At 39.6% G+C, this 57,671-nt stretch carries 50 protein-coding genes, 5 pseudogenes and 1 riboswitch (2 of these 56 only partly in view); of the genes and pseudogenes, 40 read left to right on the top strand and 15 right to left on the bottom strand.

The genetic code is table 11. The annotated features are described in order from the left end of the window. The 6 genes from ldcB to EHW89_RS07795 all read left to right on the top strand — a co-directional run. On the top strand, positions 1–2,196 hold the 3' portion of the coding sequence (gene ldcB, locus EHW89_RS07820; RefSeq protein ID WP_126467720.1) for an LD-carboxypeptidase LdcB/DacB. 1,404 nt of this gene lie to the left of the window's left edge; 2,196 of the gene's 3,600 nt are visible here — the last part of the coding sequence; the start codon falls outside the window, past its left edge; its stop codon occupies positions 2,194–2,196. A 256-nt stretch (positions 2,197–2,452) separates the two neighbouring features. Continuing rightward, on the top strand, positions 2,453–4,258 hold the full coding sequence (gene spxB, locus EHW89_RS07815) for a pyruvate oxidase (protein WP_126467718.1): 1,806 nt from the start codon (positions 2,453–2,455) through the stop codon (positions 4,256–4,258). 257 nt (positions 4,259–4,515) lie between these two features. Next, positions 4,516–5,652 (top strand): L-lactate oxidase, encoded by a 1,137-nt coding sequence (gene lctO / locus EHW89_RS07810; protein WP_126467716.1) that lies wholly within the window; start codon positions 4,516–4,518, stop codon positions 5,650–5,652. A gap of 254 nt (positions 5,653–5,906) precedes the next feature. Then, complete coding sequence (locus EHW89_RS07805) at positions 5,907–7,346, top strand: 6-phospho-beta-glucosidase (RefSeq protein ID WP_126467715.1); 1,440 nt, start codon at positions 5,907–5,909, stop codon at positions 7,344–7,346. Between the two features lie 199 nt (positions 7,347–7,545). Then, entirely contained in the window at positions 7,546–8,223 is a 678-nt protein-coding gene (locus EHW89_RS07800; RefSeq protein WP_126467713.1) for a response regulator transcription factor, read from the top strand. A gap of 2 nt (positions 8,224–8,225) precedes the next feature. Continuing rightward, positions 8,226–9,092 (top strand): sensor histidine kinase, encoded by an 867-nt coding sequence (locus EHW89_RS07795; protein WP_126467711.1) that lies wholly within the window; start codon positions 8,226–8,228, stop codon positions 9,090–9,092. 49 nt (positions 9,093–9,141) lie between these two features. Here the strand turns inward: EHW89_RS07795 and EHW89_RS07790 are convergent, their stop codons facing one another. From EHW89_RS07790 to EHW89_RS07765, 6 genes are all read right to left on the bottom strand, one after another. After that, a complete protein-coding gene (locus tag EHW89_RS07790) occupies positions 9,142–9,900 on the bottom strand; it encodes an ABC transporter permease (RefSeq protein WP_126467709.1) in 759 nt (252 codons plus the stop codon). A gap of 11 nt (positions 9,901–9,911) precedes the next feature. Next, on the bottom strand, positions 9,912–10,820 hold the full coding sequence (locus tag EHW89_RS07785) for an ATP-binding cassette domain-containing protein (protein ID WP_126467707.1): 909 nt from the start codon (positions 10,818–10,820) through the stop codon (positions 9,912–9,914). Positions 10,821–10,947: 127 nt separating this feature from the next. After that, entirely contained in the window at positions 10,948–11,574 is a 627-nt protein-coding gene (locus tag EHW89_RS07780; RefSeq protein ID WP_022525329.1) for an alpha/beta fold hydrolase, read from the bottom strand. A gap of 209 nt (positions 11,575–11,783) precedes the next feature. Further along, positions 11,784–12,437 (bottom strand): energy-coupling factor transporter transmembrane component T, encoded by a 654-nt coding sequence (locus EHW89_RS07775; RefSeq protein WP_117644755.1) that lies wholly within the window; start codon positions 12,435–12,437, stop codon positions 11,784–11,786. Beyond that, on the bottom strand, positions 12,434–13,768 hold the full coding sequence (locus tag EHW89_RS07770; protein WP_126467705.1) for an ATP-binding cassette domain-containing protein: 1,335 nt from the start codon (positions 13,766–13,768) through the stop codon (positions 12,434–12,436). Before EHW89_RS07770 ends, EHW89_RS07775 begins: the two co-directional genes overlap by 4 nt. Before the next feature lies 1 nt (position 13,769). Further along, on the bottom strand, positions 13,770–14,330 hold the full coding sequence (locus tag EHW89_RS07765) for an ECF transporter S component (protein ID WP_126467703.1): 561 nt from the start codon (positions 14,328–14,330) through the stop codon (positions 13,770–13,772). Positions 14,331–14,412: 82 nt separating this feature from the next. Next, positions 14,413–14,500: riboswitch (TPP riboswitch) on the bottom strand. Positions 14,501–14,764: 264 nt separating this feature from the next. Here EHW89_RS07765 and metE point away from each other — a divergent pair. Both metE and metF read left to right on the top strand, forming a co-directional pair. Continuing rightward, on the top strand, positions 14,765–17,014 hold the full coding sequence (gene metE, locus EHW89_RS07760) for a 5-methyltetrahydropteroyltriglutamate--homocysteine S-methyltransferase (protein WP_126467701.1): 2,250 nt from the start codon (positions 14,765–14,767) through the stop codon (positions 17,012–17,014). 72 nt (positions 17,015–17,086) lie between these two features. Continuing rightward, positions 17,087–17,941, top strand: a complete 855-nt coding sequence (gene metF, locus EHW89_RS07755) for a methylenetetrahydrofolate reductase [NAD(P)H] (RefSeq protein ID WP_126467699.1) — start codon at positions 17,087–17,089, stop codon at positions 17,939–17,941. Between the two features lie 312 nt (positions 17,942–18,253). Here metF and EHW89_RS07750 read toward each other — a convergent pair whose 3' ends face one another. Beyond that, positions 18,254–20,167, bottom strand: a complete 1,914-nt coding sequence (locus EHW89_RS07750; RefSeq protein ID WP_126467696.1) for a BglG family transcription antiterminator — start codon at positions 20,165–20,167, stop codon at positions 18,254–18,256. 160 nt (positions 20,168–20,327) lie between these two features. On the opposite strand from EHW89_RS07750, the gene EHW89_RS07745 reads away from it, so the two are divergent. From EHW89_RS07745 to EHW89_RS07710, 8 genes and pseudogenes are all read left to right on the top strand, one after another. Further along, positions 20,328–20,639, top strand: coding sequence for a PTS sugar transporter subunit IIB (locus EHW89_RS07745; protein ID WP_126467694.1), 312 nt, complete (start codon positions 20,328–20,330; stop codon positions 20,637–20,639). A 14-nt stretch (positions 20,640–20,653) separates the two neighbouring features. Further along, on the top strand, positions 20,654–21,886 hold the full coding sequence (locus EHW89_RS07740) for a PTS sugar transporter subunit IIC (RefSeq protein ID WP_126467692.1): 1,233 nt from the start codon (positions 20,654–20,656) through the stop codon (positions 21,884–21,886). A gap of 1 nt (position 21,887) precedes the next feature. Then, positions 21,888–22,229, top strand: coding sequence for a PTS lactose/cellobiose transporter subunit IIA (locus EHW89_RS07735; RefSeq protein ID WP_126467690.1), 342 nt, complete (start codon positions 21,888–21,890; stop codon positions 22,227–22,229). Positions 22,230–22,232: 3 nt separating this feature from the next. Further along, the gene (locus EHW89_RS07730) at positions 22,233–23,669 is read left to right on the top strand and encodes a glycoside hydrolase family 1 protein (RefSeq protein ID WP_126467688.1); all 1,437 of its coding nucleotides are present in this window, start codon (positions 22,233–22,235) and stop codon (positions 23,667–23,669) included. Positions 23,670–23,929: 260 nt separating this feature from the next. Beyond that, positions 23,930–25,371 (top strand): annotated as a pseudogene (locus tag EHW89_RS07725) (glycoside hydrolase family 1 protein). A 12-nt stretch (positions 25,372–25,383) separates the two neighbouring features. Beyond that, positions 25,384–26,226, top strand: a complete 843-nt coding sequence (locus EHW89_RS07720) for a Cof-type HAD-IIB family hydrolase (RefSeq protein ID WP_126467686.1) — start codon at positions 25,384–25,386, stop codon at positions 26,224–26,226. A gap of 11 nt (positions 26,227–26,237) precedes the next feature. Next, positions 26,238–26,831, top strand: a complete 594-nt coding sequence (locus EHW89_RS07715; protein ID WP_126467684.1) for a histidine phosphatase family protein — start codon at positions 26,238–26,240, stop codon at positions 26,829–26,831. Beyond that, positions 26,828–27,430, top strand: a complete 603-nt coding sequence (locus EHW89_RS07710) for a histidine phosphatase family protein (protein WP_106383961.1) — start codon at positions 26,828–26,830, stop codon at positions 27,428–27,430. The genes EHW89_RS07715 and EHW89_RS07710 overlap by 4 nt, the downstream gene beginning before the upstream one ends. Before the next feature lie 235 nt (positions 27,431–27,665). Here the strand turns inward: EHW89_RS07710 and EHW89_RS07705 are convergent, their stop codons facing one another. Genes EHW89_RS07705 through EHW89_RS07695 form a run of 3 tightly spaced genes read right to left on the bottom strand, consistent with a single transcriptional unit; the run spans position 27,666 to position 29,996 of the window. Then, complete coding sequence (locus tag EHW89_RS07705; RefSeq protein WP_126467683.1) at positions 27,666–28,076, bottom strand: hypothetical protein; 411 nt, start codon at positions 28,074–28,076, stop codon at positions 27,666–27,668. Beyond that, the gene (locus tag EHW89_RS07700) at positions 28,051–28,956 is read right to left on the bottom strand and encodes a phosphodiester glycosidase family protein (protein WP_126467681.1); all 906 of its coding nucleotides are present in this window, start codon (positions 28,954–28,956) and stop codon (positions 28,051–28,053) included. The genes EHW89_RS07705 and EHW89_RS07700 overlap by 26 nt, the downstream gene beginning before the upstream one ends. Next, positions 28,953–29,996: a bifunctional glycosyltransferase family 2/GtrA family protein gene (locus tag EHW89_RS07695; protein ID WP_126467679.1), complete on the bottom strand. Its 1,044-nt coding sequence runs from the start codon at positions 29,994–29,996 to the stop codon at positions 28,953–28,955. The genes EHW89_RS07700 and EHW89_RS07695 overlap by 4 nt, the downstream gene beginning before the upstream one ends. Positions 29,997–30,264: 268 nt before the next feature. Here EHW89_RS07695 and rpsF point away from each other — a divergent pair, with 268 nt between their 5' ends. From rpsF to rpsR, 3 genes are read left to right on the top strand one after another with little or no spacing between them, the layout of a single operon-like run. Further along, positions 30,265–30,555 (top strand): 30S ribosomal protein S6, encoded by a 291-nt coding sequence (gene rpsF, locus EHW89_RS07690; RefSeq protein WP_126467677.1) that lies wholly within the window; start codon positions 30,265–30,267, stop codon positions 30,553–30,555. A gap of 11 nt (positions 30,556–30,566) precedes the next feature. Further along, entirely contained in the window at positions 30,567–31,058 is a 492-nt protein-coding gene (locus EHW89_RS07685) for a single-stranded DNA-binding protein (protein WP_003026323.1), read from the top strand. Between the two features lie 36 nt (positions 31,059–31,094). Then, positions 31,095–31,334, top strand: a complete 240-nt coding sequence (gene rpsR, locus EHW89_RS07680; protein WP_000068664.1) for a 30S ribosomal protein S18 — start codon at positions 31,095–31,097, stop codon at positions 31,332–31,334. Between the two features lie 180 nt (positions 31,335–31,514). Here rpsR and EHW89_RS07675 read toward each other — a convergent pair whose 3' ends face one another. Together EHW89_RS07675 and EHW89_RS07670 are read right to left on the bottom strand one after the other, a co-directional pair. Next, on the bottom strand, positions 31,515–32,192 hold the full coding sequence (locus tag EHW89_RS07675; protein WP_126467675.1) for a DUF1129 domain-containing protein: 678 nt from the start codon (positions 32,190–32,192) through the stop codon (positions 31,515–31,517). A 15-nt stretch (positions 32,193–32,207) separates the two neighbouring features. After that, entirely contained in the window at positions 32,208–33,152 is a 945-nt protein-coding gene (locus EHW89_RS07670; protein WP_003030529.1) for a magnesium transporter CorA family protein, read from the bottom strand. Between the two features lie 122 nt (positions 33,153–33,274). On the opposite strand from EHW89_RS07670, the gene uvrA reads away from it, so the two are divergent. Next, positions 33,275–36,100 carry an excinuclease ABC subunit UvrA gene (uvrA, locus tag EHW89_RS07665; RefSeq protein ID WP_126467673.1) on the top strand — a complete coding sequence of 942 codons (2,826 nt, stop codon included), beginning with the start codon at positions 33,275–33,277 and terminating at the stop codon, positions 36,098–36,100. A gap of 37 nt (positions 36,101–36,137) precedes the next feature. On the opposite strand, the gene EHW89_RS07660 is transcribed toward uvrA, so the two are convergent. Further along, positions 36,138–36,893 carry a hypothetical protein gene (locus EHW89_RS07660; protein WP_126467671.1) on the bottom strand — a complete coding sequence of 252 codons (756 nt, stop codon included), beginning with the start codon at positions 36,891–36,893 and terminating at the stop codon, positions 36,138–36,140. 147 nt (positions 36,894–37,040) lie between these two features. Here EHW89_RS07660 and EHW89_RS07655 point away from each other — a divergent pair, with 147 nt between their 5' ends. From EHW89_RS07655 to EHW89_RS07580, 18 genes and pseudogenes are all read left to right on the top strand, one after another. After that, positions 37,041–38,102 (top strand): M24 family metallopeptidase, encoded by a 1,062-nt coding sequence (locus EHW89_RS07655; protein WP_126467669.1) that lies wholly within the window; start codon positions 37,041–37,043, stop codon positions 38,100–38,102. A gap of 58 nt (positions 38,103–38,160) precedes the next feature. Then, on the top strand, positions 38,161–38,721 hold the full coding sequence (gene efp, locus EHW89_RS07650; protein ID WP_126467666.1) for an elongation factor P: 561 nt from the start codon (positions 38,161–38,163) through the stop codon (positions 38,719–38,721). Between the two features lie 110 nt (positions 38,722–38,831). Continuing rightward, positions 38,832–39,221 carry an Asp23/Gls24 family envelope stress response protein gene (locus EHW89_RS07645; protein ID WP_006269324.1) on the top strand — a complete coding sequence of 130 codons (390 nt, stop codon included), beginning with the start codon at positions 38,832–38,834 and terminating at the stop codon, positions 39,219–39,221. Next, on the top strand, positions 39,214–39,639 hold the full coding sequence (nusB, locus tag EHW89_RS07640) for a transcription antitermination factor NusB (protein ID WP_162614546.1): 426 nt from the start codon (positions 39,214–39,216) through the stop codon (positions 39,637–39,639). Before EHW89_RS07645 ends, nusB begins: the two co-directional genes overlap by 8 nt. 217 nt (positions 39,640–39,856) lie before the next feature. Continuing rightward, complete coding sequence (locus EHW89_RS07635) at positions 39,857–40,330, top strand: sigma-70 RNA polymerase sigma factor region 4 domain-containing protein (RefSeq protein ID WP_126467662.1); 474 nt, start codon at positions 39,857–39,859, stop codon at positions 40,328–40,330. A 192-nt stretch (positions 40,331–40,522) separates the two neighbouring features. Beyond that, a pseudogene (locus EHW89_RS07630) lies at positions 40,523–41,341 on the top strand (Cof-type HAD-IIB family hydrolase). An 85-nt stretch (positions 41,342–41,426) separates the two neighbouring features. After that, entirely contained in the window at positions 41,427–41,993 is a 567-nt protein-coding gene (locus EHW89_RS09545) for a LacI family DNA-binding transcriptional regulator (RefSeq protein ID WP_264371266.1), read from the top strand. Further along, positions 41,990–42,298, top strand: a complete 309-nt coding sequence (locus tag EHW89_RS09540) for a type 1 periplasmic-binding domain-containing protein (protein WP_226997571.1) — start codon at positions 41,990–41,992, stop codon at positions 42,296–42,298. Before EHW89_RS09545 ends, EHW89_RS09540 begins: the two co-directional genes overlap by 4 nt. Before the next feature lie 281 nt (positions 42,299–42,579). Further along, a complete protein-coding gene (locus tag EHW89_RS07620) occupies positions 42,580–43,176 on the top strand; it encodes a TetR/AcrR family transcriptional regulator (protein ID WP_126467660.1) in 597 nt (198 codons plus the stop codon). Further along, positions 43,173–43,268: pseudogene (locus tag EHW89_RS07615) on the top strand (NAD(P)H-dependent oxidoreductase); the annotation flags it as partial. The gene EHW89_RS07620 and the pseudogene EHW89_RS07615, both read left to right, overlap by 4 nt. 88 nt (positions 43,269–43,356) lie before the next feature. Continuing rightward, positions 43,357–43,761 (top strand): flavodoxin, encoded by a 405-nt coding sequence (locus EHW89_RS07610; protein ID WP_126467658.1) that lies wholly within the window; start codon positions 43,357–43,359, stop codon positions 43,759–43,761. Between the two features lie 256 nt (positions 43,762–44,017). Further along, positions 44,018–44,147: pseudogene (locus EHW89_RS09685) on the top strand (YSIRK-type signal peptide-containing protein); the annotation flags it as partial. A gap of 383 nt (positions 44,148–44,530) precedes the next feature. Next, a pseudogene (locus EHW89_RS07605) lies at positions 44,531–47,830 on the top strand (pullulanase); the annotation flags it as partial. 176 nt (positions 47,831–48,006) lie between these two features. Continuing rightward, positions 48,007–48,864 carry a 5'-nucleotidase, lipoprotein e(P4) family gene (locus tag EHW89_RS07600; protein ID WP_126467654.1) on the top strand — a complete coding sequence of 286 codons (858 nt, stop codon included), beginning with the start codon at positions 48,007–48,009 and terminating at the stop codon, positions 48,862–48,864. Between the two features lie 17 nt (positions 48,865–48,881). Then, positions 48,882–49,049 (top strand): hypothetical protein, encoded by a 168-nt coding sequence (locus tag EHW89_RS09680; protein WP_162614545.1) that lies wholly within the window; start codon positions 48,882–48,884, stop codon positions 49,047–49,049. 90 nt (positions 49,050–49,139) lie between these two features. Beyond that, positions 49,140–53,534, top strand: coding sequence for a PolC-type DNA polymerase III (locus tag EHW89_RS07590; RefSeq protein ID WP_126467653.1), 4,395 nt, complete (start codon positions 49,140–49,142; stop codon positions 53,532–53,534). A gap of 243 nt (positions 53,535–53,777) precedes the next feature. Next, a complete protein-coding gene (locus tag EHW89_RS07585; protein WP_126467651.1) occupies positions 53,778–53,975 on the top strand; it encodes a hypothetical protein in 198 nt (65 codons plus the stop codon). Positions 53,976–53,992: 17 nt separating this feature from the next. After that, a complete protein-coding gene (locus EHW89_RS07580) occupies positions 53,993–54,223 on the top strand; it encodes a GlsB/YeaQ/YmgE family stress response membrane protein (protein ID WP_003039588.1) in 231 nt (76 codons plus the stop codon). A gap of 487 nt (positions 54,224–54,710) precedes the next feature. On the opposite strand, the gene def is transcribed toward EHW89_RS07580, so the two are convergent. Beyond that, positions 54,711–55,325 carry a peptide deformylase gene (gene def / locus EHW89_RS07575; RefSeq protein ID WP_003030927.1) on the bottom strand — a complete coding sequence of 205 codons (615 nt, stop codon included), beginning with the start codon at positions 55,323–55,325 and terminating at the stop codon, positions 54,711–54,713. 256 nt (positions 55,326–55,581) lie between these two features. On the opposite strand from def, the gene EHW89_RS07570 reads away from it, so the two are divergent. Then, positions 55,582–55,815 (top strand): hypothetical protein, encoded by a 234-nt coding sequence (locus EHW89_RS07570; RefSeq protein WP_049507815.1) that lies wholly within the window; start codon positions 55,582–55,584, stop codon positions 55,813–55,815. Here the strand turns inward: EHW89_RS07570 and EHW89_RS07565 are convergent. Then, entirely contained in the window at positions 55,812–57,065 is a 1,254-nt protein-coding gene (locus tag EHW89_RS07565) for an ISL3 family transposase (RefSeq protein ID WP_126467649.1), read from the bottom strand. The genes EHW89_RS07570 and EHW89_RS07565 overlap by 4 nt on opposite strands. A 258-nt stretch (positions 57,066–57,323) precedes the next feature. On the opposite strand from EHW89_RS07565, the gene EHW89_RS07560 reads away from it, so the two are divergent. Continuing rightward, positions 57,324–57,671, top strand: the 5' portion of a protein-coding gene (locus EHW89_RS07560; RefSeq protein WP_003030895.1) for an MFS transporter. The gene runs 825 nt beyond the window's last position; 348 of the gene's 1,173 nt are visible here — the first part of the coding sequence; it begins with the start codon at positions 57,324–57,326; its stop codon lies beyond the right edge, outside the window.

Genomic DNA, 57,671 nt, shown 5'->3' with positions numbered 1-57,671 from the left:
AAAGGCGTGAAGACAGTGAAGCTGCCTGTTTGGTCCAGTCAAGGCGGTCAAGATGACATCATCTGGTACGATGCAGCCAAGCAAATAGACGGCACCTACAAGTTGAGTGTGGATATTCGTCGCCATAAAAATAATCGAGGCGAATACAACATTCACATGTATTACGTTCAGTCAGATGGTAGCTTGCAAGGTGTAACGGGTACCACGACTAAGGTGGAAGAGCCAAAATATAGTGTGACTGGCACCATTAACATTCAAAATAAGACATCTCAAGGCTTTGATGTCCTGATTACAAATGCGTCAGACAGCAATGGAATTTCTAGAGTGAAAGTTCCTATCTGGACAGATAAGGGCGGTCAAGACGATATTATTTGGTATGATGCCACTAAGCAAAGTGATGGAAATTATAAAGTTTCTGTCAATATTGATAAGCACAAGGGGGAATATGGCGAATATAATATTCACCTTTACTACATTGAATCAAATGGCAAAGTAAGAGGTGTTAGCGGTACCAAGACAACCGTAGTGGCACCAAGTTCTGCAAGAGAATCCATTCCGTCTCAAGGAGTTTATACTTTTAAAAAGGAAGTTGAAGTCAAAAATAGTCCCACAATGACGGCTAAGACTGAATTTACCTTTGCAAAAGGAGAACGGATTCGCTATGATAAGGTATTGGACGCAGATCATCATCGATGGATTAGTTATGTTAGCTACAGTGGAACACGTCGCTATATCCCAATTGCAACCTTAACAAATGAAGAAGCTCCCAAACCTGTTCAGGTGACTGGCACGATTCACATTGAAAATAAGACCTCGCAAGGCTTTGATGTGGTGGTAACGAATGTCAGCTCCACCAAGGGTGTGAAGACAGTGAAGTTGCCTATTTGGTCTAGCCAAGGCGGTCAAGATGATGTAATCTGGTACGATGCAGTTAAGCAAACAGATGGCACCTATAAGTTGAGTGTGGACATTCGTCGTCATAAGAATAACTACGGTGACTATAATGTGCACATGTATTACGTTCAGTCAGATGGCAGCTTACAAGGTGTGACGGGTACCACTACCAAGGTGGAAGAGCCTAAATATAGTGTGACTGGCACGATTCACATTGAAAATAAGACCTCGCAAGGCTTTGATGTGGTGGTAACGAATGTCAGCTCCACCAAGGGTGTGAAGACAGTGAAGTTGCCTGTTTGGTCTAGTCAAGGCGGTCAAGATGATGTGATCTGGTACGATGCAGCCAAGCAAACAGACGGCACTTACAAGTTGAGTGTGGATATTCGCCGCCATAAAAACAATCGTGGCGAGTACAACATTCACATGTATTACATTCAGTCAGACGGTAGCTTGCAAGGTATAACGGGTACAACGACCAAGGTGGAAGGCTCTCAAACGGGTGCAAAAGAAGTACGATATAATGGCTCTTACTACTTTATCCAAGGTAAATATGATGAAATTGTAGTAGCAAATAAAAAGCATCCGATGGCTGCTAACTACAATCCTGGTGAAAATCTAACTGCAAAAGCTGCTTTCCTTCGATTAAGAAATGATATGATTGCGAAAGGCTATAATGTTGGATACGCTTATAGTGGCTTCAGAACTTATGATTATCAAAAAGTTTTGTATCAAAATTATGTGAATAAAGATGGACAAGCTGCTGCGGATCGTTACTCTGCACGCCCCGGTTATAGTGAGCACCAAACAGGTCTTGTCTTTGATTTAACGGATAAAGCGGGCAATCTTTTAGAGGATACTGCTGCAAGTAATTGGTTGAAGAACAATGCACATCGCTACGGTTTTGTAGTCCGTTACCAACCAGGGAAAGAAGCTTCGACAGGATACATGCCAGAAGCATGGCATATTCGTTACATCGGTAAGGAAGCTGATGAAGTTTATCATTCTGGTTTGAGTTTAGAGGAATATTATGGCTTTGAAGGTGGAGATTACGCTTCATCAGTAACCCCGTCAAAACCAACGACTCCGTCTCCCCAAACACCCTCTATCCCTGCTCAAGGTGTATATCGTTTTACAAAACGCTCCTCTATCAAAGCAGAAGCTAGAATGTCAGCTCCTGAATTGGCTTATTATGATGCCGGGCAATCGGTCACTTATGATAAGGTTTTGAATGCAGATGGTGCGACATGGATTTCTTACATTGCTTTTAGCGGAAAGAGACGGTATATTGCTGTTGCTTAATTCAAACTTTACAACATCTACGGTTGAGAATCCGTAGGTGTTTTTTTATATTTGAAAAGCATTGTTTATTATGTCACAAACTTAGATAAAGCATAAAAGGAAATGGTGTTGTGTATAAGCTTTTTGATATTTTCTGAGATTGTGAAAATCTGTGAGCAAATTTTTTGTAAACGAATTCAAAAAGTATTATGATATTACCGTAACTAAAAAACAGATTTTGAAATTGCAATTCCATTCTCTGAGATGGAGGATTATTATGTCTAATGTGAAAACAGTGCCTGCTGCTGTTGCTATGCTTCGTGTATTGGAAGCATGGGGTGTGGAAAATGTTTACGGTTACCCTGGTGGTTCTGTCAATTCAACTATGAATGCGCTGGATCTGGAAAAGGAAAACCTTCACTTTGTTCAAGTTCGTCACGAACAAGTTGGAGCTCTTGCAGCTGCAGCTCATGCTAAATTGACTGGAAAAATAGGCGTAACTCTTGGGTCTGCTGGTCCTGGTGCTGTCAATCTTTTAAATGGCTTGTACGATGCGCGGGAAGATCATGCTCCGGTTTTAGCTTTGGTCGGTCAAGTGCCTAGCACAAACATGAACTATGATTATTTCCAAGAGTTTTCTGAATTACCGATGTTTAGTGATGTTGCGGTTTACAACCGAGTGGTTATGACACCAGAAAGTCTCCCTTATGTTGTTGATAAAGCGATTCGTGAGGCTTATAAACATAATGGTGTAGCTGTTGTTATCATGCCAAATAACTTTGGTTATGTAGAAATTCCAGATGTAGATTATGCTTCTCATACAGCAGAAAAAAACTTACCGCTGCCCCAAGCAACGGATGCCGAAGTGGATCAATTTCTTGAACTAGTAAAAGCAGCTAAGCGTCCTATTTTTCATGTGGGTTCTGGTATCGGGAACAATGCGCAGTTATTGATAGAACTGTCTCAAAAATTGCAAATTCCGATTGCTGTAGCGGGTCTGGCTAAGGGCAAAATTCCAGATGACTTTGAAGCCAACTTAGGAACATTGAATCGTGCCGCCTCTAAGGTTGGTGATGAAGCTTTTGCGGCAGCTGATCTGGTGATTGCTCTTGGGACAAACTTCCCATTTGCTAACTTAGTTTATCGTTCTCATGATTTTAAGTTTGTTTCTATTGATATTGATGCTGCTAATTTTGGTCGTCATCACTACTTGGATTTAGGAATTTTATCAGATTCTGGAAGTTTTCTGAAAAAAGCCTTGGAACGTAGTGAAGCGGTCGCTCCGCAACCATTTTATCAAGCAAGTGTGGCAGCTATGAAAGATTGGAAAGCTTATCTGGAACGTTTAATGCAAAAAGCAGACGGACCACTAGAGTTTGAACAAGTTTATCGCGAAATCAACCGCATTTCAGATGCCAATGCTGTCTATGGTATTGATGTTGGGGACAATATTATCAATAGCTTCCGCTTCTTAAACTTTACATCAGAGAAGAAATGGACCATCTCCGCTCTTTTTGCCACCATGGGTTATGGTGTACCAGCTTCTATCGCAGGTCAATTTGCTTTTCCAAATCGCCAAGTTTTCAATATTGCTGGAGATGGTGCGTTTTCAATGGTAATGCAGGATCTGACGACCCAAGTCAAATACCAGTTGCCAATTATCAATATTATCACTTCTAACAATTCACTCAACTTTATCAAGTCTGAACAGGAAGATCTGGTCATGAACTTTTCAGGCGTAGACCTCTACGAAGTAGATTTTGCGAAAGTTGCAGAAGGAATGGGAGTAGAGGGAATAACAGTTAAAACTTTAGAGGAATTGCCAGCTGCATTTGACCGCGCGCTTGAAGTTTCAAAATCTGGAAAGCCTGTTTTGATTGATGCTAAAATCACAGACAAACGTGGTATCCCTGTGGAAGAATTGGAATTGGATATTGTTGATGGTGACTTTGTAGAAAAAATTTCTGCTGGTTATCAAGAAACACATGGTCAAATGAGTCCAGAAGAATTCTTTGCGGCTTATGATGGGCAAGAGCTGCGACCTATTACAGCTTATTTCAAAGAATATGGTGTCAAGCCATAACGTGAGCCACAGCTTATCTTAATTTTTACGACTATTTATAGTAGTTAGAGCGGGAGGGCATCCCTCTCTAACTCTACTATAAATTGCAGAAGCTGTTTCACTTCATTAAATTGGTATAAATTTTATACAAATTCTTATTATTCTGATCTGTTAGATAGACTGATTGAATTTTTTGTTTCGAAAAAATGAAAGCGCTTGCTTATCGAAAGTTCAATCTGACTTTCTCTGCAGATATGCATTAGACAGGAGGAAACATTATGTCTTACCAAACTAGTAGTGCTGAAGGCCCAGTTGATTTCATTAACACTTATGATTTAGAGCCCATGGCTCAGAAGGTCATTCCCAAAGCTGCATTTGGCTATATCGCAAGTGGAGCCGAAGATACTTTTACTCTGCGGGAAAATATTCGTGCCTTTAACCATAAGCTAATTGTGCCTCATACGCTTCGAAATGTGGAAAATCCAAGTACAGAGATTGAATTTGACGGAGATAAACTATCGTCTCCAATTATTCTAGCTCCGGTAGCGGCTCATAAGCTGGCGAATGTACAAGGAGAAGTGGCTTCAGCAAAAGGTGTGCATGAATTTGGTTCTCTCTACACCACAAGCTCTTATTCAACGGTCGATCTTCCAGAAATTTCGCAAGCTCTTCAAGGAACACCACATTGGTTCCAGTTCTACTTTAGTAAAGATGATGACATTAACCGTCATATCATGGATCGGGTTAAAGCAGAAGGGTATAAAGCAATTGTTTTGACAGCGGATGCGACTGTTGGGGGCAACCGTGAAGTGGACAAACGCAATGGCTTTGTTTTTCCAGTTGGCATGCCGATTGTAGAAGAATACCTTCCTGATGGTGCAGGCAAGACAATGGACTTCGTTTACAAATCAGCTAAGCAAAAATTATCCCCTCGTGATGTGGAATTTATCGCATCTTACTCAGACCTTCCTGTCTATGTCAAGGGTCCACAATGCCGTGAAGATGTAGAGCGCTCGCTTGATGCCGGTGCTTCTGGTATTTGGGTAACCAACCACGGTGGGCGGCAAATTGACGGCGGCCCGGCAGCTTTCGATTCATTGCAAGAAGTGGCTGAAACAGTTGATAAACGTGTACCAATTGTCTTTGATTCAGGTGTCCGTCGTGGTCAGCATGTCTTTAAGGCGCTCGCTTCTGGGGCAGATTTAGTGGCTATTGGGCGACCTGTGATTTATGGTCTAGCTCTTGGTGGTAGTGTGGGTGTCCACCAAGTCTTTGAGCATATCAATGATGAATTAAAAACAGTGATGCAATTATCTGGTACCCAAACGATTGAAGAAGTAAAACACTTCAAACTTCGTCATAATCCTTATAATCCAACTTTCCCAGTAGACCCACGGGATTTGAAATTGTACTAAAATGGATAAATTATCATCCAACTCTCTTTGGCGTTTCAAAGGGAGTTTTGTTATGCTAAGCGATAGAGAAATGAAGTCAGATACCCGATTTTAATAAAAATGTTCAGTTCTAAATGACAAAAGTTAGCAAAAGTCGTTAATGTACTTGGAAAATAGAATAGTATCACTATTTGACAGTATTTTATAAGAAAACTTCTTCTTTGTTTGTTATAATATAAAGTGTAGAAAACGTTTTATATTATAAGGAGGAAAAAATGACAGAAAAATTGACTTTTCCAGATGGATTTTTATGGGGCGGAGCGACCGCTGCCAACCAATGTGAAGGGGCCTATGATGTTGATGGTAGAGGTCTTGCCAATGTCGATGTGGTGCCGATTGGTGCGGATCGTTTCCCGATTATTGCTGGTAAGAAAAAGATGTTTGACTTTGAGGAAGGCTATTTCTATCCGGCAAAAGAGTCCATTGATATGTATCATCATTTTAAAGAAGATATTGCGCTTTTTGGCGAAATGGGCTTTAAGACTTATCGACTCTCTATCGCCTGGTCTCGGATTTTTCCAAAGGGAGATGAGCTGGAGCCCAACGAAGCAGGCTTGAAATTTTACGAAGACCTCTTTAAGGAATGCCATAAGTATGGCATCGAGCCTCTGGTGACCATCACCCACTTTGACTGTCCTATGCACTTGATTGAGGAATACGGAGGCTGGCGCAGCCGCAAAATGCTGGAATTTTACGAGCGTCTCTGCCACACTCTTTTTACCCGCTACAAGGGGCTAGTCAAATACTGGCTGACTTTCAATGAAATCAATATGATTCTCCATGCACCGTTTATGGGAGCAGGACTTTACTTTGAAGAAGGGGAAAATGAAGAGCAGGTCAAATACCAAGCAGCTCATCATGAATTGGTAGCGTCAGCTATTGCGACCAAGTTGGCACACGAGATCGACCCTGAAAACAAGGTTGGCTGCATGCTGGCAGCTGGTCAGTATTATCCAAATACAGCCAATCCGGCAGATTACTGGGCAGCTTTGCAGGAAGATCGGGAAAGCTATTTCTTCATCGATGTCCAGTCCAGAGGAGAATATCCAAACTATGCCAAGAAGAAATGGGAGCGTTTGGGTATTGAGGTTGAAATGACAAAAGAAGACCTAGACTTGCTCAAGACCTATACGGTGGATTTTATTTCCTTCTCTTATTATTCTAGCCGTGTGGCTTCTGGTGATCCAAAGGTCAATGAAAAAACTGCCGGAAATATCTTTGCCTCGCTTAAGAATCCTTACCTAGAAGCTTCTGAGTGGGGCTGGCAGATTGATCCGCTGGGCTTGCGAATTACCCTTAACGTCATCTGGGATCGCTATCAAAAGCCGATGTTTATCGTGGAAAACGGGCTGGGAGCAGTTGATACGCCAGATGAAAATGGCTATGTCGAAGATGACTACCGTATTGACTATCTAGCAGCCCATATCAAGGCTATGCGCGATGCGATTAATGTAGACGGCGTAGAACTTTTAGGATACACCACTTGGGGCTGCATTGACCTCGTTTCCGCTGGAACCGGTGAGATGAAAAAACGCTATGGCTTCATCTATGTAGACCGTGACAACGATGGAAACGGCACACTCAAACGCTCCAAGAAAAAATCCTTTGACTGGTATAAGGAAGTCATTGCGACTAATGGGGCAAGTGTGAAATAGAGCAATTGGGGCGTGAGACAAAATTTAAAATCATTTTAATCGGCTCTCTTATTTCAAGAATTCGGTGAGAGTGGGGCAGAAATCAGTAGCTTCGTAGAAACTTGATTTCGTCATCCCACTCTCTTTTTTGCTTTCCGTTGACTTCCGTCTTTTTCCTTGTTACACTATGGATAAGAGATTTTGTTGGAATGGACGTAATATGGCCAATATTTTAATCATCGAAGATAACAACGATATTCATGATATTTTAAAAGATTTGTTTCAAGCTGAACATAGAGTTTTTTCAGCATATTCTGGAACGGAAGGGTTGGTGGTTTTTGCGCAGGAAAAGATTGATTTGGTGCTGCTGGACATTATGTTGCCAGGGAAAAACGGTGATCAGGTCTTGGCAGAAATTCGCAAAAGCAGTCAGATTCCAGTGGTCATGCTGACAGCTTTGGGTGAGAAACCGCTGGTTAGTCGGTATCTGCTGGACGGCGCGAATGATTACATCGTCAAACCGTTCGATCTGGACGAGCTTTTTGCGCGTGTGACAGTGCAGCTGCGCAACCACCTTTCACAAGAGCAAGCAACAGAAATTCAAGGGATAAAAAATATCCGTCTTTCACCAGATACATTTGAAGTAGTCAATGGAGAGAAGCGAGTTCGTTTGGGGAAGAAGGAGTATCAGATACTTCAAACCTTGCTTCATCATTCGAAGAAAATTTACACAAAAGAAGAACTGTTTGAGTTGATTTGGGAAGAGGCATATTTTCCGGGAGATAATACGCTCAACACTCATCTAAGCAATCTTCGTAAGAAATTGGCACAAGTAGATGATTCGGAAGAATATATCGAAACGATTTGGGGACTGGGTGTACGGCTTAAGGAGGACTGAGAATGCTTGAATTTATACTAATTATGTTCATCGGTCTGCTCGGGGTCTTGCTCGTGCGTTATCATGTTGCGGTTCGTAATTTTTCACAGCAGATTCGTGAGAAACGAGAAACTGGTGCTCAAATTCGTTTGGCACCTCAAAATCACAGTCAAACGATTGTTGAGTTGGCAAATGAAGTTGAAAAGCTCTTTCAAGAAGTAGAGCAGACACGTTTTATCGCTCGTCAGGAAAAGAAAACCTTGGATATGGCCATTAGCAATATTGCTCATGATATTCGCACACCCTTGACCATTGCTAGTGGCTACACCCAACAGCTTATAAAGGGAAAAGAAAGAAACGAGCAGCTATTGAAAATTGCGACCAATCTGTCCGTTGTTTCCAATCGTTTAGAAGCGCTCATGGAATACCGCCGTCTTATGGAAGGTGTAGTTCGACCACAGTTTCGACAAATAGATATTTCCAAGCTGATTGCAAAGCAAATGCTTCCTTTTTATGATGCCTTTCAAAAGCAAGGAATTGAACTGCAAGTGAATTTGCAGGAGAGTTTAATGATAGAGTCAGACCCAGAAATTTTGGAGCGGATTGTCCAAAATATGCTGAGTAATGTCCTCAATCATGGAAAGGAAACTGCTCAGCTGTCTTTAATCCGAAAAGATGTGGCTATTCATTTAAGTGTAAAAAACATTGTCTGTCAGCCCATTCAACATTTGGAAAAATTGACCAATCGCTTTTATTCTGAAAACCTCTCTAACACGGAAGAATCTTCTGGTTTAGGACTTTATATCACTCAACAACTAGTAGATATTCTTGGCGGTGATTTAACCATGAAAGCTAAAGGAAATTGGTTTGAATTGCTTGTCCGTTTGTGAATATTTTATACAGAAAAACAGCTAATCTTTGACTAGCTGTTTTCTTTTGTTATAAATCTTTTCTTTTAAATACCTGTATACCACTAAATGTAAAAAGAAGTGTGATGAGAAGAGCGATGGTTATGGTTTTGAATACCATATCCTGTTTAGAAACCATGTCAAAATAGAATTGCATGTTCAAGTATTTCAACCAGTCAATATCTGGATAAAAGACAGTTGGCAGACTTAGCAGGGAAACACCGATCAAATAAGTGAAAATAGCAGCTATAATAGAGTTGGTAGCATACAGTACGAAAGAAACAAGGCTAACCCAAGCTAGGGTACAAATAAATTGAACCCCTATCGTAATGAAAAAATTAGAAAGAAAATGTTTGGGTGCGGTTCCCATGCCATTGATGAGCGTAGCTGGAATAAATGAGGAATAGGTTAGAATCAATTGAAGTACGATGAGACTTGCCAGAACAAGGAATTTAGATAAATAGAATTCTGCCCGTGAAATACCACTAGTAATAGAATTTTTATATAATTTCTGAGTGAGATCAATTCCAATCAATAAAACAACAAGGATAATAATAAAAATAATGGTATTACTAAGATTATCAGAGGTTTTAGTGATAGCCTCAAAGCCAGTCCAGCCTCCGTTATCACCCAGTTTTTCAAAAGCTTTTGTATCTGTATGAACTCCGATACTTCCCACAACACCGTAGAGCACACCTAATAAGAGTGTGATGATAAAAAGGATTTCTGTAATCCAAAAACCTTTTGAACGAAAAAGACGATAAAAGTCTGCTTGAATTGTGTGGAACATGATAAACCTCCCTATTCTACCAAATCTGTAAAGTATTTTTCTAAATCTTGGCGAGCATAGTAAATTTCGTTAATGGTAACATTCTCTGCCCCTAGCGTTTGAACAATCTTGTTGATTTCGTGCGAGTGAGTGAAGATGTGTATTTCATCTGTTGCATTTACAACTTTGAGGCGGTAGCCTAGTTGATCGTGAAGAATTTTGCTTGCTTCAGCAAGATTATTTGTTTTCAAAACGATATAATCTTCATTATCTTCTTCAAATTCTACTTTCGTAATTTCTTTGATGAGATGACCATTTTCAATGATGCCGAATTTTGTAGCGACCAAGTATAGTTCACTTAAAATATGACTGGAAATGATGAAGGTCATATTCAATTCTTCATTGAGACGTTGCACCAACTGGCGGAATTCTTTGATTCCGACAGGGTCAAGCCCGTTAATCGGTTCATCCAAAATCATCAAATCTGGTTTTGACAGAAGAGCAATGGCAATGCCCAAGCGCTGTTTCATTCCAAGAGAAAAATCTCGGAATTTTTTCTTGCCAGTATTGGTCAAGCCCACGTAAGAGAGAGTTTCTTGGATAACCTTATCCGCATTTGGGATATGCCGTATCTTGCAACAATAGTTTAAGTTTTCATAGGCCGTCAAGTGATTGTAAGCAGCGGGTGCTTCAATGACAGAACCAACTCGCTTGAGAGCGTGCGTCCATTCGGAGTTATTAGAAGAGCCAAAGAGAGCGACCGTACCGCTATTGGGCTGAATCAGCTGGGTAATCACTTTGATAAGCGTTGTCTTACCAGCTCCATTTTTCCCAATTAGCCCGTAAATTTCTCCTTGCTTTACGGTGAGACTGACATCATTCAAAGCGAGTTGTTGTCCAAATCTCTTGCTGATGTGTTTCACATTTACAACAGTTTCCATAACATGACCTCCATTTTTTCTATCGTAGAGTTCTCCCTCTTTTCACTATTTAGTATACAAAATGCTTGTCAAATAAGTCTCAAGCAATTCTCAAATATTTCTAAAATTTAAAAAATCTGAGAAAACCTCAGATTTCACAATTTTGTAGGATAAATCTTTCAATCATAGTGGCCATTTCTTGAGGATGGTCTGTGTTAAGTGTATGATTTCCACCTGAAAGTGTCACAAAATCTGCTTGTGGTAAAGCTGCAGCTAATTTTTTAGAGGAAGGCAGGTTAGGCCAATCTTTGCTGCCACAGATGATGAGGCTGGGAAGTTGTATTGCACTTAGTTGACTTGATAAATCTAAATTTTTCAAGTCTTTTAACAGGCCAACAAAAGATTTTTTATGAAGCCCCTCTTTTTTGAATAGGGAGTCTGGTAGGCAAGAGAAGATAAGCAGCTGGAGTTTATAGAGTAGATTGGAGCTTAGTTTATATTGAGTTCCTGATAAAACGAGTGCTTGGAGCTGAGGGAATTGTTGCCCCACCTTTAAGGCAAGAGTTCCACCGAGAGACAATCCAACTAGAACAAATGGTTCGTTAATGGCTTGAAGTTCCTGACAAAGGTGTTGTTCTAGCTGAGAGACTGTAATGATGTTGTTATTTGTGTAAAAGAGGTCTAAAGCCTCGGTGTCATATTGTGGCAGAAGTTCACGGACTTTATCCCAAGAGTGTTTATCCTGTCCAAGACCGTGTAAAAAAATGATTTTCATGAGTGACTCCTTTTTATTTTCAACAAAAGAGATGGGAACGATTGTAAGAGTAAACCTATTAAAATCTATCATAAATTGGATTACTTGATATCATTATAGCATAAAGACGGTGCTTGTGTTGCGATAGAATTAGACGATGACCTACTTTAAATGGATAAAAAGACCTTCTAAAAAATAAAATTGATTGTAGTGTTTTTTGTATCAAATTCCTACTTTGGGATAAAAAGGGTTAGATTGATAAGGAGGAAAATCAAGAAGCAAGCAAGGGTGGTGCTTTTTGGTGTTTCTAAATGTCGGTAATAGCTTCGCTTGACAGTCTCATCAAAGCCGTGTGCATACATAGCTTCTACATAGGAATCACGCCAGTTAAAAGCGATAAAAATTGCTTTGATATAAAAGATTGGCGACCAGAAATGTAAGGTTTTGCCTCGCAAAAGACTGGCTTCGCGAACAGCTTGGATTTCTTTTTGAATAACTGGAATAGCGTTTAAGACAACGAGCAGTCCGTAGGTAAAATGACTCGGGAGCCCTTTTTGATGCCAGTAGCGCAAGAGTTGATTGAGATTGACGCCATATAAAAAGGTCATTCCCAGAGCTGCTAAAGCAAAAGATCGGGTAAACAGTATTATTGCTTGACTGTTATCTCCGTGAAGTTGAATAGCCCAGTAATTTGCTAGTGCTGGTAGCAAAGGTAAGAGCAGTGTCCAGAAAATACCCCACCATTTCTTTAGGCAAATGAGGTGGGCAAGTACTCCTACGACAATAGCGCAGTTGAGCCATGTTGAGCGGATAAAGGAAATTTCTAGCGTCAGTACAATGAGAAGGAGCAAGAGTGCTAGGACATTTGTTTCTTCTTTTTTCATAGCGCTCTCCTCTCTGTCAGCCCGTGAGACGTCAGCTCTACCAAATGATCACTAATGCCGTCCAAGGGCTCCAAACGATGAGAAATGATAATAAAGCTCTGTTGTGCAGCTTTTTCCTTAATCCAATTAGCAAAAAAATCACAGGCTTTTTTATCTAAGCCAGTAAAGGGCTCATCCATGAGTATGACAGGAGTTTCCAAGGTCAAGATAGCCAATAATTGAATGATTTTTTTCTGTCCGCCGCTCAAGTGAAAAAGGCTGGAATCCATTTTGTCTGCTAAGCCAAATAAATCCAAAGCTTCTTGTACCTTTGCTTGGTTTTCGCTGGAAAGAGAGGACAGGTTTAATTCTTCTGCAGGTGTCGTCCGAATGAATTGCTTTTCAGCATTTTGGACAACGGCAGTAATATGGCGGTACAATTGTTTGCTTTTCTTGAGTTTTTGTCCCTGATAATTCATATTGCCTTTGTATTTTTGCAATTGCAAAATAGCACGAAAAAGAGTTGATTTACCGGCACCGTTAGACCCGATGAGAGTCGTAACACCTTGCTGAAAAGTAAAATCCTCAATCGTAAAAAGTATTTTTGAGTCAAATTGACAGGAAACGTGCTGTAATTGTAAGAGAGGATTTCGCTGGGTATTTTCGCGTGCCAGCTGATAGCTTGGGAGTTCCTTTTTTAAAAGAGCTACATCTCGTTCAAAAAGTTCCCCATTTTTTAATTCAACAAGGTGGTCAACGCAGTCAGCATAGAGACTGCGGTCGTGGTCGCACAGAATCACCGTTTTCCCCATTTCTGTCAAGTTTGCTAGTAAATGAATCAAGCGTTTGCGTGCTTCTTGATCGACAGAAGCAAAAGGCTCGTCCAATAGGATAATCTGTGAATCCATAGCCAACAGAACCGCCAGAGAGACTTGTTGCTTTTCTCCACCAGATAGGGTCAGAAAGTCTCGATGAAACAGGTGCTCTACTTTGCCAAGTGCAATCGCATGCTGGATTTTTTCATCAATCTGGTCAGCGGGTGTCTGGAGATTTTCCAAGGTAAAAATCAATTCTTCATAAAGAGTTGGCATGGTGAATTGACGGCTTGGATTTTGAAACATCATACTAAGATAGGTAACTCGTTCATGAATCGGTAAATGAGACAGCAATGTATGACCTAACTTTACCTCTCCAGCGAAGTCTAATTCATTGAAATTTGTTAAAATCCGAAAAAGGGTTGATTTGCCAGCACCGGTATCGCCAATCAAGAGCGTCATTTTCCCTGTTTCAAAGGCGAAGGTTAAATCTTTAAAGACATCTCTAAAATAAATGTGCTCTAATGTTAGTTTCATCTTATTTACCAGCAGCTTGGTTAATCTTGTCGTAAAGATTCATAATAGTTTTGACTAGAACAGCACAGAAAAAGAACACAGAAAGGAAGCGGACAACAAACAATGCTAAAACAAACTCAGGTTTGAAAGCATAGTAACCAATTTTGAAATATTCATAGGCAAAGCTCAAAAGGGTCGTACCAATTGCGCTGTAAGTAAGTGACAACCAATCATAGCGTTTGTATCTGGTCGCAGCAAACCCAAGCTCGCTACCAAATCCTTGTATGAAGCCAGAAATCAAGGTGCTCATGCCAAATTGGCTACCATATAGTACCTCTGCGAGGGCTGCAAGCACTTCTCCAATCGTGGCGCTACCAGTTTTGCGAATGAGCATAGCTGACATAGGAGCTGCCATGCACCAAAGTCCGAACAAGACTTCATTGGCGAAAGGCTCCAAACCTGCTGGCGCTAAAATAGCTGTCAAAATGTTGTAAAGAAAACCTGAACCGACAAAAATCCCACCGAAAAGAATAGCTAAAAGAGCTAAGAGGATAACATCTCGTAAACTCCATTTTTCAAACATAAAAAACTCCTTCTAACAGAGCAGATGAGGAGTTTTAGCGCGACAAAATAAAATCTAATCACATAAATGATTAGAACGGTTTGGTCTTTCTTATACATTTCCCTGCGGCAGCATTAACTGCATCAGGTTCCATGGGTATAATCTCAGCCTTAGCACCCCAAATGTTCTTTGCTTTTTATTATGTTGCTATTCTAACATCTCTTTTCAAAAATAGCAAGAAAAGGATTTTCAAAAATTTTGATGTATGCGGCTGTCATAGCCTTAAACTATATCAAATCATAAAATATTAAACGACACGTGATGAAATCAACGTTTAATATATATTTGGAATCTTGTTATAGTTTTTAACTATAAGAAAAACCCAAAAATTCCAATTATACAAAGCTTAGATTTTCTGATGAGATAGGTTCAACAAGAAATTTTGGAGGATGACTATGTCAACTACGATTATCGGCTTCCCGCGTTTGGGAGAATTCCGCGAATTAAAATTCACAACTGAAAAATACTTTAGGAATGAAATTTCAGCTCAAGAGCTCCTGGCTGCTGCCAAGGACCTGCGCGCCAAGCACTGGAATATCGTCAAAGAGCACGGGATTACCGAAGTGCCGTCCAACGACTTTTCTCACTATGATAATGTTTTGGATGCCGCCTTCCTCTTTAACGTAGTGCCGTCCTCTGTTCAGGGCCTGGATCTGTCTGATTTGGAGCGTTACTTTGCCCTGACCCGCGGCTACCAAGGAGAAAAAGGGGACGTCCGTGCCCTGCCCATGAAAAAGTGGTTCAACACCAACTACCATTACATCGTTCCAAAATTTGAAAAAGACACTGAGGTCAAACTGGTCGGTCACAAGATTTTTGACGAATACCAGGAAGCCAAGGAGCTGGGCCTGGATACCCGTCCGGTCCTGGTAGGTCCCTTCACCCTCCTGCAGCTGTCCGACTTTGAAGAAGGGGTAGAGGCTGCCCAGTTTGTGGATGCCCTGGCCAAGGCTTATCAGGAAGTCTTGGCCACATTGGCCGACCTGGGAGCTGAGCGTATCCAGCTGGATGAGCCAAGCCTGGTCAAGAACCTGTCCGCCGAAGAGAAGGCCCTCTTCCTGGATCTTTACAAGAAGCTCCTGGCGGACAAGAAGGGACTGGAAGTCCTGATCCAAACCTACTTTGGCGATGTTCGGGATATCTACTCCGATTTGATTGAACTGCCGGTAGACGCTATCGGTCTGGACTTTGTCGAAGGCAAGAAAACCCTGGAGCTGGTCAAGTCTGGCTTTCCGGCCGACAAGACCCTCTATGCCGGGATTGTCAACGGTAAGAATATCTGGCGCAACAATTATGAAAAGAGCCTGGCTGTTCTGGAGCAGGTTCCGGTTGAAAAGCTTGTGCTGACCAGCTCCTGCTCCCTGCTGCATGTACCTTTCACCACAACCAATGAAGACTTTGAAGAAGCCATCCTCAAGCACTTTGCCTTTGCGGTGGAAAAGCTGGATGAGATCCGGGACCTGGATGCCATCCGCAATGGTGGCGGAGCAGAAGTCTTGGTTGCCAACAAGGAACTCTTTGCGACAGAGCGTGTCGGTAAAAATGCTGAATTGGCAACTCGTATCGCTGGATTGACCGATGCCGACTACACTCGCCTGCCGGCCTTCGCAGAACGCGAAGCCATCCAGGAGGAAGCCTTCAAACTGCCGGTCCTGCCGACGACAACCATCGGTTCCTTCCCTCAGACCAAGGAAGTTCGGGCCAAGCGCCTAGCCTTCCGCAAGGGAGAACTGTCCCAGGAAGATTATGACAAGTTCCTGGCTGAGCAGATCGACGAATGGATCAAGTGGCAGGAAGAAGTTGGTTTTGATGTTCTGGTTCACGGGGAATTCGAGCGCAATGACATGGTAGAATACTTCGGTCAAAATCTGTCCGGCTACCTCTTTTCCAAGAACGGCTGGGTGCAGTCCTACGGTATGCGTGGGGTGAAACCGCCGATTATCTGGGGAGATGTAACCCGCCTCAACCCGATTACTGTTAAATGGTCCAGCTATGCTCAAAGCCTGACTGACAAGCCGGTTAAGGGAATGCTGACGGGACCTGTAACCATCCTCAACTGGTCCTTCCCACGGGAAGATATTTCCATCAAGGACTCTACCCTGCAGATTGCCCTGGCCATCAAGGACGAAGTTCTGGACCTGGAAGCTGCCGGCGTTAAGATTATCCAAATCGATGAAGCCGCCCTGCGTGAAAAGCTGCCGCTCCGTCGCAGCGACTGGTATGAAGACTATCTGGACTGGGCTATTCCGGCCTTCCGTCTGGTCCACTCTACCGTTGCACCGGATACGCAGATCCATACCCACATGTGCTACTCAGAGTTTACCGATATCATCCCGGCCATTGACAACATGGATGCGGATGTTATCTCCTTTGAGGCCAGCCGCTCCAACCTGGAAATCCTGGATGAGCTTAAGGCTAAGAACTTCCAGACAGAAGTGGGACCTGGAGTTTACGATATCCACTCTCCTCGTGTACCAAATGAAGGGGAAATCGACCACACCATCGGGGCCATCCTGGCCAAGGTGCCGAGCCGCAAGGTCTGGATCAATCCTGACTGCGGTCTGAAAACGCGTGGTATTACTGAAACCAAGGTCCGCCTGGTCCGCCTGGTAGAGGCAGCCAAGGCAGCGCGTGAAAAACTTTAATCAAAAAATAAGAGCTGACAAAAGGGAGGGCCTGCCCCTGCCCTTGCTGTCTTAGTAAAGGAATTGTGAAACATGTCTAGCCAAAGCCCGCCTCTCTCTTTTGAAGTATTTCCCCCCAATCCAGCAGTAGGCAATGAAAAGATTATGGCGGTCCTGAAGGAAATGCAGGATCTGGCACCTCATTTCATCAGTGTCACAGCGAGTAATCGTAAATTTAATATTGAAGAGACAACGGTTCGTTTGGCTGATTTTATTTACAATGATCTGCAGATTCCAACGATTGCGCATTTACCGGCGGTGTATTTGACCAAGGAGATGGTATCAGATACGCTAGAAGCTCTTGATAGAGTAGGTGTGCATAAGGTATTGGCGCTTCGAGGAGATATTGTTCCAAATATGGAGCCAAAGAAAGATTTTACCTATGCGACGGATTTGATTGAGTATATTAAGGAACAGGCACCGCATTTTGAAATTATTGGTGCTTGCTATCCAGAAGGGCATCCGGATTCACTAGACCGAGTTTCAGATATCAAGAATCTCAAAAAGAAAGTAGATGCAGGCTGTTCGAGTTTGGTCACTCAACTTTTCTTTGATAATGAGCGTTTTTATGATTTTCAAGAAAGATGTACTCTGGCTGGGATTGAAATTCCCATTCATGCAGGGATTATGCCGATTCTAAATCGTAATCAAGCCCTGCGTTTGCTTAAAACCTGCGAAAATATTCATTTGCCGAGAAAATTTAAAACGATTTTGGATAAATATGAATATAATCCAGAGTCTCTTAGAGCAGCAGGATTAGCCTATGCGATTGACCAAATTGTTGACTTAGTCACTCAAGATGTGGCGGGTGTTCATCTATATACAATGAACAATTCCAATACTGCTCATCAAATTTATCAGGCGACACATACATTTTTTAATAAGTAATAGTTGCAAAAATATTTTGCATATCTATTTATAAATGTAAGGGTCAATTCTAAAAATTAAAAAATACAATAATAAATGAATGCAATAAAACTAAAAACCGGCAAGCAGTTCAGCTAAACTGCTTGCCGGTTTTTAAGTACTAAGATGAATTTATCTTAAATTTTGGGGATTTTATAAGAATAGTAAGGAGGTAGTCAAAGAATTCAATATATTTAAATATCAGAATTGAATGAAACAAAGCATATCTAAAAAAACTTAGTTTGTATCAAATAGTTTATTGCTTGAAATATTTAAGAATGATTATTGTATGTATTAATTAAATAAGGAATTAGATGATAACAAATTTATAATAAATTCATCATAATTATTACTTTTGATTATTCTTGCAAAGCTCACAGGTTCTATTAAAATATTTGTTAGTGGCTCAAAAATCTCGTTAAATAATGTACGTTGGTTTGGGCTAAAACAAAGCATTAGTACCAGTTGGACATTTTGGCTATCCCATTCTATCCCTTTGGGATTTATCAAAATAGAAATACCTGTTTTTAAGGCTTCCATTGATAGTGAGTGAGGAATAGCAAATTGATTAAAAGCAGTAGATGATAATTTTTCCCTTTCCATAATTTTGTGCATAAAATCATTATTAACATAACCATTTTGTTGTAAAGTTTCAACCATATAATTAATGGCATCATACCTATTGTTGATTTTCATATTTATTTTAAATAACTCAGGTGTAATTAGCTCTCTAAGTTTCTCTTCGAATTCGCCTTTTTGTTTGGATTTAATAATTGAATCTAAACTCCTATTAATTTTATCTTTATCATGTTGGTTGAAAAAAAGTGTAGTTGTTTGGGTAGGACAATTTATTTTTTTGTTGATTGGCACAGTTGTTATTATTAAATCCACATCTAGTGGATTTGGAATGCTTTCTTCTTCATTAACAATGTCTTTAATTAGGAGTCTTTTTCCAAAGAACTCGGATAGTTTTGTAGCTAAGGTTTTTGCAGTTTGATAATAATTTGGACAGTAAAGGATCGCTGTCAAAGTAGTTACTAACTGTTTTTGAGTTTCTATTAGACTGCCTAAATGAAAAGCTATATATGCTATTTCATCATCATTAATAGTTAATTTAGTTTGTTCTTGAATGATGGATGCTATAGTTACAGATATATCATAAATTAAAGGAGCTTGAATTTTAATGCTTTCAACTAAAGGATTTTTACTTAGATAATTGTTGCTGGCTCTGATTAATAGATTTTTTATATGGAGCGAGAATCGTAATATAAACTCACTGTTTTCTTCAATTTTAATAAAATATATTTGATTAAGTTTCTTTAAAATTAATGCTACCAATGTACTTACCTCTGTACCGATATAGTTCTGGACTTTAACTAAATTAGTAGTATCATAATTTATTTGGTTTGCTCTAGATATAAGTAAAATCACTAATTCTGTTATTTCAAATTCAGAAAATGTAATACTAAATCGTTCTTCAATTTTTTCAGATAATAATTTGCATATTTTATATGTTGATTCTGAGACCGAAGGAATTTCTCCGTGGTAATTAGTAAAGTTGTTATGTTTTATTCTATCAACCATGATTGTTACATGGAGAATGAAGTTTATGAGAGAATAATCATTAATAAAATATTGGTTTTCCTCTAATATTGATATTATGATAGTTTTAAGATAATTTACATCAATGTTAGGAAATAGTGACTGGATTGTAGCATAGTTCATGAAGTCAATGTTTGATTGATTATAAAGAAGACTACTAATTAATTTTCTTTTGTTCTTTTCTGTGCTAATTATATAAATATGATTATTTTTCACTTGCATATCTAAATCAAATTTAGATAATTGATGCTTTATTTTTTTTAATTCAATTTGGAGGGTTGAATAGCTGATAAACATTTCTTCTGATAAGTCAAATAAATCAAATTTGTCGCTTGAATTGAGAATTTTGATTAGTATTTTACTTTGTCTATCTTTTGGAGAATCTTCTATATCTATATCTTGTATTAAAAGTTTAGATATAGGAGTTTTTACTGTATATCCTTTTTGCGAAGAAGTGATAATTCCTCCATCGAATTCATCATTTAGTTCTTTTATATAATATTTGATTGTTCTAATTGAGAGATTCAATTGTTGAGCTAGTTCATTGGCTGTTAGGGTACCGTGCTCAGAAAGAATGAATAATAATTTTTCTTGTTTTTTATTCATTTGGTATTTTCCTCCATAAGAACTAATTTTCTATTCTATTATAAAGGAAATTAGACTGTAATTCTATTATTGAATTGCACCAGTATGTGCAAAACTTTAGTGGACTAAGATACTTATATTTTAGATAATAGAACTATAAAAAAACAAAGGAGTAATAAATATGTCTAAACTAAATGTTTTATTAGTGTGTGGTTCAGGAGCTAGTTCTGGCTTCATGGCTGCGAATATGCGGAAAGCAGCAAAAGAGCTTCATCTTGATTTAGAAGTGAAAGCAAGAAGTGAATCCGAAATTGAAAACTACATTGATGAGATTGATGCCTTAATGGTCGGGCCGCATTTGGCATATATTCTTGAAGATGTTGAAGAATACACGCAAGGAGAAGATATTAAAGTAATTTTGATGAAACCTGAATACTATTCCAAGTTAGATGGAAAAAAGGCTATTGAACATTTATTAGAAAACTTTAAATAAGGACGGAAAGAGAAATGGATAGAATATTAAGTTGGATTGAAAATAATTTGACTCCTGTTATGAATAAAATTAATCATAACGTATGGATTGTGACGTTGAAAGATTCTATTAATCAAGTAATGCCCTTAATTTTCTTAGGCTCAATCTTTTCAATGTTGACTTTACCAGGTTCAATATTTGATTGGAAATGGTGGCCGAATTTCGGGATACCACAAGGATGGACAATGGGAATGATTTCTTTGATGATGTCATTTTTGATACCATTTAATTTCATGGAAAAAAACAAGTTGAGAAAGTCTAGAATAATTGCAGGAATCACAGGATTAATTTTGTATGCCATTACAATTACCCCTCAACTAATTGCAGATAATACTCCGGGTTTTTCTCATGCTGCTTTTGGAGCAGGAGGGATGTTTATCGCAATAGTTACAGGCTTGATTACAGGCTTTATTTTAAAATTATTTGGAAAAATTAGTTTTTTCAAAGAAGATTCAAATTTGCCTGATTTTATTAGACAATGGTTTGATCAAATGTTGCCAATTGGTGTTGTTGTTATTTTAGGATGGATTATTGTTGGAATATTAGGATTTGATTTATATAATGTTATCTTAACTTTATTTAGACCATTACAAGGGATAGCGGAAACCTATTGGGGATTTATTGCTTTAATCGTAATCAAAGGAGTATTTTATTCAATGGGGATTTCTGCATGGGTGCTGGTTCCGATTACAATGCCGATTATGTTAGCTGGTATAGAAGCTAATATTGCAGGAACTGCATCTAACGTATTTACCTCTTCTTTTCAATATGCTTATTATACAATTGGAGGTGGGGGATGTACCCTTGGCTTAGCATTCTTATTATTAAAATCTAAATCAAAAAAACTTAAATCTTTAGGAAAAGTCGTTGTAGTACCTTCAATTTTTAATATTAATGAACCATTGGTATTTGGTACAGTTGTATATAATATTATTTTAATGATTCCAATGATATTAAATTGTTTTATATCTGCTTCATTAGCATACTTATTTACAAAAGTTATTCCTTTTGCGGTGATTCCAAAAATATTATTTCAGTTGTGGTATTGTCCATATCCAATTTGTACATGGTTAGCAACTGGTGGTTCCATAACGTCTGTTATTCTTGTAATAGGAATATTTATTATCACTACACTTGTATGGTATCCATTCTTTAAAATATATGAAAAACAATATTTAGCTGAAGAAGAACTAGAAGGAGAAGATTAATATGGACAAAACAGCACAATCAGCCATGGAAATTATTTTGCATGCTGGGGATGCAAGACTGAAATGCAAAGAAGCTTTAGACCAGATTGCATTATTTAATATTGAAGGAGGAAAAGAGAAATTAAAAGAAGCTCAAATTGAAATTACTAAAGCACATAAGGTACAAACTGATGCTATTCAAGGAGAAGCACGGGGAGAACAATCTGAGTATTCGTTGTTGTTCGCACATGCTCAATATACTTTAATGACTATTTATAGTGAAATTAATATTGCTAAACAATTAATTAAAATTTTTGAAAGTTACGAAAAAAGAATTATCAAATTAGAAAATAGAGGACACTGAACTATGAGAAAGAATCCAGATAAATTCCCATATAATTTTCTTTGGGGAGGAGCATTAGCTGCAAATCAATGTGAGGGAGCATACGATGAAGGAGGTAAAGGTTTATGTATAGCAGACATGATTCCTTATCGTGATATACCATTGAGAAAGAAATCCAACAAGGAAGTTAGTACACAAGATATTAATAAATTATTAAATGATCCAGATGTATTTTTCCCAAAAAGAACAGCAATAGATTTTTATCATACTTATAGGGAAGATATAAAATTACTAGCTGAAACGGGAATGAATAGTTTAAGAATTTCTATTAATTGGGCAAGAATTTTTCCAAATGGAGATGAGACCACTCCAAATGAAGAAGGTCTAAAATTTTACGATAATTTGATTGATGAAATTATAAAAAATGGTATGGAACCAATGGTCACAATTGCTCATTATGAAATGCCATTGAATCTTGCCTTAAAGTATAATGGTTGGTATAATCGAAAAACTATTAATTTTTTTGATAATTATTGTCGAGTTTTATTTGAAAGGTATAATAAAAAAGTTAAATATTGGATTTTAGTTAACCAAATGAACCTTATTCATCATGAATCTTTTAATCATTTAGGTATACCAAGCGATACAGTAGAAAATTTAAAAGAAGCTAAACAGCAAGGCTTACACAATGAACTAGTTGCCTGTGCGAAAGCAATAGGTATTGGCAAAAAAATTAATAGTGGTATGCAAATTGGTATGATGTCTTATTATCAAAATCCATATCCTGAAACACCAAGTTCGGAAGATATTTTAGCTGCATTAAAAATATCTCAAATGGAATACTTTGTATCTGATGTATTAGCTAAGGGAATTTATCCTAATTATGTATATAGATATTATGAAGATAATAAATTTGAAATAGAAATTACAGATGAAGATTTAGATGAATTTAGTAAGAATCAAGTGGATTTTATTAGTTTCTCATATTATGCTACAAAAACAACAAATGCAAAAATATATAAAACAGAAAAAAATAGAAATTTAAATCCAATGTTAAAAACAAATGAATGGGGGTGGGGAATTGATCCGGTAGGATTAAGAGTCGCCTTAAATGAATATTATGATCGTTATCAGTTACCAATTTATATCACTGAAAATGGTATGGGATTTATTGAATCCTTAAACGATGAAAACACTATTCACGATGATTATAGAATTGCTTTTTTAAAACAACATATTGAACAAATGAAAGAGGCTATTAGAGATGGAGTCGATGTGCGAGGCTATTATGCTTGGGGACCAATTGATATCGTTTCCTGTTCTTCTAGCGAAATGTCAAAACGTTACGGTTTTATTTATGTAGATCTGGATGATTATGGACAAGGGACGGGTCAACGATTTAAAAAAGATAGCTTTGAATGGTACGAGAAAGTCATACGATCTAATGGTGAAGATTTATAGATTGCTATTTCGACTTATATCAATAGATTTTTTACTGTACTATAATATCTAATATAGGGCAGAATCTTACTTAAGGTTCTGCTTTTTATTTTGGTGGTTGAATTTAAGTATTATTTTTAAAATGTGAATAATAAAACACCAAAGAATAGTATCAGTATTTATGACTATTCTACAAGAAAAGGGTTTCAAAAAAGAGTATAATAGAAGTAATCAAAGAACGAGGTGAATGAAATGACAGAAAAACGGTTTCCGAATGGTTTTTGTGGGGCGGTGCAACTGCTGCCAATCAGTATGAAGGTGGCTGGGATTTAGGTGGTCGTGGTCCGGCTACATCTGATACAGCCAAAGCTGTACGCCCTGAGGAACGTCAAAATATGGAAGGTTTTGCCGCACCCATGACCAGAGAAAAAGTAGAAGCTGCTCTTAATGATAAGGAAGGACTCTATCCTAAGCGCTGGGGCTCTGACTTTTATCATCGTTACAAGGAAGATATTGCTCTTTTTGCAGAAATGGGCTTTAAAACAACCTTCCGCCTCTCTATCGCTTGGAGTCGAATTTTCCCTAATGGAGACGATGTAGAGCCTAATGAAGAAGGGCTGGCTTTTTACGATGCGGTCTTTGACGAACTCTTGAAATATGGCATTGAGCCTTTAGTGACGTTGTCACACTATGAGACATCGATTCATTTGGCATTAGAGTACGGTGGCTGGAAGGATCGCCGAGTTATTGGTTTTTTGAGCGCTATGCGCGGACAGTTTTTGAACGTTATAAAAATAAGGTGAAATATTGGCTGACATTTAATGAAATCAACATTATGGGGATTTCTGGCTATGTTGGCGGTGGACTGCTTTTTGAAGACGGAAAACAAAATTTCCAAGACTTGTATCAAGCAGCACATCATTAATTTGTAGCTAGCAGTTTAGCAGTCAAAGCAGCACGGGAAATCAATCCAGACTTTAAAGTCGGTATGATGTTGGCGCGTATGCAGTCCTATGCAGCGACTTGCAATCCTTTGGATGTTATGGAAGAAATTCAGCAGGACCATGAAAATCTTTTCTTCTCTGATGTACAGGTGCGCGGAAAATATCCAAGTTATGCTCAACGCTTTTTCAAACAAAATGGCATTAAGTTGAAAATCGAAGACGGGGACTTAGAATTGCTAGCGCAGTATCCGGTGGACTTTATGTCCTTCAGCTATTACATGTCTTCTGTAGCGCGTGCTAAAGGAACAGAAGAAGGTGAAAGAACTGCAGGCAATTTCTCTTTGGGTGAAAAAAATCCTTATCTAGAAGCCTCTGATTGGGGTTGGAAAATTGACTCGGTGGGTCTGCGCATTACCCTCAATAAGCTCTATGACCGCTATCAGGTTCCGCTTTTCATCGTAGAAAATGGATTGGGTGCTTTGGATAAAGTAGAAGCAGATGGCTCTATCCACGACAGCTACCGAATTGACTACCTCAAGGCTCACATTGAGCAAATGTATGAAGCGATTGAGGATGGAGTGGAGCTTATGGGTTACACGCCTTGGGGCCGTATTGACTTGATTTCTGCTTCTACTTCTGAGATGAGCAAGCGTTATGGATTTATCTATGTGGATGCAGACGATGAGGGAAATGGAAGCTATGACCGCTCCCGCAAGGATTCTTTTTTCTGGTATCAGAAAGTGATTGAAACCAACGGGGCAGCGGCCTTAGAAGGATAGAGAGGTCAACAGATGAGCAGAAAAATTATCTTTTTAGATGTAGACGGAACTTTGGTGGATTATGATAATCGCATTCCAGAATCAGCTATTCAGGCTATTCGTCAGGCGCGGGGAAATGGGCATCTGATCTATGTCTGTACGGGACGTAGTAAGGCGGAAATGCCTCAGGAAATCTGGGATATTGGTCTGGACGGTATGATTGGCGGGAATGGTTCTTATGTGGAGCATGAAGGCCAGGTTATCATGCATCAGCTGATTCCTTTAGAAGTGGGAAATAGAGTTGTAGATTGGCTGCATGAGAGAGGATTGGAATTTTATTTAGAAAGTAACAACGGTCTCTTTGCTAGTGAACATTTTCGTGACGCAGCTCGACCAGTCATGAAACTTTATGCTAAGAAAAAAGGGAAAACAGATGCAGAAGTTGAACGTCAAGAGGTTGAAGATGTGATGCACGGCATGGTCTTTGGTGGCGAGCTTTACCGAGATGATCTGAATAAAATCAGCTTTATTCTCACTTCTTATCAAGATCATTTGGACTCGAAGGATGCTTTTCCAGAGCTCAAGGCTGGTACTTGGGGCGGTCGTGGGGAAGAAGCTCTCTTTGGCGACCTAGGAGTTAAGGATATTACGAAGGCACATGCGATTGATGTACTGCTAGAGCATTTGAGGGCAAAAAAAGAAGATACAATTGCTTTTGGAGATGCCAAGATTGACATTCCAATGTTGGAATATTGTCAAATTGGGGTTTCTATGGGTAATGGCGGCCCAGAAATATTAGCCATGGCGGATATAGTAACAGATGACGTGGCTGAGGACGGTCTCTACAATGCCTTTGAAAAATTAGAACTTCTTTAGAGGAATATTTTATGACAAAAACACTTTATTTGATGCGACAAGGGCAAACTTTATTCAATAAGCGACATCGGATTCAAGGCTGGTGTGACGCCCCTTTGACGGACTTAGGAGGGTATCAGGCTCAGGTGGCTGGGCAGTATTTTAAAAATGCAGGGGTCGTATTTGATGCGGCTTACAGCTCAACCTCTGAACGAGCCTGTGATACTTTGGAAATTGTCACAAATGGTAGTCTTCCTTATCAGCGAGTTAAAGGCCTCAAGGAATGGAATTTTGGAACTTTTGAAGGAGAAAGCGAAGACCTCAATCCTCCTTTGCCATATGAAGATTTTTTTGTGACCTATGGTGGGGAATCTCAAGACCAAGTTCGAGAGCGCATGGCTATGACTATCCTACAGCTCATGCAAGAAACGAAAGGCAAGTCTGTTCTAATGGTATCTCACGGCGGTGCCATGGCTAATTTTGCTCGTGCTTGGAAAGATAATTGGCAACTGGATGAGTTGGGTCACATGACAAATTGTGGAATTCTGAGGTTTACTTTTAAAGATGACCAATTTTATCTGGAAGAAACGATTGGGCATGACTTTAGTGGCTGGGAGGAAAAATGAAAGATTTATATCTAATGCGGCATGGTCAAACTTTTTTCAATCAAGAAGGGCTGGTGCAAGGAGTATGTGACTCACCGCTGACTGATTTAGGTATAGAGCAAGCCAAGCAAGCGCGAGCTTTTTTCGAGAAAAATGGCATTGAATTTGGGGGTATCTACTCTTCTACTCAAGAGAGGGCTTCTGATACCTTGGAAATTGTGACGGGTCGAACAGATTACACCCGTCTCAAGGGGGTGAAAGAGTGGAATTTTGGACTTTTTGAAGCTCAGCCAGAAAGATTGCAGCCCAAGTTTCGAGCTGGTGCGGTGTCTTTTGAAGATTTATACGTGCCTTATGGGGGTGAAGATGTGATTCAAGTAGGAGAACGCATGCTGACCACTCTGACAGAAGTCATGAAAAAAACGCCTGCTGTTGAGAATCCAACATTGGTCGTCAGTCACGGTGGCGCTATGTGGGCTTTTTATCTAAAAGTAGGCTATTTGCCTGATCCTAATATTTATTTCAGTAACTGTGCTATTTGTCATTACCAATATGAAAACGACCAGTTTCTGCTTCGACAAGTTATTGACCCATTGGCTAAAACAGTCTATAACTTGTAACGGCAACTTACTTGTTTTCGCTTGATTTCTTATAGAGAAAATAGTATAGAGTGGCTGTTTAATAGTTGAATAAAAGAAAGAAAATGATGACCAAAACCATCATTTTCTTTCTTTTTATATGTAAGTTTCTCAAATTTCCTTTTTCTGTAGGTGATTGCATTAGTAAACTATCCTGGGCTCAAGTATTTTATGAAAAATCTCGAAGAAATTTTCGAGATTTGTAACATTATAACCGCTATTCTTCTGTCACCCACACGCTTCTGGTGAAGCTCATGGAGAGCAGAGCTAATCCAGCAAGCCCAATTCCTACGTACCAGTAGGGGAGGTCCATTGTGGTGGAGCGTCCAGACAGGTTGACAATGCCGCGAAAAAGAACGCCGGTAGCAATGGTTGCAACCGCAGAATTCCAAAGATTGAGACTGAGTCGTGAAAGATTAGGGATGATTTTTTGAAAAATCAGAAGCACCATCCCTCCTATCAGTGGCACTCCAAAGAGATAATGCATATAAACTGAAGTTTCACCAAAGCTGAAGTGCTCGTAAATACGACTGAAAATGAAGAAAAATACTGTGATTAAGGCATAGACAACGGCTGTCTTTTTGAACCGTTCCTTGCTTGCTTTAGTAACCGATGTAGACAATGTCACTCACCGCCCTTTCTGAAATTGTTCCGTTTGTTGTTGGTTTATTGATGACCTTACCATTGAAGTAAAGAGTAGACGAGCCACCACCGTCAAGGTTATAAGCTGTTTTCACCCCGTAAGATTTCATAACTTCTGCAAGTTCATAGAGAGAAAGTCCCGCGCTTTCTGAAGTTCGACCGTCTGATACAACGATAATATAGTGATTTTTGTCAATCATTCCAATAGCTGTACGCGGATTGGAAGACATGGATTGCCCTACTTCCGAATTGCTTGAAACTGCGATCTGACCATTTTCAACCAAAGTCGGACCGAAGGCAAGAAGGTTTACAACACCATTTTTAACCAAGTCTTCAGCAGAAACATCATTTTCGTAAACAATTCCGAAACTCCCATCTTTATAAATTGCTAAATCACCATTGCTAGCATCTTCACGTACGATATTTCGATAGACGACACCGTTACGGATGACATAGCCAGTTGTGTTGGCTCCGTAGTAGTCTCCGTTGATAGCAAGAATGGCATTGTTGTTGGCTGCTGTGACAGAAGTCTTAGCAGTCACATTATTTCCATAAGTATTTTGTGCTAGAGCGGTTTTGAGATATTCTGGCGAGCTGACCGTAATATCTGCAATGTATACTTTCGTGTTGCTGACGGTTTTTGTAGTTAGGTTAATAGAAATGTTATCATCCTTATAGCTTGTATTTGTCTTTGTCGCATTTGTTGCGGCTTTAGCAGCAGTTGTACTTGTCGAGCTTGAAGAAGATTTTACAGTTGTAATAGACTCTGACAAGACAAAGGTTTTTAGCATTGAATAGGTAAATGATCCTGTTAGCAAAATACCAAAGAGACTAGCATAAGCATAGGATTTTTTAAAAAATTTCATAATAAGGTATGAGTCCTTTCCTTGAAAATAATTTTTTTTTGCACGAGCCAAGAGAGGCAAAAGAGTAGAGCACCGACGAGGATTTTAACAATCAGCAAATTGAGATCGAAGATGGCGTAAAAGAGTCTAATCAAAAGGGTGTCAAGGATAAACAAGCCCAAGGCTAGCCCGAAATAACCAGTACCCGTTTTAACAACACTGTCTTTATTTTTAAAGACCAATCTTTTGTTTGTGGAGTAATTAAAAATCGAGCTAGTGACACGAGCCACTCCGTTTGCCAGTAAAATTTTGAGACTAGTTGGTACCGCAGCAAGCACAAAGAGGGCGAGAGCATAGACGATATAGTCAATCAAAAAACTACTAATTGAAGAAAGAGCAAACTTAAACATATCTTTATAAATCATGAGCCCATCTCGTACCGGTCTAAAGTGAGAAGCTTGATTGTCATTGATATAAATTGTTTCGATTGGAACTTCAATGATAGGATATTCTTTGGAAGCAGCTAGCAGCATATTCATTTCATATTCATAACGCTGCCCTTCAACTTCCAACATAAACGGAATCATGTTGGTTGTAAATCCACGAAGTCCTGTTTGGGTGTCTGTCACGGAAACACCAGTCTGTTGCTTAAACAGAAATCGTGTTAATTTGTTCCCAAAAGCCGAACGCAAAGGAACGTTGCCAGAAAAAGAACGCGCTCCCATAATCAAGTGATTGGGGTTTTCTTGAGCCTTTTTGCTTACTCGGAAAATATCCCACACTTTGTGTTGACCGTCTGCATCAGCTGTGACTACTGTCCCATATTGTCCTAAGGAATCAATATAAGAAAAAGCTGTTTTCAGCGCTTGTCCTTTCCCTTGATTTGTTGTATGGCATAGAATGGTAGCATATTTCTGTGCTTCTCGAAAAATTGAATCATCGTTAGCTGGACTGCCGTCATTTACCACGATGATTTGCAGCGAACTCTTTTCCTTCACCTTTTGCAACAAATGAATAAGATGAAGGTCGGGTCTGTATGCGGGAATGACTAAATAGTTCATGTGTTTACTCCTTTCTTAGAAAAGTGATAGAAAATTTACACAACAGTATATAGAGTATAGCTTAAAACTAACTGATATCAGCTTTTTTTAAGGTTTTGGAATGGAATGGGTAATGGAGTATAGGGAAAAACTGTGCTTTTTACAAAAACAAAAATCGAATTTTTCTTGCTATTTCCCAAAAAGTTTAGTATAATAGTTATTCGTGAGAAAACCTCACTTACCCCCTTGCAATGGCTGGGGGTCATTAGACCAAAAGGAGGAAAAATCAATGGCTAAATACGAAATTCTTTATATTATTCGTCCAAACATTGAAGAAGAAGCAAAAAACGCTTTGGTAGCACGCTTTGACTCTATCTTGATTGACAACGGTGCAACTGTTGTTGAATCAAAAGACTGGGAAAAACGTCGTCTTGCCTACGAAATCCAAGATTTCCGTGAAGGACTTTACCACATCGTAAACGTTGAAGCTGAAGATGCTGTCGCTTTGAATGAATTTGACCGTCTTTCAAAAATCAACGCTGACATTCTTCGTCACATGATCGTCAAACTTGACGCATAAGAAGGGTTACTATGATAAATAACGTTGTACTTGTGGGTCGGATGACCCGAGATGCCGAACTTCGCTATACTCCGCAAAATCAAGCGGTCGCAACTTTTACTCTTGCTGTCAATCGCAACTTTAAAAATCAAAGTGGCGAGAGAGAAGCAGATTTCATTAACGTTGTAATTTGGCGCCAGCAGGCAGAAAATCTTGCAAATTGGGCTAAAAAAGGAGCTCTCATCGGAATTACTGGTCGGATTCAGACACGTAACTACGAAAACCAGCAAGGTCAACGTGTCTATGTGACAGAAGTGGTAGCTGACAATTTCCAACTGCTAGAAAGTCGTGCCAGCCGTGAAGGTCAATCTTCTGGTGGCTACACTTCTAATAATTTTGGAAATTCATCATCCAACTTTGGGAACTCAACTTCTGCCAATCAAGTACCCAACTTTTCTCGTGATGAAAATCCATTTGGTAATACCAATCCAATGGACATCTCAGATGACGATCTACCATTTTAATGGACAAACAGAATAATGATATAAAGGAGAAAGAACATGGCTCAACAACGTCGTGGCGGATTTAAACGCCGTAAAAAAGTTGATTACATCGCAGCAAACAAGATTGAATATGTTGATTACAAAGATACTGAGCTTCTTAGCCGTTTTGTTTCAGAACGTGGGAAAATCCTTCCTCGTCGTGTAACAGGAACTTCAGCTAAAAACCAACGTAAAGTAACAACAGCAATCAAACGCGCTCGCGTAATGGCTTTAATGCCTTTCGTAAACGAAGACTAAAATATAAAAATGAGCATGAATTTCATAAAATCATGCTCATTTTTTAAAACTCAATCAGCAACTAAATAGGTTGCTTTTCTTATGCTCAAAATTGTTTGAAATGATTACTAAAAATATTTATCAGATCTTATTCAAAACATCCACCTATTGAAGTAAGCGGATGTTCAAATAAAAATATGACTAAAGTTGTCTTGGTGCGGTTAAAGCACTGCGGATATTGAATTTCTTTTTGAGATAGAAACGAAGTGCCAAAGTTCCTCCACCAAACACAAGGATAAATAAGTTCGGCAGTTTTGGATTTAAAACTGCTGGCAACAGGAAGGTTGTGCCGTAAAGAACAACAGCCCACAAAATCGTAGCAGCTGAAATGATAAGAAGCGATTTGAAAAATGGTGGTTTTTGACTTTGGTCTTGGTCAGCATGATAAAAACGGTAAATAAAGTAGTACATTCCGTAAAATACGAGTGCCCCCACCGCGCTACCAAGTACAATCGTCACAACGCCATAATTGCTAGGATTTTTGGAGAATAAGTTAACACTACTATTTAAAATAGCAAACAAACTAAAGACAAATAAGAAAGCATCCATAATCATAAGATAAGGGTTGGTATTTTCTTGGACAGTTTGAGCTTCTTTTTGTTTTGCTTCTGAAAAATTCGCTGCCCAAACAGTTGGTGCTCCATAAAGTCCGCGAGCGGTGATGCCTTTTGCTTGATTTTCAAGGATTGTTGGGATAATCTCCTCTAGCAAGGCTTTGATTTCTTCGTCTGTTTTTCCGTCTTTGATGAGTTGGTGAGTTGCGATACGGACAAATTCTTGATTCTTTTTGCTTAATTTATCCAAAGAAACTTGTGTCATAAGATCTCCTTTTAATTAGAATAATTTTTTGTGAATAAGGTAAACAGTCAGGGAAACACTTATCGCAAAGGCGATAAAAATAATAATCCAAAAAGCGTGCGGTTCCCCGTTGAGCGGTAAGTCATTGTTTTTGAAGTTCATTCCATAGGCTGAAAAAATCATGGTTGGAATGGACATGACAATTGTCACCAAAGCCAGAGCTTTCATGATGTTATTTTGATTATTTGAAATGATAGAAGCAAATGTATCGGTCATGCTGTGCAAGATATTTCCATAAATATCTGCCATCTCAATCGCCTGCTGGGTCTCGATGAGTGTATCTTCCAGCAAGTCCTCATCTTCCAAATATTTCTTAATATTGCTTGTAGCGCTGGTCAATTTTTTAATCACGCGCTCATTGGTTTTCAAGGAAGCTTTGAAATAGACAATCGTTTTTTCAAGCTCCATGAGTTCAATCAATTCTTCATTGCGAGTGGACTTGTGCAGTTGACTTTCAATCTGCTCACTCTTGCGGTCAATAGAGCGTAACGCTGTCAGATAAAGCTCGGCATTGCGGTAAAGAATTTGGAAAATAAAGCGCGAACGCATGAAAGTATAGAAATTACGCAGTCGTCGATTGATAAAAATATCCAATAAAGGGAGTTTTTCCAAACAGGTGGTAATAATCGCCTCTTCGGTAATAATAATCCCTAGAGGGATGGTTACATAGTAAGTCTGATTATTTCGCTCCTCTGTAATTGGAACATCCACAATAATCAAGGTATATTCATCTTCGATGGTAACACGAGACATTTCCTCTGCGTCAAGGGGTGCTCGTAAGTCCGTAATATCAATGTCAAAGGCGTTGGCAATTTCAGTAGACTCGCTTTGAGAAGGGTTGACTAAATTGATCCAAGTCCCCGACTCAAGTGTATCAATTTCTTTAAATTCAGTTGTTGTCGATAGAAAGACTTGTTTCATATTTTCCTCCTTCAGTTATTTGCACACCGTATTATTATACTACAAAATTCCGAGTTTTTGGGTAAAAGATTGCAGAAAATTTTGTTATAATAAAAAGAAGTTTAAAATAAAGTGTGGTAAGGATGCAGGATAAAATTATCATTCATGGAGCGCGAGCTCATAATTTAAAAAATATTGATGTTACAATTCCGCGAGACAAGCTGGTTGTCGTGACTGGTTTGTCTGGTTCAGGCAAATCTAGTTTAGCTTTTGACACTCTCTATGCAGAGGGGCAACGTCGCTATGTAGAAAGTTTGTCTGCCTATGCCCGCCAATTTTTGGGCAATATGGAAAAACCAGACGTGGACTCAATTGACGGACTTAGTCCAGCCATTTCTATTGATCAAAAAACGACCAGCAAGAATCCGCGGTCAACAGTCGGAACAGCTACAGAAATCAATGATTACCTCCGTTTGCTCTATGCGCGTGTGGGAACTCCATATTGTATCAATGGGCATGGAGCCATTAAAGCTTCTTCTGTAGAACAAATCGTCAATCAAGTTTTGGAATTACCCGAACGTCAGCGGTTGCAAATTCTAGCGCCCATTGTTCGCAAGAAAAAAGGGCAACACAAGACAATTTTTGAGAAAATTCAAAAAGACGGATACGTACGTATGCGCGTGGACGGAGATATTTATGATGTCACAGAAGTTCCAGAGCTTTCTAAAACAAAAAAGCACGATATCGAAGTAGTGGTAGACCGGATTGTTATTAAGGACGGTGTACGCAGTCGGTTATTTGATTCGATTGAAGCAGCCTTAAGAATTGCAGACGGTTATGTGGTAATTGACACGATGGATGGCAAGGAATTACTCTTTTCCGAGCATTATGCTTGTCCAGTCTGTGGCTTTACGGTACCTGAGTTGGAGCCTCGTCTCTTTTCTTTTAATGCACCATTTGGCTCTTGTCCTGATTGTGACGGTCTGGGTGTGAAACTGGAAGTAGACTTGGATATGGTGGTTCCTGACAGTAGTAAAACCTTGCGGGAAGGCGCCTTAGCTCCATGGAATCCTATTTCTTCAAATTATTATCCTCAAATGCTAGAACAGGCAATGACGGAATTTGGTATCGATATGGATAAGCCATTTGAGGAATTGACCGAAGATGAACAACAACTAATCTTCTTTGGTTCTGAAGGACGAGAATTTCATTTTCATTATGAAAATGAATTCGGTGGCGTGCGAGATATCGACATTCCTTTTGAAGGAGTGGTAACCAATATAAACCGTCGCTACCATGAGACTAATAGTGATTTCACTCGTACCCAGATGCGAACCTATATGAATGAGCTGACCTGTGCAAGTTGTCAAGGTTATCGGCTGAATCCGCAAGCTTTGTCTGTTAAAGTAGGTGGTGAGAATGGTCTCAATATTGGTCAAGTGTCTGATTTGTCTATTGCGGATCATTTAGAATTGATTTCTCATCTGACATTGACTGAAAATGAGGTGACCATTGCAACGCCGATTATCAAAGAAATCCGAGATCGCTTGACATTTCTTAATAATGTCGGACTTAATTATCTAACCCTATCTCGTTCTGCAGGCACGCTGTCTGGTGGTGAGAGTCAGCGGATTCGCTTGGCGACTCAAATCGGCTCTAATCTCAGCGGTGTTCTTTATATCTTAGATGAGCCTTCTATCGGTCTTCATCAGCGGGATAATAATCGCTTGATTGCCAGTCTTAAGAAAATGCGCGATTTGGGCAATACCCTCATCGTAGTTGAACATGATGAGGATACCATGCGTGAAGCGGATTGGCTGATTGATGTGGGACCTGGAGCTGGCGTTTTTGGTGGCGAAATTGTTGCGGCAGGCACGCCTGATCAAGTTGCGAAAAACAAAAAATCCATTACAGGTCAATACTTGTCAGGTAAACGCAAGATTGAAGTTCCGCTAGAACGCCGAGTTGGAAATGGGCGCTTTATCGAAATCACAGGTGCGCAAGAGTACAATTTGCAAAATATCACAGCTCGTTTCCCTTTAGGAAAATTCATTGCTGTGACAGGTGTTTCTGGTTCCGGAAAGTCTACTCTGGTTAATTCTATTCTCAAAAAAGCAATCGCTCAAAAACTCAATCGAAATTCAGATAAACCGGGAAAATTTAAAAAGATTTCAGGAATTGAGCATATTGATCGTTTGATTGATATTGACCAGAGCCCGATTGGCCGAACACCAAGATCCAATCCAGCGACGTATACTGGCGTCTTTGATGATATTCGCGATCTCTTTGCTCAGACTAACGAAGCCAAGATTCGTGGGTATAAAAAAGGGCGTTTCTCTTTCAATGTGAAGGGGGGACGCTGCGAGGCCTGCTCTGGGGATGGGATTATCAAGATTGAGATGCACTTTTTACCAGATGTTTATGTCCCTTGTGAGGTTTGCCATGGAACACGGTACAATAGTGAAACCTTGGAAGTGCACTACAAGGAGAAAAACATTGCTCAAGTTTTGGATATGACAGTTAATGATGCAGTGGAATTTTTTAAGCATATTCCTAAAATTGAGCGGAAACTTCAGACCATCAAAGACGTAGGACTAGGATATGTAACGTTAGGACAACCTGCCACAACTCTGTCTGGTGGGGAGGCTCAGCGGATGAAACTAGCCAGCGAACTTCACAAGCGCTCAACAGGTAAGTCTTTCTATATTCTGGATGAACCAACTACAGGTCTGCACACGGAGGATATTGCGAAACTTCTCCAAGTGCTATCACGTTTTGTAGATGATGGCAACACGGTTCTCGTCATCGAGCATAATCTGGACGTCATTAAGACGGCTGATCACATCATTGACCTTGGACCAGAAGGTGGTATTGGCGGAGGTACTATTATTGCTACTGGTACACCAGAAGAAGTAGCTGCAAACTCTGCTAGCTATACTGGCCAGTATCTAAAAGGAAAGTTAAAATAAGATTTAAAAGACTCTGCTTTTTTAGGCAGAGTCTTTTTTATAATAAATTACGAATTTTTTCTTTTATAAATGGGTTAAGAGAATAGTGTTTATCCAGATATTCTAGGAGTGCTTGAGCAGACTCAGAAATGCGTTCGTAACCTTGCAAAAAGTAAGGCAATTGCTTGGCTTCCTTGGGATAACCTTCTTCAAATCGTCTGTTGGTATTAAAGATATCTATAAAATTAGATTGAGAAGTTGTTTCCAAACTGATTAGTTCAGTCCAAAGCTTGACGGATCTGTTTTGGATGAAATCATAAGCAGCTAATTTTTCGCCTCGCTGATAGCGATCTAGCCCTAAATATAGATTACATGAAATTTCTCCCAACAGCCATTCACGGTCTCTGTTTTCTTTTGATGGCAGTCTTTGTGGCTGACAGATTGTTTCATCAAAACCGACCTCCTTCCAGATAATCTTGCCTTCAGCGAAGGGAATGTTTACTAGTTCATGAGCTTCAAAGACAGCAAATTCACAAAAAACATCATCTTCAAATAGAACTTTATGTCCGTCCACTGTATTTTGGTAGTGAAATGCAATTGGTTCTAGCTTACTTAACCAGGTTAGGTCTTGGATATAGGTCTGCTTGTAGCCATCTTTTACAATAACAAAGAAGTCTAAATCTGAGTACTGATCCAATCGTTCTCTTTCTGTTGCGCAAGAACCAAGTGCCAGCAAAGCTAGTGCTTCTTTCGAATCTTTTAGAGACTGACCAATCTCATCCAGTCTTTGTAACAGTAATTCTGTTTTATTCATATCGTTACCTCATCATTTCTTGTTTAACAAAAATTATACATTTAGCGCTTTCAAATGTCAATTTCATCTAATCCTAACTATATAGATTGTATTATTTTCGGTATTTTTTTGCTATAATAAATTGAATCATTTTACGGAGGAATTTTTATGTTATCAAGAGTAAATAAATTAGAAGCAGCACTTGCGCAAACGGATTGTGATGCTGTCCTTGTGACCAATCTTAAAAATATCTATTATCTGACGAGTTTTAGCGGAACTGAAGCAACTGTTTTTATCAGCAAGAATCGCCGAATTTTTCTGACCGACTCACGCTATACCTTGATTGCCAAAGGTGTGGTCAAAGGATTTGATATTATTGAAACGCGTGATGCTTTGTCAGAAATTGCGAAGATCATTGCAGATGATAAAATAAAGACTATTGGATTTGATGACGAAATTTCTTATCATTCTTTCAAAACTCTCGAAGAACTTTTTTCAGATTATAAGCTGACAGCAATGACTGCTTTCATTGAAAATTTACGCATGATCAAAGATGAAGGAGAAATTGCCACGATTCGAAAAGCTTGTCAAATTTCTGACCAAGCCTTTCTAGATGTCTTGGATTTTATCAAGCCGGGACAAACAACGGAGCTACAAGTCATGAACTTTTTAGATGCTCGCATGCGGCAACTGGGCGCATCGGGAGCCTCTTTTGACTTTATTATTGCATCAGGTTATCGCTCTGCTATGCCGCATGGAGTAGCTAGCGAGAAGGTCATTCAAACAGGTGAAACCTTGACAATGGATTTCGGTTGTTATTATAATCACTATGTTAGCGATATGACACGAACCATTCATGTTGGTCATGTGACGGATGAGGAGCGCGAGATTTACGATATTGTATTACGGAGCAACCAAGCTCTGATTGAAGCGGCGAAAGCTGGTATGAGTCGTATTGAGTTTGATCAAGTACCGCGCAAAGTGATTAACGATGCAGGTTACGGACAATATTTCACACACGGGATTGGGCATGGGATTGGTCTTGATATTCATGAGATTCCTTATTTTGGGAAATCCTCTGAGCCGATTGAAGCAGGTATGGTCTTAACAGATGAGCCAGGTATTTATTTGGACGGAAAATACGGTGTGCGGATCGAAGATGACATTCTCATCACAGAAACAGGCTGTGAGCTTTTAACGCTTGCACCGAAAGAGTTAATTGTTATTTGAGAATTGTCAATGTTTATGATAAAATAAAGAGAAATCTATTTTAAAAGAGGTAATAATAATGATTGAAGCAAGTAAGCTGAAAGCTGGTATGACGTTTGAAACAACGGACGGAAAATTGATTCGTGTCCTTGAAGCAAGCCACCATAAACCAGGTAAAGGGAATACTGTTATGCGTATGAAATTACGGGATGTACGCACAGGTTCGACTTTTGACACAACTTACCGTCCTGAAGAAAAATTTGAACAAGCAATTATTGAAACGCGCCCAGCACAATACTTATACCAAATGGATGACACAGCTTATTTCATGGATACAGAGTCATTTGAGCAATATGAAATCCCAGTAGTGAATGTAGAGCAAGAATTGAAATTTATCCTTGAAAATTCAGAAGTGAAAATTCAATTCTACGGAAGCGAAGTTATCGGTGTTACGGTTCCAACGACTGTAGAATTAGTCGTAACAGACACACAACCTTCTATTAAAGGAGCAACGGTAACAGGTTCTGGTAAGCCAGCTACTCTTGAAACAGGTCTTGTGGTCAACGTACCGGACTTTATCGAAGTTGGGCAAAAATTGATTATCAATACGCAAGAAGGAACTTACGTTTCTCGTGCATAATTTATGCTAAGAACTAGAAGTTCTTAAATTACTATCAAACTCAGACTGAGAGCCTGACAAATATTGTGCAGACTCCTTGAATGTCTTTGTGTCTTAAGAAAGGACAAGTTATGGTAACTGAACAATTAGGCGAAATCGTTATCGCACCACGTGTCTTAGAAAAAATTATTGCCATTGCAACGGCTAAAGTGGACGGTGTTTACTCTTTCGCAAATAAAAGCATGTCTGACAGTCTTGCAAAACGTTCTTTAGGACGTGGCGTCTATCTTCATACCGCCAGTGATGGCGAAGTAACTGTTGACATTTATTTATACTTAGAATACGGTGTCGGGGTGCCAGCAGTAGCTGTTGCTATTCAAAAAGCCGTTAAAAGTGCTGTTTCTGATATGGCAGAAGTTGAATTATCCGCAGTGAACATCCATGTGGCGGGTATTGTGCCTGAAAAAACACCAAAACCAGATTTAAAAGATTTGTTCGATGAGGATTTCCTCAATGACTGATGTACAACTGGAAGCAAGAAGAGAACTACGTGAACGTGCATTTCAAGCATTAATGAGTTTGGAATATGAAAAAGATATTGTAGAAGCGTGTCGTTTTGCATATCTCTATGATAAAGATATGACAAACGATTCTGATGTGGAAATTCCAGCCTTTTTATTGAACCTTGTCATGGGTGTTGAACAGTCTAAAAACGAGTTGGATGACAAGCTTAGCCAGTACCTAAAAGAAGGTTGGACTTTGGAACGTCTTACATTGATAGAAAAAAATATTCTTCGCTTGGGATTGTTTGAGATGACAGAGTTTGATACCCCTCAACTAGTCGCAATCAATGAAGCAATTGAGTTATCTAAAAAATTCTCAGATGAAAAATCGAGCAAATTTATCAATGGTATCTTGAGTAAATTTATCACAGAATAAAATTTTAAGAAGAAATGAATATAGAATTGAGAGGACGAATTTCGTTCTCTCTTTTTCAATTTTTTTCGCTGAACAGTTTCAGAAAACCTCTGAAGTGACAGGGATGCTGCTCACGAGACCCAGAAGAGATGCACTAAGATAAAAAATAGATAGAAGAAACCCAAAGTTCTCTCCTTCATGTTATCCTTAAAAGGCAAACAAGAAGAAGGAGAAGGAAATGGAGTTCAAGGAGTTATATGGCAAGGTAAGAGGAATTGTGCTGAAGTGTCGGAGGGAATACTATGTTCACCTGTGGGAGTTAAGCGATTGGGAACAAGAGGGCATGTTGGTGCTCTATCAGTTGGTGAGTCGCTATCCGCAGCTAGTAGAAGAAGAAAGTCAGCTCTATGTTTACTATAAGACCAAGTTCCGGAATCATATCCTGGACATCCTCCGTAAACAGGAAAGTCAAAAACGCAAACTTGATCGTCAAGCTTATGAAGAAGTGAGCGAGATTGGTCACAAGCTCAGCCTAAAAGAACTATATCTGGATGAATTGGTGATTCTCCGAGACCAGCTAAAGAGTTACCAAGCTCAACTGAGCCCAGAGAAACAGGAGCAGTATGAGCGCTTACTAGCTGACGAACGGTTCAAAGGCCGCCAAGCTATGATTCGAGAATTAAGAGCCTACTTAAAAGATTATAGTGATTAAACTAAGTCAGAACTTTTCCCTTTTTAAAGGTCATTTTCATTTTGCTACCTCTAAAAAATTTAATTCACTTTTTTTCATTTTCCTCTTGACATGGAACGCGTTCCAGATTGTACAATGAAGTCAAGCTAGCGAAGAAATAAGATTTGAACTCGGAGTGGAGCGCAAATCCATAAAGAAAAGGAGAGAAAAATCATGCAAACAAGAACGATTAAACGTATTTTTACTAATATGGATGGGGCGCTTTTAAATTCAAAGGGGCAAGTTTCCGAAAGGAATGCCAGACGCATTCGCAGAGCAGATATTCCGATTACGCTGGTCTCTGCGCGTGCGCCAATGGAGATGCGTGAGGCTATTGAATTGTTGGGTTTGCAAGGTCCGCAAGTGGGCTTTAATGGTGGTTTGATTTATGAGGTTGTCAATCATCAAATTCGTCCGCTGCACATCAAGATTATTTTCAAGCAGACCGCGGCAACGATTTTACAGGCGGTGCGGTAGCATTTTCAGCAGGTCAAGTCTCAGTTATTATGACTTGAATCATTGGTATTGTGATACAGTAGATGAAAGAATTTGTTACGAATACGACTTGACTCATCAGGCACCGACTCAGGTTCATGATGAAGATTGTTTTCTTTCAGCTTGTGATAATCTGTTTAAAATCATGATGATTAGCTTTGAAGAGGAAGAAATGCAAGATTTGCAGACTTATCTGAATAGTCTAGGACTAACTAGTGTTACAATTCTGCGTTCTGGTCGATTTTATTTAGAAATCACCAGCAAAGAAGTTCGAAAATCATCAGGGATTGATTACATTAGCCGGAAAGAAAATCTAAAAAAGAAGAAACAGCTGCCTTTGGTGACGGTCACAATAACATTCCGATGCTAGAAATGGTTGGTTTTCCGATTGTCATGGCCAATGCCTTTAAGGATGTGAAGGCATATGCTTTTAAAATTACCAAGAGTAACGATGAGGACGGAGTTGGTTACGGAATTCACAGGTATCTCGTCAGTTAAGTGTTGAAAATCAGAAAGGAACTCAATGACCAATATTTGAGAAATAGCGAAGTTGAGTGGCTATTCGGTGTCCAGTGTGTCGCACGTGCTCAACAATCACCCGTATGTATCAGACGAGGCACGGGAGGAAATCCTGCAAATTGTCAGAGAACTGGACTATACTCCAAATCTAGTCGCAAAAGAACTGAGTTTGGGCAATACTTATAAAGTGGGTGTAGTCATTCCTCATGTGCGTCACACTTATTTTACCAAGTTCATTAACGGTATGTTGGATCAAGCGCAGAGGAGTGCCTATAATTTGCTGCTTTTGCCGTCTCAGTATGACAAAGAACTAGAGCTTCAGTACCTGAAACAATTGCGAGGTCAGGCTTTTGATCATTTGATTTTCACCTCACGAAGCATAGATTTGGAAACCATTGCTTCCTATGCTAAGTACGGAAATATTGTCTGCTTAGAAACGGTAAATCATTCTCAACTGAGTAGTGTCTATGTGGATCGCAAACCAGCTTGCAGAGAAGCTTTTCGCTGGTTGAAGGAACTGGGTTATCAACATTTAGCCCTTATTTCACCCGTAAAGACAAACGCAGTTCCACCTATCGTATGGTCAGAGAGGCTTATGATGAAGTCTACGGATTGGAGCATGAACCGGTGATTATCGAAGGAGTTGCTATAGAAGAGGATGCTTATCAGAAAGCTTCCGAACTTTGGCAACACCTGGAGATTGACTGTATTTTTTCAAATGGGGATGACATGGCAGCAGGGTTTTTGCAGGTTTATGAGGAAGCTGGGAAACAGCTACCCTTCATTATGGGGCAAGAAAATATGCTGGCTGGACGCCTTCTGGGTCTTTCTACCATTGACAACAAATCCTATCAGCTGGGTCAGGAAAGTTTCAAGCGAGTTTTATCTGAAGAGAAAAAAACCATTGTGTTCAAATCAGAGTTTATCCAGCGATAAGAGACTTGTTGTTTTTCAAATTAGCTTACTTATTTAATAAAGAAGAAGAGTTTGGGACAAAAAGATTTCAATTTTTAAAAATCTTAATTATTAAGCCCTTCAAATCTATAATTAAATGCGACAAGCGAACAAAGCAGAATTCTGATTGCCAGAAAACTAGTTTTGTTCGCTTTTTATATTTGAGGTTGGACTTTTGTCCCATCCTCTTTTTTACTGAAATTTTTCTAAACAGAAAATATTGACAAGAAAAAGTAGACATTGTATACTTTTTGAGGGAAAAAATGAAACGAAATACGGCAGAGTTAAAAGAAAGACTGATCCAGACGGGGATTAAAGAGATTGAGAAACATGGTATCGACCAGCTATCACTGAGGACTGTCGCTAAATCCTGCGGTGTTACTCACGGCACTCCTTACCGGCATTTTGAAAGTAAAGAAAACTATTTAAAAGTCGTTTTAAAACGCCTTTCTGCTTTTCTCAACCAAGAGATCCAAAAAAAGATCGATTGGAAGGCTTATGCACGAAATCAACTGGCCCAAATGGGATTTAACTTCATCATCTTTGCGAAGGATTACCCCTATTTCTTTGAAGCCCTCTTTATTAAATTTCCTTTTAAGTATATGAAAGTCACTCAGGATACTATTTCGCTGGATTCTGATTTGCCAGGATTCGCTGCATTTAAACGGATTGTTTTAGAGCTTCGTAAGGAGGAAGGCTTTACCAACAGCGAAGCTGAAACACTGTTTCACTTTTGGAGTTTTATTTCAGGTCTTGCTGTTTTGGCGAACAGTCCCATTGGACGTGACCTTGACAACAAAGCCATCCAGACTAACATTGAGCATATGCTTGATGTCTATATAAAAGGAGAACGGTCATGAAAATCTTAATTGTTTTTACTCATCCAAACCCTCAAGGTTTTAACGGTGCTATTCTCAAGCAAGTCCAAACCAATCTTTCTGAAGCGCATTCTTGAGAAAATCTAAAATAAGTTTGGAAAACAGTCAGTGTTTTCGATAACTGCAAAGCTGCTAAATGATAGCTACAAAAGGAGGTTTATCATGGCAAAAACAATTATTCTTTATTTTTCAAAAACAGGCACGACTGAAAAAGTAGCAGAAGTCATTGCTAGTAAATTAGGTGCTGATGTCTACCAAATCGTAGAAGCTGTTCCTTATACGAATGCCGACTTGAATTGGAATAATCCAACAAGTCGCGCTAATATCGAACAAGGCGATGAAAGTGCTCGTCCTACCTATAAAGGCGAGCTACCTGACTTGACATCGTATGACCAAGTCATTATTGGCCATCCAATTTGGTGGGGACGTCCGCCACGTATTATTCAGACAGTAATGGAAAATCTGAATTTAGCTGGCAAACGGGTTGCAACTTTCGCAACTTCTGGTGGCTCTACTTATAGTGAAGCTCAAGCGGTCATTGATCAAATGGTGAAAAATAGCGCTTGAGAGCGTGTATTGTCTAACCAAACAGAAGCCACTAAATGGTTAGCGAGTATTGGATTTTAAGTGGACGCTAAGTTGGCTGTTAAAAGCAACTTACATAAATAAAATAGAAAATACATTTAATCTCTGTCAAAAAAACAGAGATTTTTTGTTTGAAAACCTTTACATTTTGTTGATAAATGTATATAATATCTACAGAAAACGTTTGCACTAGCCTAAAAATGTTTGTGCAACTAAAAAATAAAGGAGTTTTCTTTTTATGAATAAAGTTTATCGTTTACAATCTCGAACAGCTGAGAAGCGTCAGCATTTTGGAATCCGCAGATTAAAAGTAGGGGTAGCGTCTATTGCTATTTCTGCTAGTGTCTTTTTGGCGGGGAATGTCTTAGCGCAAGCAGAGGAAGCAAATAGTGTCGAAAACACATCTATTGAAACGGTGCAACCAACATCACCAACAAGTGAGCAGTCTGATGGAGTAGAAGTGACGAATCATCAAGCAGTCGTTTCGGAAAATCAAGAGCAAGCAAGCAGCTCGCTTTTGTCAACATCTAGTGTTGCCAATTCTTCACGTACAGCTTCAACTGAGGAAAGCTCATCAGAAAAACTTGACTTGACCCAAGCTCACTCCGTAAGAGAAAATACCCCAGCTTTAACGACAGATTCAAGTACGGAAGCTCAAGCAACGGAAAAGGAAACTGCACAAGCAGCAGAAGAAAAAACGGCAACGAAGCCTGTTGAGAAAGCTGCATCAGCTGCGACGCCAGCTAAAGAAGACAAAATTGAAGAGGGCAGCATTCGTCTGCATTTTAAGACACTTCCGTCGGAGAATTTAGCTAGTCTTGGCTTGTGGACCTGGGATGATGTGGAAACACCTTCCAGCCAAAAAGGTAGCTGGCCAACAGGAGCAACCAGCTTTTCAACGGCTAAAAAGGATGATTATGGCTATTATCTTGATATCAAAATGGCACAAAAACGGAGCAAGATTAGTCTCTTAATCAATAATACAGCAGGTACAAATCTAACAGGTGACAAGACGATTGAATTGCTCAGCCCGAATATGAACGAGGTCTGGTTTGACAAGGATTACAATCCTCATACCTATGAGCCTCTAAAAGAGGGCATGGTGCGAGTCAATTATTATCGGACAGACGGGAATTATGACAAGAAGTCTCTTTGGCTTTGGGGAGATGTAGGAAATCCTAGCAAAAATTGGCCTGACGGAGTGGATTTCGAAAAAACAGGCAAGTATGGTCGCTATGTAGATGTTCCTTTAAAAGATGCTGCAAAAGCAATTGGTTTTCTGCTTTTAGATGAAAGCAAATCAGGTGACGATGTAAAGATTCAACCGCAGGATTATAATCTGACAAATTTGAAGAAAAATAGTCAAATTTTCCTTCGTGATGCAGATCCAAACATTTATACGAATCCTTATTTTGTTAATGATATTCGTATGACAGGAGCCCAGCATGTCAGCTTGACAGAGATTGAAGCAACTTTTTCAACTCTTGAAAATGCCAAAAAAGAAGATATTTTAAAAAATCTAAAAATTACAGACAAGGATAGTAAAGAAGTGGTTGTGAAAGACATTGTGCTTGATCCCAAAACAAAGAAAGCAAAAATCATAGGAGACTTTGGACAAGCGCAAGCTCCTTATACGGTAAAGTATGGCAACGACCAATTTAAAACCAGTATGAATTGGCAGTTGAAGGACAGTCTCTACAAATATGATGGTGAATTGGGTGCGCGTGTTAGCCAAAAAGGCACGAAAGTGGATGTTACCTTTTGGTCACCAAGTGCGGATCAGGTAGATTTGGTTGTTTATGATAAAAATGATCAGAACAAAGTAGTTGGTAAGGTAGCGATGACAAAAGGAGAAGCTGGTACTTGGAAGACAACATTGACATCGCAAACAAATCTAGGAATTAAGGATTATCGCGGTTATTTTTATCATTATGAAATTACGCGCGGTGATAAAAAAGTACTAGCTTTGGATCCATATGCCAAATCTTTGGCAGCTTGGAACAGCGAAGATGCCGAAAAAGGTGAGTCTTACAAGATTGCAAAGGCAGCCTTTGTTGACCCAAGTGAGCTTGGTCCGAAAAATCTGGCCTATGCGAACATTCCAGGCTTCAAGAGTCGGGGGGATGCAGTTATCTACGAAACGCACGTCCGTGATTTTACTTCTGACGCAGCTATTTCTAAGGATTTGAAGTCTCAATTTGGAACATTCTCAGCTTTCGTTGAAAAATTGGACTATTTAAAAGAACTTGGGGTTACTCATATTCAGTTACTGCCGGTTTTAAGTTATTATTTTGTCAATGAATTAAAAAATGCCGAGAGATTGGACAAGTATGCTTCTAGCAATAGCAACTACAATTGGGGTTATGATCCACAAAACTACTTCTCCTTGACAGGAATGTATTCAACCAATCCGACAGATCCAGCTAAGCGTATTGAAGAATTTAAAAATCTTGTTCATGAAATTCACAAGCGCGGAATGGGTGTGATTATGGATGTGGTTTATAATCACACGGCAAAGACCTCTATTTTTGAAGATTTAGAGCCGAATTACTATCACTTTATGGATGCAGACGGCACTCCTAGAACTAGTTTTGGTGGCGGACGTTTGGGAACGACGCACTACATGAGCCGTCGTGTTTTGGTGGATTCTATCAAATATTTGACGAGCGAATACAAAATGGATGGCTTCCGTTTTGATATGATGGGAGATCACGATGCAGAATCCATTCAAAAAGCGTATGAGGAGGCTAAAAAGCTCAATCCAAATCTGGTGATGCTAGGTGAGGGGTGGAAGACTTACGCTGGAGATGAAAATAAACCAGTCCAACCAGCGGATCAATCTTGGATGAAATCTACCGATACAGTCGGTGTATTCTCAGATGATATTCGAAATACCTTGAAATCTGGTTATCCGAACGAAGGAGCACCTGCCTTTATCACAGGTGGAAAACGCAATGTCGAAGATGTTTTCAAAAACATCAAAGCACAACCAACGAATTTTGAAGCAGATGATCCGGGAGATGTGATTCAGTACATTGCTGCGCATGATAATCTGACCCTCTTTGATGTGATTGCTCAATCCATTAAAAAAGATCCAGCTATCGCAGCGAACAATAAAGAAATTCACCGTCGCCTGCGTTTGGGCAATCTAATGGTCCTTACTTCTCAAGGTACGCCATTCCTTCACTCTGGGCAAGAATACGGACGAACCAAGCAATTCCGTGACCCAGCTTATAAATATACGGTTTCAGAAGACAAAGTACCAAATAAATCACACCTGCTGACCAATGCGGACGGAACACCATTTGAATATCCTTACTTTATCCACGACTCTTATGATTCGAGCGATGCGGTCAATCATTTTGACTGGATAAAGGCAACAAACGGTGACAAATTCCCTGAAAATACGAAGAGCCGCGACTATGTGAAAGGGCTGATTGCTTTGCGGAAGTCAACAGATGCCTTTACACGCAAGACCAAAGCCGAAGTCGATCAAAATGTTACTTTAATCACTCAGCCGGGTAAAGACGGGGTTGAAAAAGAGGATACAGTTCTTGGCTACCAAGTTGTGGCTTCAAATGGAGACATTTACGCTGTCTTTGTTAATGCGGATAACAAGGAGCGGAAGTTTAACTTTGGCGAAGCCTACAAGCATTTGGCAAATGCTCAAGTCGTAGCAGACGGTAATATCGCAGGGGTAACGGCTATTTCAAATCCAGCTGGTGTGACCTTAGGAGCAGATGGGGTTACCTTAGCACCATTGACAGCGACGATTTTACGCATTCAAAAAAATAGCAAACCAAATCAAGAAAAACCAAAAGAAGAACAAAATCAAACCAAGCCTTCTACGCCGAAAGGAGAGTCTGGTCAAACAACGACTTCGTCAACACAGTCAAATACTTCAGCTAGTCAGACGCAGCAACAGCAAGCAGGAGCTGGAAAAGCAGATAAGACTTTACCGTCCACAGGGACGACAATTTCCATTGCTGGCGTGCTAGCAGGAATTGGCTTGTTGTTATCAAGTGTAGTTGTCCTTAAGAAAAAGAAATAAAGATTGAAGGTTCATGAGCTGTAGGGATTCTAAGCTCCTTACAGCTCATTATTTTAGATGAACTTGTTAACTGTCTTTTGCAAATCTATTTTTCTCCTACATTTAGACAGATATCTTGAAATGTCTTTATGAAAACGCTATAATTTTGATAGATTAATATTAGGAGGATTGGTTTTATGAAATCATCTAAAGCCACAATCACAATTTTCTCTGTTCTTGCTTCAGTTATTTTATTGACCAGCTGTGGAACGAAGACGACAGACAATAAGGCTGCGCAAAGTAACACATCTGACAGTAAAGTCACCATGACTTATGACCAATTGCGGTCAAGGGAAAATACCATGTCCACTCTTTGGTATCAAAAGTCAGATGAAGCTAAAGCGCTGTACCTGCAAGGTTATAATGTTGCAACAAATCGTTTGAAAGAATTGCTGCAAAAACCGACAGATAAGCCTTACTCAATCGTTCTTGACTTAGATGAAACAGTATTAGACAACAGTCCTTATCAAGTTCAAAATGTCAAAGACGGTACGGCCTTTAATCCTAAAAATTGGGATGCATGGGTGAAAAAGGCTTCAGCTAAGGCGGTTCCTGGTGCCAAAGAATTTCTCCAGTATGCACATCAAAACGGTGTTCAAATCTACTATGTTTCTGACCGTGATGCGAGTCAGGTAGATGCGACAATTAAGAATTTGGAAAAAGAAGGCATTCCAGTACAAGGGAAAGACCATTTGATGTTCTTAGAAAAAGGTGTGAAATCAAAAGAAGGTCGCCGTCAGAAAGTACAAGAAACGACGAATTTGGCCATGCTTTTAGGTGATAACCTCGTTGACTTTGCGGATTTCTCAAAAACATCAGCAGAAGAACGAAGTAAGAAATTAGAAGAATTAAAGAACGAATTCGGTGAAAAGTTCATCATCTTCCCAAATCCAATGTACGGTTCATGGGAAAGCACTGTTTATAAAGGTAAAAAATTAGATGCGAAAGGCCAAACTGAAGAACGTCAAAAAGCATTAGAAGGATATAAAAAATAAAAGGGAAAACAGACTCAATGTCAACTGTAGTGGGTAACCTATCGCTAAGTGCGAGAGAGAATCAGATTGGTTCTCTCTTTTTTGATGTTCAAAGCGATGAGAATTTTCGTTTTAAAATTGTCAAAGTTCCAGAAACCAAAAGCTTAGCATTTGACGTCCTTGATGAGATGATTGTTTTATATTAAAAACAATGAGGGATATTCCTTATTTATTTTTTAATCGAAAATTCATTTGTTTTATGGTAAAATAGTTTCATTACAATACGAGGAAAAAAGATGTCATCTACGTTTGAAATTTTAATGAATCAAATTGATATGCCACTTGATATGAGACAATCAAGTGCCTTTTTACATGCAGAAATTGAGCAAGTTTTAGTGCATACCGTCAGTCATGTTTGGGAATTTCAGTTTGCTTTTGGAGAAATTTTACCCATTGAGTTGTTTCAAGAATTAAAAAAACGTTTAAATGAAGAATTTTCTAAGACGGGCAACCAAGCTATTTTTGAAATTAAGGCTGCCAATCAAGATTTTACAGAGGAGCTGTTGCAGGCTTATTACAAAGAGGCTTTTACAGAAGGACCTTGTGCCAGTCAAGGCTTTCGTAGTATGTACCAACAGCTACAGGTGCATGCGGACGGCGATCAGCTCTGGATTGAGGGGCCATCCAGTATTGATACGGAGCATTTTCGGAAAACCCATTTGCCAAATTTAGCCAAGCAATTGGTGAAGTTTGGCTTTCCGCATTTTCACTGTCGGGTCAAAGCAAGTGACGCCTTAACTCAGCAACAAGTTGAGACTTTCCAAGCTGAAAAAGAAAAGATTGTGCAAGCGGCTAATGACGAGGCGCTAAAAGCTATCGAAGCACTGCAACAAATGGCACCGCCACCAGCTGAGGAAAAACCAAACTATTCTGATTTTCAAGCACGAAAATCGGCTGCTCGACCAAAGCTGGACAAGGCAGAGATTACGCAGATGATTGACATCCAGACCGAGGAAAATCGCATTGTCTTTGAAGGTATGGTCTTTGATCTTGAGCAAAAAGTTACCCGCACAGGGCGTGTGCTGATTAACTTTAAGATGACTGATTATACTTCTAGTTTTGCCCTTCAGAAGTGGTTTAAAAACGAAGAAGAAGCCAAAAAATTTGACATCATTAGGAAAAATTCTTGGTTGCGTGTGCGTGGCAATATTGAAATGAATAACTTCACGCATGACTTGACCATGAATGTCCAAGATGTGCAAGAAGTGACACATTATGAGCGGAAAGACTTGATGCCAGAAGGTGAGAAACGGATTGAATTTCACGCGCACACCAACATGTCAACCATGGATGCTCTGCCAGAAGTGGAGGAGTTGATTGCGACAGCTGCTAAATGGGGGCATAAGGCAGTTGCGATTACTGACCACGGCAATGTGCAGAGTTTTCCGCATGGCTATAAAGCTGCTAAAAAAGCTGGTATTCAGCTGATTTATGGCATGGAAGCTAATATCGTGGAAGACCGAGTTCCTATTACCTATAACGAAGTGGATATGGAACTCAAGGAAGCCACTTATGTTGTCTTTGACGTGGAAACTACCGGTTTGTCTGCTATTTACAATGACTTGATCCAAGTAGCGGCAAGTAAGATGTACAAGGGGAATGTCATTGCTGAGTTTGACGAGTTTATCAATCCAGGTCATCCTTTGAGTGCCTTTACGACAGATTTGACGGGGATTACAGACGAGCATGTCAAAAATGCGAAGCCACTCGAGCAGGTCTTGCAAGAATTTCAAGACTTCTGTCAAGATACGGTGCTCGTTGCCCACAATGCTACCTTTGATGTGGGATTTATGAATGTCAATTATGAACGGCATGGGTTGCCACAGATCACGCAACCAGTCATTGATACCTTGGAGTTTGCCCGTAATCTCTACCCAGAATACAAGCGCCACGGTTTGGGACCATTGACTAAGCGTTTCCAAATATCGCTTGATCATCATCACATGGCTAATTATGACGCGGAAGCGACAGGACGCCTACTCTTTATTTTCATTAACGATGCGGCGGAAAAACGAGGTGTCACCAATCTTCAAAAGCTAAACACAGATTTGGTGGATGAAAACTCCTATAAAAAAGCGCGGGTCAAACACGCTACAATTTATGTAAAAAATCAAACGGGTTTGAAGAATATTTTTAAATTAGTCAGTTTGTCTAATACAAAGTATTTTGAAGGCGTACCACGGATTCCGCGAACGGTTTTGGATGCGCACCGAGAAGGCTTGATTTTAGGAACGGCCTGCTCGGAAGGAGAAGTGTTTGACGCGGTTGTTTCGCAAGGCGTCGATGCTGCAGTGGAAGTCGCAAAATACTACGATTTTATTGAAATCATGCCTCCAGCAATTTATGCACCGTTGATTGCCAAAGAGCAGGTTAAGGATGTCGAAGAGCTTCACACCATTATCAAAAATTTGATTGAAGTGGGAAATCGATTAGACAAGCCTGTTCTTGCTACAGGTGATGTGCATTATATCGAGCCTGAAGAAGAAATTTATCGAGAAATTATCGTCCGCAGTCTAGGGCAAGGAGCGATGATTAACCGTACCATTGGACATGGCGAAAATGCTCAACCAGCTCCACTTCCAAAAGCGCATTTCCGCACAACCAATGAAATGTTGGATGAGTTTGCCTTCTTAGGTGAAGAATTAGCTCGGCAGGTGGTTATTGATAATCCAAATCAATTGGCAGCAACCTTTGAACCGATTGAGGTGGTGAAAGGTGACCTTTATACACCATTTATTGACAAATCAGAGGAAAAAGTCGCTGAGATGACTTATGCCAAAGCTTTTGAAATTTATGGAAATCCGCTGCCGGATATTGTAGACCGACGAATTGAGCGGGAATTATCCTCCATTTTGGGGAATGGATTTGCCGTGATTTATCTGGCTTCACAAATGTTGGTACAGCGCTCAAATGAACGCGGTTATTTGGTGGGTTCACGTGGTTCGGTCGGCTCTAGTTTTGTGGCGACCATGATTGGGATTACTGAGGTAAACCCTTTATCTCCTCACTATGTTTGTGGCAAATGCCAGTATTCAGAATTTATTACGGACGGTTCTTACGGTTCAGGCTTTGATATGCCAGATAAAGATTGTCCGCATTGTGGGCATAAGTTGAGTAAAAATGGACAGGATATTCCTTTTGAAACCTTCCTTGGTTTTGACGGTGATAAGGTACCTGATATTGACTTGAACTTTTCTGGTGAAGATCAACCGAGTGCCCACTTGGATGTTCGAGACATTTTTGGTGAAGAATATGCCTTTCGTGCTGGTACGGTTGGTACAGTCGCTGCCAAAACAGCGTATGGATTTGTGAAAGGTTATGAGCGGGATTATAATAAATTTTATCGTGATGCAGAAGTAGAACGATTAGCGCAAGGTGCAGCAGGTGTCAAACGAACGACTGGACAGCACCCAGGAGGAATCGTCGTTATTCCAAATTACATGGATGTTTATGATTTTACGCCGGTTCAATACCCAGCAGATGACTTGACTGCTGAATGGCAAACAACTCACTTTAACTTCCATGATATTGATGAAAATGTCTTAAAACTAGATGTACTCGGTCATGATGACCCGACCATGATTCGGAAATTGCAGGATTTATCAGGCATTGACCCAAATGAAATCCCAATGGATGACCAAGAAGTTATGGCTCTCTTTTCTGGAACAGATGTTCTCGGAGTGACACAAGAGCAAATAGGTACGCCGACCGGTATGCTGGGGATTCCTGAGTTTGGAACCAACTTCGTGCGGGGCATGGTGGATGAAACTCATCCAACGACCTTCGCGGAATTGCTCCAATTGTCAGGTTTGTCTCACGGTACCGATGTATGGCTAGGCAATGCACAAGATTTGATTAAGCAGGGAATTGCTGATTTGTCTACTGTTATCGGTTGTCGGGACGACATTATGGTCTATCTGATGCACAAGGGCTTAGAGCCTAAAATGTCCTTTACCATTATGGAACGGGTGCGGAAAGGCATGTGGCTCAAAATTTCTGATGAGGAAAGAAATGGCTACATCGCTGCTATGAAGGAAAATAATGTGCCTGAGTGGTACATTGAATCTTGTGGAAAGATTAAGTACATGTTTCCCAAAGCTCACGCAGCTGCCTACGTAATGATGGCCCTGCGGGTAGCCTACTTCAAGGTGCATCATCCGATTTATTACTACTGTGCGTATTTCTCTATCCGTGCCAAAGCCTTTGACATCAAAGTCATGAGTAGTGGATTAGATGCAGTGAAGCACAAGATGAACGAAATCTCTGAAAAACGCAAAAATAATGAAGCTTCTAATGTTGAAATTGACCTTTATACAACTCTAGAAATCGTCAATGAAATGCTGGAAAGAGGTTTCAAATTTGGCAAACTCAATCTGTATAAGAGTGATGCGACAGAATTTCTTATTGACGGAGATAGCTTAATTCCTCCATTTTCTGCTATGGATGGTTTGGGAGACAACGTTGCAAAACAATTGGTTAAAGCGCGTGCAGAAGGAGAATTTCTTTCAAAAACCGAATTGCGCAAGCGTGGCGGCTTGTCCACTACTCTAGTCGATAAAATGGATGAAATGGGGATTCTAGGCAATATGCCAGAAGACAATCAGCTCAGTCTCTTTGATGATTTATTCTAAAACTTCTTCTTTTGATGAAAGACAGGAATTTCATCAACGGCAGCTGCCACTAAACTAGAATTTTTGCTTATTCATTTGCGAAATATGATTGATTTTGCAATCTTTCATGGTAATGATTTATTGCGAGTAGCTAGCTGTTTTTTGAAAGGTTCTGCCTCAAAATTACTACTTGTAAAATTTTTTACAAAATTTATAGATTCTTGTTGTTCTTTGTAAGCTATTTACAAATAGAAAGGATACATTATGAAGTTAATGATTTCAGCTGAAGATAAAAAATCCCAAAGAGATTTTCATTATGCGCTTGAATTTTCTGGAAAGACTGTTCTTGCTTCGGTAGTATTGGTCAGTTTGGCTGTGCTAGCAAGTCGTGCCTGTTCTTTCAAAAAGAAGAAGGGCTGCTGTTTGCATAAAAATAGTGCAAAAGTGAGAATAATAAAATAATCAGGAAGGATAACTAAATGATTGGGAGTATGTTTGTCGGCTTCATTATTGGTCTAATTGCAGCAGCAATCACTAATCGTGGAGAACGAATGGGCTGTATTGGCAAGATCTTGCTAGGTTGGTTTGGAGCCTGGCTTGGGCAAATGCTCTTTGGTAACTGGGGACCTCATCTGTCAGATACAGCGATTATTCCATCTGTGTTGGGAGCGATTATTCTTTTAGCTATTTTCTGGGAAAGGGGAAGCTGACTTCTAAAAATAGGATTGAGACCGATACTTACGATTGCTAGTGTAGTCGCCCACAAAGGAATTAAAATTCGAAAATGTTAATCTCAGCTTTCTTATTTCAAGGCTTCGGTACAAAATGTTCTGTATAGTCTCGTCCCACAAGGCGACTTAACTGTTTTCCTTACTGTTGAGGTAGTGAATGTAGAAAACGAAATTTCCATCAAAAGTGCTCTTTAGCGAATGAAGATGAGACTTGCTTCACAGGTTCTATTTATCACCTCAAAACGGTGCTTTGTTTTGTGCGATAGCAGTTGCGTTAAAATTGCTTGTCATCATAAAGGAGTGCGTCTGAGACAGATTCACACGATAACTACAAAAAAGAACAACCTTGATTTTCTGTTTATCAGAAGCCAAAGTTGTTCTTTTTATTTGTATTCTTGAGTTATAGTGCTTTTATAAAGAAATTTTAATTGGGAATGCTGTTATATCAGAGATTCCCTTTTATTTATTATTCAATCACTAACATGCCTTCTTTGATCGCGAAAGGATCTTTTTCGTTGATGCGGTCGTAAAACATAATGCCGTTGGTGTGGTCAATCTCGTGTTGAACCACGATTGAGTTGTATCCTTTGAGTTTGATACGGTGTTTTTCACCTTCTTTGTCAAAATATTCAACAGTGACACGCGCATGGCGCACGACATAGCCAGGTACTTCGCGGTCAACTGACAAGCAGCCCTCCCCTTCAGCTAGTGCAGCATCTTGAACAGAATGTGCCACTACTTTAGCGTTGTACATAACCGTTTGCAAAGCATAGGCTTCCTTTGGTGGATTGCCCTCTTTATCTGGCAGGTTTGGTACCAATACAGCAATAATCCGCTTTGACAGATCTAGCTGAGGTGCAGCTAGACCAACGCCACCACGAAGTCCCATTTTTTCAGCAGTTGCAGGGTCTTGTGAATTTCTCAAAAATTGGAGCATTTTTTCACCCAAGATAACTTCTTGCTCTGTAAGTGGAAAGGTGACATCCTTAGCGACTGCCCGAAGCGTTGGATTTCCTTCGCGAATGATGTCATTCATATCAATCAAGTGAGCTGGTTTTGTTAATTTTTCAATAACAGACATGTTTTCTCCTTCGTTCTAAAAATGGATTTCTATTCCAAATTAAATTCTTTGTATATGATAAATATAACACAAAATAAAGGAGAAAGAAAGAAATCGAAATAGCGTGTAATGAATATGTGGAGAAAACACGAAATAAATTAGTAAAAAATTAGTCTATTTTGCTTGATATTTTTAGCAAAAATATGTATGATGTTTAGTTGGATACCTAAAATATTATTAGTAACAAAATAAATTACTTTTTAGGAGGGACAAAAAATTGAAAATTCTACTATTTGGAAATAGGGGATATGTAACCAAAAAGTTTATACAAGAAGCTTTTCCAAAGGATACGGTTTATCTTTTGGGAGAAACAGATTTAAAAAGTTCAAAAAAATTAAAATTGACAGTTTTTCCGAAAACAAAAGAAACCATTTTAGTAGAAGTTTTAAGAACCTATCAATTTGACCAAATTCGGCTCTTTGTCAACTGTAGTGGGTTAATGAAAAGCTAAGATTGAGAGAGGACGAGATTCGTTCTCTCTTTTTTGATGTTCAAAGCGATGAGAATGCGTTTCTTAAAGTTGTCAAAGTTGCTGAATCCAAAAGCGTTGCGCTTGATGACCTTGATGAGATTGTTAGTTGCTTCCAGCTTGGCGTTGTAAGGTAGTTCTAGAGCGTTGATAATCTTGTCTCTGTCCTTCAGGAAAGTCCGAAAGACTGTCTGAAAAATCGGGTGAACATCAGAAATAACCTCCTCAATCAGATCGAAGAAATGATCAGCTTGCTTTTCCTGAAAGTGAAAGAGCAGAAGTTGGTAAAGCTCATAGTGTTGTCGAAGTTGGTCTGAATAGCTGAGCAGTTTATGAAGAATCTCCTGATTGGTTAAATGAGCCCGAAAAGCTGGTCTGTAAAAACGCTTATGGCTAAGCTTGCGGCTATCCTGTTGAAGGAGCTTCCAGTAGCGTTTGAGGGCTCGGTATTCCTGAGATTTTCGGTCGAATTGGTTCATGATTTGAATGCGGACGCGGTTCATAGCCCGGCAGAGGTGCTGGATCATGTGAAAACGATCCAGAACGATTTGGGCATGCGGAAAAAGCTGCTTGGCCAGCTGATAGTAAGGACTGAACATATCCATAGTAATCACTTTGACCCTCCTACGAACCTGTCTAGGATAGCGTAGAAAATGATTTCGAATGACCGCTTGGGTTCTGCCGTCCAGGATGGTCAGGACCTCATTGGTATTAAAATCCTGAGCGATAAAGCTCATCTTCCCTTTCTTGAAGCTATACTCATCCCAGCTCATAATCTCTGGCAGTATCTGCCAGTTGGTTTCAAATTTGAATTCCTTGAGCTTGCGAATGACGGTTGAAGTTGAGATAGAGAGCCTGTGGGCAATATCAGTCATGGCTTGTTTCTCACTCAGTAATTGAGCGATTTTTTGTTTGACTGCGGCGGCAATCTGGTGATTTTTCTGGACGAGGGAGGTTTTGGCGACAGCCATTTTTCCACAGTTCTTACAGCGAAAGCGATGCTTTTTGAGTCGGATAAGAGTTTTGTATCCCGCTGTTTCCAGATAAGGGATTTTAGAAGGTTTCTGGAAGTCGTATTTGGTCATCTGTCCCTTGCAGGCAGGGCATGGAGGGGCATCGTAGTCAAGGCGGGCCATAATTTCTTTGTGAGTACCGCCATCAAAAAGATTGTCTATTTTGATATTTTGGTCTTTAATTCCAAGAAGTTTTGTGATAAAACCGAGTTGTTCCATATGAGTCTTTCTAATGAGTTGTCTAAACGCTTTTCATTATAGGTCATAGGGGACTTTTTGTATACACAAAAATAACTCCATAATCTCTGCGGTGGTGTTACCCACTACAGAAATTATAGAGCTTATAAAGTTTCCCCTTAAGTTGATATAAAAATAGCAACTTAGGGGGTGTTTGCTTTAACTTTGTGGATTATCAGATTGCGTCTTTTCATAAAAAACTGTATGATAGGGATAGTGTGATTTTAGAAAGAAGATAAGATGAAAAGATTCATGGAGAAAGCTAGTATTCTGGCTTTATCATTTGTGTTAACAACGGCATTTTCAATTTCCAGCGCCTTACCAGCAATGTCTCAGTTTTATAAGAATTATTCCTCTAGTCAAGTAGAGTTATTAGTCTCCTTGCCGTCCATTGGGATTATGTCTTTGCTGATTTTTAATAGTGTTTTAGAGCGTTTTTTATCTGAGCGACAAATGATTATACTAGGGCTATTGTTATTTTCTCTTTGTGGCCTCATCCCATTTTTCAATCAAGCTTATGGTCTCGTTTTTGCTTCGCGATTTATTTTTGGTTTAGGGCTAGGGATGATGAACCCTCGAGCAATTGCG

The organism is Streptococcus periodonticum, assembly GCF_003963555.1.
Lineage (GTDB): Bacteria > Bacillota > Bacilli > Lactobacillales > Streptococcaceae > Streptococcus > Streptococcus anginosus.
Note: the sequence above shows the minus strand (reverse complement) of the source record. Positions and strands in the feature narration are given on the sequence as shown.

Excerpts from the sequence above, each read along its gene's own strand:
- spxB (WP_126467718.1), top strand. The coding sequence starts at position 2,453 with ATGTCTAATGTGAAAACAGTGCCTGCTGCTGTTGCTATGCTTCGTGTA.
- lctO (WP_126467716.1), top strand. The coding sequence starts at position 4,516 with ATGTCTTACCAAACTAGTAGTGCTGAAGGCCCAGTTGATTTCATTAAC.
- EHW89_RS07805 (WP_126467715.1), top strand. The coding sequence starts at position 5,907 with ATGACAGAAAAATTGACTTTTCCAGATGGATTTTTATGGGGCGGAGCG.
- EHW89_RS07800 (WP_126467713.1), top strand. The coding sequence starts at position 7,546 with ATGGCCAATATTTTAATCATCGAAGATAACAACGATATTCATGATATT.
- EHW89_RS07795 (WP_126467711.1), top strand. The coding sequence starts at position 8,226 with ATGCTTGAATTTATACTAATTATGTTCATCGGTCTGCTCGGGGTCTTG.
- EHW89_RS07790 (WP_126467709.1), bottom strand. The coding sequence starts at position 9,900 with ATGTTCCACACAATTCAAGCAGACTTTTATCGTCTTTTTCGTTCAAAA.
- EHW89_RS07785 (WP_126467707.1), bottom strand. The coding sequence starts at position 10,820 with ATGGAAACTGTTGTAAATGTGAAACACATCAGCAAGAGATTTGGACAA.
- EHW89_RS07780 (WP_022525329.1), bottom strand. The coding sequence starts at position 11,574 with ATGAAAATCATTTTTTTACACGGTCTTGGACAGGATAAACACTCTTGG.
- EHW89_RS07775 (WP_117644755.1), bottom strand. The coding sequence starts at position 12,437 with ATGAAAAAAGAAGAAACAAATGTCCTAGCACTCTTGCTCCTTCTCATT.
- EHW89_RS07770 (WP_126467705.1), bottom strand. The coding sequence starts at position 13,768 with ATGAAACTAACATTAGAGCACATTTATTTTAGAGATGTCTTTAAAGAT.
- EHW89_RS07765 (WP_126467703.1), bottom strand. The coding sequence starts at position 14,330 with ATGTTTGAAAAATGGAGTTTACGAGATGTTATCCTCTTAGCTCTTTTA.
- metE (WP_126467701.1), top strand. The coding sequence starts at position 14,765 with ATGTCAACTACGATTATCGGCTTCCCGCGTTTGGGAGAATTCCGCGAA.
- metF (WP_126467699.1), top strand. The coding sequence starts at position 17,087 with ATGTCTAGCCAAAGCCCGCCTCTCTCTTTTGAAGTATTTCCCCCCAAT.
- EHW89_RS07750 (WP_126467696.1), bottom strand. The coding sequence starts at position 20,167 with ATGAATAAAAAACAAGAAAAATTATTATTCATTCTTTCTGAGCACGGT.
- EHW89_RS07745 (WP_126467694.1), top strand. The coding sequence starts at position 20,328 with ATGTCTAAACTAAATGTTTTATTAGTGTGTGGTTCAGGAGCTAGTTCT.
- EHW89_RS07740 (WP_126467692.1), top strand. The coding sequence starts at position 20,654 with ATGGATAGAATATTAAGTTGGATTGAAAATAATTTGACTCCTGTTATG.
- EHW89_RS07735 (WP_126467690.1), top strand. The coding sequence starts at position 21,888 with ATGGACAAAACAGCACAATCAGCCATGGAAATTATTTTGCATGCTGGG.
- EHW89_RS07730 (WP_126467688.1), top strand. The coding sequence starts at position 22,233 with ATGAGAAAGAATCCAGATAAATTCCCATATAATTTTCTTTGGGGAGGA.
- EHW89_RS07720 (WP_126467686.1), top strand. The coding sequence starts at position 25,384 with ATGAGCAGAAAAATTATCTTTTTAGATGTAGACGGAACTTTGGTGGAT.
- EHW89_RS07715 (WP_126467684.1), top strand. The coding sequence starts at position 26,238 with ATGACAAAAACACTTTATTTGATGCGACAAGGGCAAACTTTATTCAAT.
- EHW89_RS07710 (WP_106383961.1), top strand. The coding sequence starts at position 26,828 with ATGAAAGATTTATATCTAATGCGGCATGGTCAAACTTTTTTCAATCAA.
- EHW89_RS07700 (WP_126467681.1), bottom strand. The coding sequence starts at position 28,956 with ATGAAATTTTTTAAAAAATCCTATGCTTATGCTAGTCTCTTTGGTATT.
- EHW89_RS07695 (WP_126467679.1), bottom strand. The coding sequence starts at position 29,996 with ATGAACTATTTAGTCATTCCCGCATACAGACCCGACCTTCATCTTATT.
- rpsF (WP_126467677.1), top strand. The coding sequence starts at position 30,265 with ATGGCTAAATACGAAATTCTTTATATTATTCGTCCAAACATTGAAGAA.
- EHW89_RS07685 (WP_003026323.1), top strand. The coding sequence starts at position 30,567 with ATGATAAATAACGTTGTACTTGTGGGTCGGATGACCCGAGATGCCGAA.
- rpsR (WP_000068664.1), top strand. The coding sequence starts at position 31,095 with ATGGCTCAACAACGTCGTGGCGGATTTAAACGCCGTAAAAAAGTTGAT.
- EHW89_RS07675 (WP_126467675.1), bottom strand. The coding sequence starts at position 32,192 with ATGACACAAGTTTCTTTGGATAAATTAAGCAAAAAGAATCAAGAATTT.
- EHW89_RS07670 (WP_003030529.1), bottom strand. The coding sequence starts at position 33,152 with ATGAAACAAGTCTTTCTATCGACAACAACTGAATTTAAAGAAATTGAT.
- uvrA (WP_126467673.1), top strand. The coding sequence starts at position 33,275 with ATGCAGGATAAAATTATCATTCATGGAGCGCGAGCTCATAATTTAAAA.
- EHW89_RS07660 (WP_126467671.1), bottom strand. The coding sequence starts at position 36,893 with ATGAATAAAACAGAATTACTGTTACAAAGACTGGATGAGATTGGTCAG.
- EHW89_RS07655 (WP_126467669.1), top strand. The coding sequence starts at position 37,041 with ATGTTATCAAGAGTAAATAAATTAGAAGCAGCACTTGCGCAAACGGAT.
- efp (WP_126467666.1), top strand. The coding sequence starts at position 38,161 with ATGATTGAAGCAAGTAAGCTGAAAGCTGGTATGACGTTTGAAACAACG.
- EHW89_RS07645 (WP_006269324.1), top strand. The coding sequence starts at position 38,832 with ATGGTAACTGAACAATTAGGCGAAATCGTTATCGCACCACGTGTCTTA.
- nusB (WP_162614546.1), top strand. The coding sequence starts at position 39,214 with ATGACTGATGTACAACTGGAAGCAAGAAGAGAACTACGTGAACGTGCA.
- EHW89_RS07635 (WP_126467662.1), top strand. The coding sequence starts at position 39,857 with ATGGAGTTCAAGGAGTTATATGGCAAGGTAAGAGGAATTGTGCTGAAG.
- EHW89_RS07620 (WP_126467660.1), top strand. The coding sequence starts at position 42,580 with ATGAAACGAAATACGGCAGAGTTAAAAGAAAGACTGATCCAGACGGGG.
- EHW89_RS07610 (WP_126467658.1), top strand. The coding sequence starts at position 43,357 with ATGGCAAAAACAATTATTCTTTATTTTTCAAAAACAGGCACGACTGAA.
- EHW89_RS07600 (WP_126467654.1), top strand. The coding sequence starts at position 48,007 with ATGAAATCATCTAAAGCCACAATCACAATTTTCTCTGTTCTTGCTTCA.
- EHW89_RS09680 (WP_162614545.1), top strand. The coding sequence starts at position 48,882 with ATGTCAACTGTAGTGGGTAACCTATCGCTAAGTGCGAGAGAGAATCAG.
- EHW89_RS07590 (WP_126467653.1), top strand. The coding sequence starts at position 49,140 with ATGTCATCTACGTTTGAAATTTTAATGAATCAAATTGATATGCCACTT.
- EHW89_RS07585 (WP_126467651.1), top strand. The coding sequence starts at position 53,778 with ATGAAGTTAATGATTTCAGCTGAAGATAAAAAATCCCAAAGAGATTTT.
- EHW89_RS07580 (WP_003039588.1), top strand. The coding sequence starts at position 53,993 with ATGATTGGGAGTATGTTTGTCGGCTTCATTATTGGTCTAATTGCAGCA.
- def (WP_003030927.1), bottom strand. The coding sequence starts at position 55,325 with ATGTCTGTTATTGAAAAATTAACAAAACCAGCTCACTTGATTGATATG.
- EHW89_RS07565 (WP_126467649.1), bottom strand. The coding sequence starts at position 57,065 with ATGGAACAACTCGGTTTTATCACAAAACTTCTTGGAATTAAAGACCAA.